This is a genomic window from Paenibacillus sp. EB106-06-01-XG199 (assembly GCF_058791575.1).
Map to the genome: position 1 here is coordinate 763643 of NZ_JBYTDQ010000002.1, position 57671 is coordinate 821313.

Annotated in this window: 45 protein-coding genes and 1 pseudogene (2 of these 46 running past the window's edge); 10 read left to right on the forward strand and 36 right to left on the reverse strand. The window is 47.6% G+C overall.

Features of this window, described 5'->3' with window-relative positions; genetic code table 11:
- The 3 genes and pseudogenes from AC3WT9_RS09460 to AC3WT9_RS09470 form a co-directional block, all read left to right on the forward strand.
- A protein-coding gene (locus AC3WT9_RS09460) for an ABC transporter ATP-binding protein/permease (protein WP_341378231.1) crosses the window boundary here: on the forward strand, positions 1-1980 show its 3' portion. The gene continues 381 nt to the left of window position 1, outside the view; 1980 of the gene's 2361 nt are visible here — the last part of the coding sequence; its start codon lies beyond the left edge, outside the window; its stop codon occupies positions 1978-1980.
- Positions 1981-2010: 30 nt separating this feature from the next.
- Positions 2011-2292: pseudogene (locus AC3WT9_RS09465) on the forward strand (GyrI-like domain-containing protein); the annotation flags it as partial.
- A 125-nt stretch (positions 2293-2417) separates the two neighbouring features.
- The gene (locus AC3WT9_RS09470) at positions 2418-3359 is read left to right on the forward strand and encodes a VanZ family protein (protein ID WP_341092133.1); all 942 of its coding nucleotides are present in this window, start codon (positions 2418-2420) and stop codon (positions 3357-3359) included.
- Between the two features lie 95 nt (positions 3360-3454).
- Here the strand turns inward: AC3WT9_RS09470 and AC3WT9_RS09475 are convergent, their stop codons facing one another.
- The 5 genes from AC3WT9_RS09475 to AC3WT9_RS09495 all read right to left on the reverse strand — a co-directional run bounded on the left by AC3WT9_RS09475 (position 3455) and on the right by AC3WT9_RS09495 (position 10663).
- Positions 3455-5836, reverse strand: a complete 2382-nt coding sequence (locus AC3WT9_RS09475; protein WP_341092132.1) for a transglutaminase domain-containing protein — start codon at positions 5834-5836, stop codon at positions 3455-3457.
- Positions 5837-6323: 487 nt separating this feature from the next.
- Positions 6324-6752: an L-fucose mutarotase gene (gene fucU / locus AC3WT9_RS09480; RefSeq protein WP_341092131.1), complete on the reverse strand. Its 429-nt coding sequence runs from the start codon at positions 6750-6752 to the stop codon at positions 6324-6326.
- 13 nt (positions 6753-6765) lie between these two features.
- Complete coding sequence (locus AC3WT9_RS09485) at positions 6766-7416, reverse strand: class II aldolase/adducin family protein (protein WP_038589957.1); 651 nt, start codon at positions 7414-7416, stop codon at positions 6766-6768.
- Between the two features lie 23 nt (positions 7417-7439).
- Entirely contained in the window at positions 7440-8870 is a 1431-nt protein-coding gene (locus tag AC3WT9_RS09490; protein WP_341092128.1) for a rhamnulokinase, read from the reverse strand.
- Between the two features lie 23 nt (positions 8871-8893).
- Entirely contained in the window at positions 8894-10663 is a 1770-nt protein-coding gene (locus AC3WT9_RS09495; protein WP_341092127.1) for an L-fucose isomerase, read from the reverse strand.
- Between the two features lie 226 nt (positions 10664-10889).
- On the opposite strand from AC3WT9_RS09495, the gene AC3WT9_RS09500 reads away from it, so the two are divergent.
- Positions 10890-11660: a DeoR/GlpR family DNA-binding transcription regulator gene (locus AC3WT9_RS09500; protein WP_341378229.1), complete on the forward strand. Its 771-nt coding sequence runs from the start codon at positions 10890-10892 to the stop codon at positions 11658-11660.
- 446 nt (positions 11661-12106) lie between these two features.
- On the opposite strand, the gene treR is transcribed toward AC3WT9_RS09500, so the two are convergent.
- The 5 genes from treR to AC3WT9_RS09525 form a co-directional block, all read right to left on the reverse strand.
- Positions 12107-12838: a trehalose operon repressor gene (treR, locus tag AC3WT9_RS09505; RefSeq protein WP_076114387.1), complete on the reverse strand. Its 732-nt coding sequence runs from the start codon at positions 12836-12838 to the stop codon at positions 12107-12109.
- A gap of 32 nt (positions 12839-12870) precedes the next feature.
- Positions 12871-14862 (reverse strand): PTS system trehalose-specific EIIBC component, encoded by a 1992-nt coding sequence (gene treP, locus AC3WT9_RS09510; RefSeq protein ID WP_341378227.1) that lies wholly within the window; start codon positions 14860-14862, stop codon positions 12871-12873.
- A gap of 39 nt (positions 14863-14901) precedes the next feature.
- Entirely contained in the window at positions 14902-16602 is a 1701-nt protein-coding gene (gene treC, locus AC3WT9_RS09515; RefSeq protein ID WP_341092123.1) for an alpha,alpha-phosphotrehalase, read from the reverse strand.
- A gap of 349 nt (positions 16603-16951) precedes the next feature.
- Positions 16952-17773, reverse strand: a complete 822-nt coding sequence (locus AC3WT9_RS09520; protein WP_038589941.1) for a methyl-accepting chemotaxis protein — start codon at positions 17771-17773, stop codon at positions 16952-16954.
- A 92-nt stretch (positions 17774-17865) separates the two neighbouring features.
- Positions 17866-18201, reverse strand: coding sequence for a potassium channel family protein (locus AC3WT9_RS09525; protein WP_341092121.1), 336 nt, complete (start codon positions 18199-18201; stop codon positions 17866-17868).
- 145 nt (positions 18202-18346) lie between these two features.
- Between AC3WT9_RS09525 and AC3WT9_RS09530 the strand changes: the two genes are divergently transcribed.
- Complete coding sequence (locus AC3WT9_RS09530) at positions 18347-19156, forward strand: copper amine oxidase N-terminal domain-containing protein (protein WP_341378226.1); 810 nt, start codon at positions 18347-18349, stop codon at positions 19154-19156.
- A 128-nt stretch (positions 19157-19284) separates the two neighbouring features.
- Here AC3WT9_RS09530 and AC3WT9_RS09535 read toward each other — a convergent pair whose 3' ends face one another.
- A complete protein-coding gene (locus tag AC3WT9_RS09535; RefSeq protein WP_341378225.1) occupies positions 19285-20250 on the reverse strand; it encodes a 2,3-diaminopropionate biosynthesis protein SbnB in 966 nt (321 codons plus the stop codon).
- 20 nt (positions 20251-20270) lie between these two features.
- Entirely contained in the window at positions 20271-22475 is a 2205-nt protein-coding gene (sbnA, locus tag AC3WT9_RS09540; RefSeq protein WP_341378224.1) for a 2,3-diaminopropionate biosynthesis protein SbnA, read from the reverse strand.
- A gap of 165 nt (positions 22476-22640) precedes the next feature.
- On the opposite strand from sbnA, the gene AC3WT9_RS09545 reads away from it, so the two are divergent.
- Complete coding sequence (locus AC3WT9_RS09545) at positions 22641-23441, forward strand: YheC/YheD family protein (RefSeq protein WP_341378223.1); 801 nt, start codon at positions 22641-22643, stop codon at positions 23439-23441.
- 79 nt (positions 23442-23520) lie between these two features.
- Here the strand turns inward: AC3WT9_RS09545 and mnhG are convergent, their stop codons facing one another.
- The 6 genes from mnhG to AC3WT9_RS09575 are packed head-to-tail and all read right to left on the reverse strand — an operon-like array spanning position 23521 to position 29345.
- On the reverse strand, positions 23521-23889 hold the full coding sequence (mnhG, locus tag AC3WT9_RS09550; RefSeq protein ID WP_341092110.1) for a monovalent cation/H(+) antiporter subunit G: 369 nt from the start codon (positions 23887-23889) through the stop codon (positions 23521-23523).
- Positions 23879-24172: a Na(+)/H(+) antiporter subunit F1 gene (locus AC3WT9_RS09555; RefSeq protein WP_340899068.1), complete on the reverse strand. Its 294-nt coding sequence runs from the start codon at positions 24170-24172 to the stop codon at positions 23879-23881. Before AC3WT9_RS09555 ends, mnhG begins: the two co-directional genes overlap by 11 nt.
- Positions 24172-24648 carry a Na+/H+ antiporter subunit E gene (locus tag AC3WT9_RS09560; RefSeq protein WP_341092107.1) on the reverse strand — a complete coding sequence of 159 codons (477 nt, stop codon included), beginning with the start codon at positions 24646-24648 and terminating at the stop codon, positions 24172-24174. The genes AC3WT9_RS09555 and AC3WT9_RS09560 overlap by 1 nt, the downstream gene beginning before the upstream one ends.
- Positions 24649-24664: 16 nt before the next feature.
- Positions 24665-26140 carry a Na+/H+ antiporter subunit D gene (locus AC3WT9_RS09565; RefSeq protein WP_341092106.1) on the reverse strand — a complete coding sequence of 492 codons (1476 nt, stop codon included), beginning with the start codon at positions 26138-26140 and terminating at the stop codon, positions 24665-24667.
- Positions 26137-26472 (reverse strand): Na(+)/H(+) antiporter subunit C, encoded by a 336-nt coding sequence (locus tag AC3WT9_RS09570; RefSeq protein ID WP_081966165.1) that lies wholly within the window; start codon positions 26470-26472, stop codon positions 26137-26139. Before AC3WT9_RS09570 ends, AC3WT9_RS09565 begins: the two co-directional genes overlap by 4 nt.
- Positions 26460-29345, reverse strand: coding sequence for a Na+/H+ antiporter subunit A (locus tag AC3WT9_RS09575; protein WP_341378221.1), 2886 nt, complete (start codon positions 29343-29345; stop codon positions 26460-26462). Before AC3WT9_RS09575 ends, AC3WT9_RS09570 begins: the two co-directional genes overlap by 13 nt.
- Before the next feature lie 321 nt (positions 29346-29666).
- Here AC3WT9_RS09575 and AC3WT9_RS09580 point away from each other — a divergent pair, with 321 nt between their 5' ends.
- Together AC3WT9_RS09580 and AC3WT9_RS09585 are read left to right on the forward strand one after the other, a co-directional pair.
- Positions 29667-30377, forward strand: coding sequence for a response regulator transcription factor (locus tag AC3WT9_RS09580; protein WP_341097635.1), 711 nt, complete (start codon positions 29667-29669; stop codon positions 30375-30377).
- The gene (locus AC3WT9_RS09585; RefSeq protein WP_341378220.1) at positions 30358-31773 is read left to right on the forward strand and encodes a HAMP domain-containing sensor histidine kinase; all 1416 of its coding nucleotides are present in this window, start codon (positions 30358-30360) and stop codon (positions 31771-31773) included. Before AC3WT9_RS09580 ends, AC3WT9_RS09585 begins: the two co-directional genes overlap by 20 nt.
- 76 nt (positions 31774-31849) lie before the next feature.
- Here AC3WT9_RS09585 and AC3WT9_RS09590 read toward each other — a convergent pair whose 3' ends face one another.
- The 11 genes from AC3WT9_RS09590 to AC3WT9_RS09640 all read right to left on the reverse strand — a co-directional run bounded on the left by AC3WT9_RS09590 (position 31850) and on the right by AC3WT9_RS09640 (position 48439).
- Positions 31850-32194, reverse strand: coding sequence for an Asp23/Gls24 family envelope stress response protein (locus tag AC3WT9_RS09590; protein ID WP_341378219.1), 345 nt, complete (start codon positions 32192-32194; stop codon positions 31850-31852).
- A gap of 27 nt (positions 32195-32221) precedes the next feature.
- Positions 32222-33301: an AI-2E family transporter gene (locus tag AC3WT9_RS09595; protein ID WP_341378218.1), complete on the reverse strand. Its 1080-nt coding sequence runs from the start codon at positions 33299-33301 to the stop codon at positions 32222-32224.
- A gap of 408 nt (positions 33302-33709) precedes the next feature.
- On the reverse strand, positions 33710-35782 hold the full coding sequence (locus tag AC3WT9_RS09600; RefSeq protein WP_341092096.1) for a serine hydrolase domain-containing protein: 2073 nt from the start codon (positions 35780-35782) through the stop codon (positions 33710-33712).
- Between the two features lie 301 nt (positions 35783-36083).
- Positions 36084-36893 carry a Cof-type HAD-IIB family hydrolase gene (locus AC3WT9_RS09605; RefSeq protein WP_492407549.1) on the reverse strand — a complete coding sequence of 270 codons (810 nt, stop codon included), beginning with the start codon at positions 36891-36893 and terminating at the stop codon, positions 36084-36086.
- A gap of 27 nt (positions 36894-36920) precedes the next feature.
- On the reverse strand, positions 36921-37712 hold the full coding sequence (locus AC3WT9_RS09610; protein WP_492407582.1) for a DeoR/GlpR family DNA-binding transcription regulator: 792 nt from the start codon (positions 37710-37712) through the stop codon (positions 36921-36923).
- Positions 37713-37861: 149 nt separating this feature from the next.
- Positions 37862-42781, reverse strand: a complete 4920-nt coding sequence (locus AC3WT9_RS09615; protein WP_341378217.1) for a GH32 C-terminal domain-containing protein — start codon at positions 42779-42781, stop codon at positions 37862-37864.
- A 104-nt stretch (positions 42782-42885) separates the two neighbouring features.
- Positions 42886-43710: a PTS mannose transporter subunit IID gene (manZ, locus tag AC3WT9_RS09620; protein WP_341378215.1), complete on the reverse strand. Its 825-nt coding sequence runs from the start codon at positions 43708-43710 to the stop codon at positions 42886-42888.
- A gap of 30 nt (positions 43711-43740) precedes the next feature.
- Positions 43741-44511: a PTS mannose/fructose/sorbose transporter subunit IIC gene (locus AC3WT9_RS09625; RefSeq protein WP_341378214.1), complete on the reverse strand. Its 771-nt coding sequence runs from the start codon at positions 44509-44511 to the stop codon at positions 43741-43743.
- A 31-nt stretch (positions 44512-44542) separates the two neighbouring features.
- Positions 44543-45031, reverse strand: coding sequence for a mannose/fructose/sorbose PTS transporter subunit IIB (locus AC3WT9_RS09630; protein ID WP_341092085.1), 489 nt, complete (start codon positions 45029-45031; stop codon positions 44543-44545).
- On the reverse strand, positions 45032-45448 hold the full coding sequence (locus AC3WT9_RS09635; RefSeq protein WP_341092083.1) for a PTS sugar transporter subunit IIA: 417 nt from the start codon (positions 45446-45448) through the stop codon (positions 45032-45034).
- 201 nt (positions 45449-45649) lie between these two features.
- Positions 45650-48439, reverse strand: coding sequence for a sigma-54-dependent transcriptional regulator (locus AC3WT9_RS09640; protein WP_341378213.1), 2790 nt, complete (start codon positions 48437-48439; stop codon positions 45650-45652).
- Positions 48440-48585: 146 nt separating this feature from the next.
- Here AC3WT9_RS09640 and rpoN point away from each other — a divergent pair, with 146 nt between their 5' ends.
- Complete coding sequence (gene rpoN, locus AC3WT9_RS09645) at positions 48586-49902, forward strand: RNA polymerase factor sigma-54 (RefSeq protein WP_341380357.1); 1317 nt, start codon at positions 48586-48588, stop codon at positions 49900-49902.
- 120 nt (positions 49903-50022) lie between these two features.
- Here rpoN and AC3WT9_RS09650 read toward each other — a convergent pair whose 3' ends face one another.
- Positions 50023-50619, reverse strand: a complete 597-nt coding sequence (locus tag AC3WT9_RS09650) for a class I SAM-dependent methyltransferase (protein WP_341378212.1) — start codon at positions 50617-50619, stop codon at positions 50023-50025.
- Between the two features lie 926 nt (positions 50620-51545).
- On the opposite strand from AC3WT9_RS09650, the gene AC3WT9_RS09655 reads away from it, so the two are divergent.
- Positions 51546-52088 (forward strand): LacI family DNA-binding transcriptional regulator, encoded by a 543-nt coding sequence (locus AC3WT9_RS09655; protein ID WP_341378211.1) that lies wholly within the window; start codon positions 51546-51548, stop codon positions 52086-52088.
- A gap of 260 nt (positions 52089-52348) precedes the next feature.
- Here AC3WT9_RS09655 and AC3WT9_RS09660 read toward each other — a convergent pair whose 3' ends face one another.
- The 6 genes from AC3WT9_RS09660 to AC3WT9_RS09685 form a co-directional block, all read right to left on the reverse strand.
- Positions 52349-52483 carry a hypothetical protein gene (locus AC3WT9_RS09660; protein WP_341092077.1) on the reverse strand — a complete coding sequence of 45 codons (135 nt, stop codon included), beginning with the start codon at positions 52481-52483 and terminating at the stop codon, positions 52349-52351.
- A 211-nt stretch (positions 52484-52694) separates the two neighbouring features.
- Positions 52695-53855, reverse strand: a complete 1161-nt coding sequence (locus AC3WT9_RS09665) for a glycoside hydrolase family 172 protein (protein WP_341378210.1) — start codon at positions 53853-53855, stop codon at positions 52695-52697.
- Between the two features lie 22 nt (positions 53856-53877).
- Positions 53878-54711: a carbohydrate ABC transporter permease gene (locus AC3WT9_RS09670; protein WP_341092071.1), complete on the reverse strand. Its 834-nt coding sequence runs from the start codon at positions 54709-54711 to the stop codon at positions 53878-53880.
- The gene (locus AC3WT9_RS09675) at positions 54708-55643 is read right to left on the reverse strand and encodes a carbohydrate ABC transporter permease (protein ID WP_341378209.1); all 936 of its coding nucleotides are present in this window, start codon (positions 55641-55643) and stop codon (positions 54708-54710) included. The genes AC3WT9_RS09670 and AC3WT9_RS09675 overlap by 4 nt, the downstream gene beginning before the upstream one ends.
- Before the next feature lie 82 nt (positions 55644-55725).
- Entirely contained in the window at positions 55726-57162 is a 1437-nt protein-coding gene (locus tag AC3WT9_RS09680; protein ID WP_341092066.1) for an ABC transporter substrate-binding protein, read from the reverse strand.
- A 180-nt stretch (positions 57163-57342) separates the two neighbouring features.
- Positions 57343-57671, reverse strand: partial view of a cache domain-containing sensor histidine kinase gene (locus AC3WT9_RS09685; protein ID WP_341378208.1) — the 3' end only. 1459 nt of this gene lie beyond the right edge of the window; 329 of the gene's 1788 nt are visible here — the last part of the coding sequence; its start codon lies off the right edge, out of view; it ends in the stop codon at positions 57343-57345.

Genomic DNA, 57671 nt, shown 5'->3' on the forward strand with positions numbered 1-57671 from the left:
AAGGTTGGCCTTAAGGATCATCTGCACAAGAAGCCGAACCAGCTGTCCGGCGGTCAAATGCAGCGTGTATCCATCGCCCGGGCGCTCGCCAATGACCCCGACATTATTCTTGCCGACGAACCTACAGGAGCGTTGGATACCCAGACAAGTGAACAGATTATGGAGCTGATCAAGGAAATCGCCAAGGATAAGCTGGTCGTTATGGTTACGCATAACCCGGAACTGGCCCGGAAATACACAGACCGGACTGTGGAATTCCGAGACGGTAAAATCATTTCCGACACCGATCCGCTTCCCGACCAGAAAGTAAGCTCTGACTACAAGCTGAAAAAGACAGCAATGGGTTTCTCCACAGCGCTCAAATTGTCCTTCAAAAACATCATGACCAAAAAATGGAGAACGACCTTAACCGCTTTCGCCTCCAGCATCGGTATCATCGGGATTGCCTTAATCCTGGCTCTCTCCAACGGCTTCAATAAACAAATCAACAACTATGAAGCGGGTGCGCTCTCCAATTTCCCGGTGTCGATCAGCCAGTCTGCGATGAGCTTTGACCGCTCGGAAACTGCGGCAGATGATACAGCAACCAGCAAGGAGGAGTATAGCGACTCGCAGGAAATCTATCCATACGATCCGAGCGCCAATACCATTATGCACACCAATGTTCTGACCGAAAAATATCTGGACTTTGTGAAGCAGATTGATCCATCCCTGATCGACGGCCTCTCTTATGCCCGTAAAGTGAATATGAACATTCTAAAATCTGATGATAAAACGGCTACTGCCATCAATACAAGCTACTTCTCCTCATTCCCAAGCAAGGCTGGCGGTGCTCCCGGAAGTTATCTGGAGAACTATTATGACCTGCTCGCCGGTTCGTTTCCGTCCAAGGATACCGACCTTGTACTGATCGTGGATGAGTACAACCAGCTGAATGTTGCTTCGGTGGAAGCGCTCGGCCTGGATTATACTGCGAACAGCATAAAATTTGACGATATTGTCGGTCAAGAGTTTAAGCTGATCCCGAATGATCTGTACTATGTAAAATCCGGTGACCATTTCGTGGTCAATGGAACGGCTGCCAACTTAAGTGATATGTATAACAGCACGGATGCCATTCCACTTCGTATTGCAGGAATTATCCGGGCGCAGAAGGATTCTCCGATGTCCACTATGGCTGCCGGAATCGCCTATTCTGACGATCTGGCGCTCCGCTTCATTACCTCCGCACAGGCTTCCAAGGTGGTAAAGGCCCAGGAGCAGGAAGATGCCGTTAATCTTCTGACCGGCGAAGTGTTTCCCAAAACCTCTGCTCAGACAGACATGATGCCTGGTGCAGCCATGATGCCTGGTGGCGCAGGCAGCAATACGGCTCCTGTGAAAGAAGATGTTCTGGCTGCTCTGGGTGCTACAAGCATCCCGGCTTCGATCTCCATCTATCCGAAGGACTTTGATTCCAAGGAAGCCATCGTGGAGTATCTGGACAAATGGAATGAAGACCTGCCCGAGAGTGATATGATCGTATACACGGATATGGCGGCCATCGTTACCGGCCTGACCGGCGGGATTATGAATGCCATCACACTTGTACTGATTGCCTTTGCTTCGATCTCGCTCGTCGTTTCCATGATTATGATCGCAATTATCACCTATATTTCTGTACTGGAGCGGACTAAGGAGATCGGGGTGCTACGCGCATTAGGCGCACGCAAAAAAGATATCACGCGTGTCTTCAACGCAGAAACCTTTATCATCGGTGCCTTTTCCGGGGTTCTGGCGATAGGAATTACCTATCTGCTGACCATCCCGGCGAACATTATTATTAAGTCGCTCACGGATCTTTCCAATGTCGCCCAATTAAATCCGCTGCATGCCTTGCTGCTGATCCTGATTAACGTGGTGCTCACCATGCTCGGCGGATTCATTCCGGCCAAGCTTGCCGCCAAGAAGAATCCGGTAACGGCGCTGCGCAGCGAATAATCACAAACTACTAAGGGGTGCTCCGACTTCAGCCAGGTCTCCGCAGACATGCTTACGGCTGAGGTGACGGCGGCGCAGTACGCGGTATTCACGACACCGCCGGTGGACGCTACCGATGAGGAGAGACCGGAGACTTTTGCCCAAGTGGTAAAGAGCACCTGGAGATATATCTTCGAGGACTGGTTCCCGGAAAGCGGCTATGTGCACGACGAAGGTAAGCTGAACTTTGAATTCTATGACGAGCGCTGTCTTGCGCGGGTGGATACGGTGATGGAGATCTATATTCCGGTGCAGAAGCGGACGGGGGTGTAGTGTCAGAAGAGGATGAAGGGTTAGACTGGAGGGTATCATGAAACCACTTAGCATTGATTGTAATATGTGGTACAATGGGGCCGAAAGTTCAGTTTAACAATATGCATCCGGCAAAGGAGTTAACCATGACCAGACAACGCAAGATTATCTTAACCATAACCATATTTTACATATTTTTTATTCTTTTTTTTATGTTCTTCGCCTTCGGTAGAGGAGAATCTAACGATCACTCGCTTGGCTACACCTTTATTTTTTTGCCCGACAGCTTTTTTAAGATGCCGTCTCTATCTGAGCTCCTGGATTTCAGCGTCATGGATTTAGTAGATTTTGGGAACACCGCTGCCTTTATCCCTTTCGGTATATTGATTCCATGGTTGTACCGGGTCACCTTTGCCCGGTTCATTACCTTATTCTTTATAGCGATTCTTGTGCTGGAAACCATCCAGGCCCTTTCGTTCCTCGGCAGCTTCGATATTAACGATGCTATTCAGAATACGGTCGGCGCAGCCCTCGGTTTTGGGGCGTACAAGCTTGGTTTCCGTTCCCGGAGCCTCTGGCGCAATCTGGCGACAACGGCTATATCGGGGTTGGTTCTTTTATTAGCCGTATGGGGATTAAGCGGGGCGATAGATAAAGCGACAACCAAAGTAGAAGGCCCGTTTGTGGCGATCAATGAATGGACGGACAGTTCGGGGAATTCATCCGCTGGATACAAGCCGGAGGACGGCTTTCAAATAAGCGGTCAAACTGTAAAGCCCTTGTATAATATGTATGGCGCTGAAGGCGTAGATTCTAGAACGTTCACGTATACGTCTGAGGGGGAGACGATATTCTCGTTCTATAACGGAATCCCTGAACCAACCGATTATTCGGGAAGCATCCGTGTTACCCTCGATGGAAAAGAGATAATGACCGGCTCTGGAGAAGATCAGCGGAGTGATCCTGATCTATTCCCGTCGATATTCAAGATTCCTCTCGAGCCGGGGAACGAGCTGAAGATCACCATTGAGGGGAACCAAAAAGTATGGGATGTCGGGTATAAGCGGATGCAATATTTTTGGAACTAAGTTCATAGCCAGACTGCAATTTGTTTCTTCTGGAAAGTCAAAAGGTAAGCTCCGCTGCAGGAGCTTACCTTTTGGCATTTCTATAGGGGCCAGGCTTACAGCTGAACCGCCACGTAGCTTCCGAATTCAACCATACCCGCTTTGTCCAGCTTGGTTGCATCATATTGCTTGATGACCTCGGCGGTCTTCTGCATCAGCTCTGAACTGTCTGTATCGGCCAGAACGCGCAGGACCACCAGGGTCTCCCCATTCTTCAACTGTTCGGCCAATTTGGTCTTGTACGCTTCCAGGGAATCCACCTCAAGCCCTTGCGTCACATAATAATCATAGGCATTGCTGGTGGCCTGGAACAGGGACAACTCCTGGTCCAGCCAGTAAGCCTTGTCCATCACATACTCTACATCTGTGGCAGTGGCATCGCTGGAATTGTAGAGCAGATAGGGAAGTCCGCTATTGGTAGCATTATTGGTCGGATCGACATTGACCCATTCCGCGCCGATTTTCACTTTGTTCCAGGCGTGATTCACGCCGCTCATGGTTCCTGTGACCACCATCGAAGGGACCTGGGACAGGTCAGCGAGCAACTGGAAGGTGTGTGCATAGCTCATACATACGCCAACTTTTTTGACCAGAATGCCGTAGGTACTGAAGGAATCATTGAATTTGGCATCCACACTCTTGAACTGCTGCTCCTTGGCATTCTCCAGCGCGGCATCGTCATAGGCGGTATTGTCATTCAGATAATCGTAGATCGCCATCTGCTTCTCATCGGCGCTCATACCGTCCTTGAGTGTGGCGGCGATCACTTTATCTGCCTCTGAGAGGATCTCACGCTGTTTGGACGCAATGACCTCGGCTGAATCATCGTACTCCACATGCAGCGTCAGGTTCTGATAATCGTAGCCGTAGCTGCGGAATCCAAGAATGAGCGGGTTCTGATAGACTACTTTTTCCACTACATCGACCAGGGTTCGCGCATTCTGCGCCTCCGGGAAGGCCAGAAGCGAAATTTCGGTCTTTCCGCTGATCAGTGACAAGGCGAGATACTCTTCCAGCGCAGAATCGGCATGAATCAGGTCCGCCCGGATCGTTGAGGCAGGCACGGCCTGCTTGTTCCCCTCATCTACCTTGCTGCGGGTATTTTCCTTCTGCCGGTCAATGGCATTATCGCCGGATTCGCCCGCATTGTCGTTGTCAATGATGGTCGGAACATCAGGGGCAGGCACATACTCCGTATTATTCTCCGGCTCCACATACCCTTGATTGGCCCCTTTGCTCTGGGCGGCTGCAAGACCTGCAATATCGGTATCCGTCAACTGCGTAACCTGTACGTACCCCTTGAGCGCTGTACCTTGAATGGAGTATGGCACATCGGTTGGGCCGGACTGCTGAATCGTGATTGAATCCGTGTCATATATCACAGTCCCCGAGGCTTTGGAGCCGTCAATGAACTGGACAGGTACAGTCTTGGGCAATTCGGCAGCGTTCTTGAACAATTTCAGGTTGATATTATCCTCGGAAGCTACGGTGCGCGGCAGCAGCTTGGACAGCGACACGGTGTCCACCGAGCGGCTGAACCTGGACTCTTTGCCTCCCTGAACAGCGGTGACATAATATTCACCTTGCACATTGTTGTTCTGAAGGCTGGTGATGGTCTCATCCACAATGCCGAGCGCACCGCGCCCGTCCTTCATGAAGTCGTTATAAGAAGTGCCGGGCACCGTCGCAATCTTCAGCGGACGCTGATTCGCATATCCTTGCTCCGCCCCGTTCAGCGCCTCATTGGTATTCTCCATCGTGATATGCGAAGCGCTGTAAATATTGTAGCTCTCTGCGCCCGGCACCTCATTCCATACGAGAGTCAGTCTGCCGTCAGGGCTGATGTCGGCATCCAGAGTCGGTGTGGGCAGATCCGATTTCACCGTAAACGGAATGATAATCGGCTGCTTCAGCGGAGTAGGCGATTTGGCATCCAGGTCATAGTTGAGCCGGATGTAGTACACGGGGGCGTTCCCCCAGGAGCTGCCTCCGGCTTCGCGCAAGGAATCGGAAGGGAGTACGCCGAAGCCGAGCGGCTTGATGGAGTATACGCTTTTGCCACCTACAAGCTGTGAGTCTTCAAGGGTCCCTACCTTGCTCTCCGGCAGTGCCTTGATATCGGTATGTACGGACAGCGTCTTGCCAATTGCCTCTGAGCCAAGATCCGTATTGAATCTGAAGATAAATTCCATATCCTGCTCAACATTATACATAGGCATGATGCCCGGATTGTTGTCAGTATCGTATTTCTGCTTCAGATTATACACCGTCTGCGAAGCGTCCGGCGGAGGGTTCCCTGAAGGTTTCTTCGTTTCTGCAGCCGGACTGGCCGTCGGTGCGGGTGAAGGCGCTGGACCGGCTTCCTTGCCGCCCCCCATGCAGCCTGTTAGAATCATACACATGATGAGCATAATCATTGCCAATTGTTTCACTTTCACTAACGTCCTCTCCTGTCTGGGTTGTCTTAATGAGGGTTATGGTGTGTAATCCAAAATTACCCATTACAAAGCACAGGAGATATATAACCCATTTGGGAACGATTAAAACAAATTTGGGATATTTTATATTTAAGTTATATAAGCAGAGGGCTAACGAGGGGGCGCTGAGTATTCGCGGCAATTCATGTTAAGCATAGAAGGTTTTAACTCACATCTCTATTATTGACTTGAGTCTTGTAAAAAACATGCTGACGAACAAACGAAATTAAAGTCAAACGGTTAGAACTTTTATCGAATAGGCAGACAGAAGAAGGACATCCAGCCTTGTTGGAGAAATTGTCGTTTACCAGACCACAATTTCCAGATAAAGGAGATGTCCCATTCATATGGTAACCCTCTACAGCTCTGTCTTTTTCAAAACATTCAAGTCGATTTCGCAACACTCAAGTATATTACAAATAATTAAAAATTGCCTGCAATTCTACTCTTACCCTTCAATAACGCCTTTTTTGAGAATGAGATTGCCATACAGCGCTTCTTCCCCGGTTACTACAATCGCATAAGCGGATTTGGACCGTTCATAGAAGTTGAAGCGTTCCTCGTAACCAATTACCGTTTGCGGATCAACATCCCTAATAATCTCTTTATAAGTGTCCCAGATCACAGGAACGGTAGGATCACCTTGCACCACATCCATCAGAACGGCCTGATGCCCGGCATAATGATCCAGCGGATACAGCTCCAGAATAGCGGCCAGCAGCTGGGGGATTCCAATACCATCGCATCTTGTCACCCGGGGATGCAGCGCATGTCCCGGAAAATTCGCATCCGCCAGCACCAGCTCATCCCCATGGCCCATTTCCATCATAATCCGCACGAGCTCAGGGGACAGCAGCTTGGGAATCTTTTTGAGCATCCTATAATCTCCTTTACATTCCGTAAAATGATCTAAGTGCTACCAGCTGCTCGATCCGGTCTGCCGGCAGCTCACGCTCCCCTTGGATCATGCGGGTCAGAAAGGTGAGCTTCGCTGTATACTCCAATCTCTCCATATTCATGTAAGCCGCCATTACATCCTTTCCCCAGGACAAAGCCCCGTGGCTTTCCAGCAGCACAGCGGATTTCTTGCCGAGGAAGGGCATAATCGAATCAGGAACCTCCTCAGTGGAAGGCGTACCGTACGGGGCCAGAGGGATCTCGCCCATGGCAATGACCGATTCCGGCATCATCATCTTATCCAGTGCTTCTCCCTTGATGGCAAAGGCAGTGGCAAATGGCGGATGTGCGTGAACGACACCATGGATGCCGGGAAGCTCCCGGTAGATCCGCAGATGCATTTTCACCTCTGTCGAAGGGCGGTAGCCCTCCTGAGCCTCCAGAATTTCACCCTGAAGATTAACTTTCACCAGAATATCCGGCTCCAGATATCCTTTGCTTACACCGGTAGGGGTGGCCAATACTTCGTGTTCATTCAACCTTGCTGAAATATTGCCGTCATTGGCGGCAATATAATCTTTATTGAACAGGTTTCTCCCGATGTCACAAATCTGCAGTCGTAATTTCCGTTCCATTTCATCCATTGTCATTTCTCCTCTTTGTATAGTCATTCTTGAACAGGCCGGTACACGGCAAGACTTCCGGAAGCGGCGGCCACTTCCCCCGCCCGGCTGTAATCCAGCAAGCCAAGCGCCGTGAGCTGCACGATAACGTTCCCGATTGCACTTGCTTCGACCGGACCGGCGGTCACTTCTTTCCCGGCCGCATCCGCCGTCAGCTGGCACAGCAGCCGGTTCTGGATACCGCCGCCAACCATATGCACGGTATGGATCGTTTTGCCGGTGAGCTCCTCCAGCTCCGCGATCGCCTTGCGGTACGCCTCGGCGAGGCTCACTAGAATGAGCCGTACGACTGCACCTTTGCTATCCGGCACCGGCTGTCCGGTGCTGCGGCAATATTCCGCAATACGTCCGGGGATATCTCCCGGGGTGCTGAACAGCGGATCACCCGGATTGATCAGACCTTGCACAGCCTGCTCGCTTTCGGCCAGCTCGACCATTTCCCCGAAGCTAAGGGTCACACCGGCTTCCGCCCAGGCTCTTTGGGTTTCCTGCAGCAGCCAAAGACCCGTAATATTCTTCAGCAGCCGGTTGCCTCCGCCATAGCAGCTCTCATTGGTGAAGCCGTAACGGTAACAGCGCTCTGTAAGCACGGGCTGCTCCGTTTCAATTCCCACCAGCGACCAGGTGCCGCAGCTGATAAATGCGGCATGCTCCTTGTCACGATAAGGAATCGAAGCAACCGCTGAAGCCGTATCATGTGAAGCGCCGGCAATGATCTGCAGGGCACTGCCTCCGAATTCCTTGCGGAGGCCGGGAAGCAGGGAGCCGATAACTGTCCCGGCATCCACCCTCTCGGCAATCAGCGCCGGAGAAATTCCCAGTCTGCTGAACACCTCGGATGAGAGTTCTGCCGTGCCGGCCTTCATGAGGCCGCTGGTGCTGAGGATCGTCCTCTCGGCGGCGGCTGTTCCTGATAATAAATAATGAAATAAATCCGGCATCATTAAGATACGGCTAGCATTTGCCTGCAGTTCAGGATTCCGCTGAACATCAGCAAACAGCTGATACACTGTGTTGATGGGGTCCGGCTGGTTGCCGGTCAGGCGGAATTGTTCCCCCGGCGGCAGCAGCTCTTCCAGCTTGAGGCGGTATTCCCGCATCCGCTGATCTCTGTAATGATGAGGCGGATACAGCAGCATTCCGTCCTGATCCAGCACGCCGTAATCCACACCCCAGGTGTCCACACTGAGACTAAGCAGCTCCCCGTATTTGCTGCAGGCCAGCCTGATCCCCTGCTTGATTTCCTGAAACAGCTCCAGCACGTTCCAGTGCAAATCCCCGCCGATGTGCAGCGGCGTATTGGCAAACCGGTGAAGCTCCTCGGTGACAATGCGGCTGCCGTCATAAGTTCCCAGGATCACTCTGCCGGAGCTGGCTCCAAGATCCACGGCCAGCACTCTTTTGAACTCACTCATCGAAACCACCTGCCTAAGTTCTGTCAATGATACAGCGGACCGAAATTACGGCATGCCCGGTAATCGGCATCCTCCAGGCTGTCTGTTCCAAACAGCGACCACACACGCGGTCTAAAGATCTGTGATTCGTCGACGTTATGCATACTGACTGGAATACGCAGTATTGAAGCAAGTGTGATCAGATCGGCTCCAATATGGCCGTAGCTGATGGCTCCATGATTGGCTCCCCAATTGTTCATCACATCATAGACCGATTTGAACGAGCCGGTTCCGGTAAGGATTGGAGCAAACCAGGTGGTCGGCCAGGTCGGATCGGTGCGTTCATCCAACTGGCGGTGAACCTCTCCGGGAAGCTCAGCGGTATAACCTTCCACCAGCTGCAGAACGGGTCCCAAGCCTTTGACGAGGTTAAGCCGCGCCATCGTGACAGGCATGCCGCCTTTGGTCAAGTAGTCGGTAGAGAAACCGCCGCCGCGGAAATATTCCTGCGAGGCAGGTCGGAAGAAGGTCTCCTTAAGCGAGGCAGCCACTTCTTCTTCCGTAATGTCCCAGAAGGGCTTGATCGCCGGCTTGCCTTCGAGGGATTGCTGACCGGTTCCGTCGAGCGCGGCCGAACCGGAGTTGATCAAGTGAAGCAGGCCATTCGCAGCAGCGCCTTCCAGCTCGTAGCCGGTCACACGCTTCACGGCTGCCGGACTCCAGTACGTGCGGACATCAGCGAATATTTGCGCCGTATTCGTCAGCAGATAATTAAACAGCATCGTCACGCCGTTCAGACTGTCATTTTCGGTAGCCAGAATATAAGGTGCCCGTTTGCCGTTCCAGTCAAAAGAGGAATTCAGGATCGTCTCCATAAAGTCGCCATTCGGGAAATGGTCGGTCCACTGGCGTTGCCCTTGAAAGCCTGCAGCAATGGCATTATGTCCCTGCGCTTCTTCTTCAAAGCCAAGCTCCGCAAGCACAGGATTACCGATCATGAGGTCACGTCCGATTAGGGCCATCTTGACACAGGTCTCCCACTGCTTCTCCTTCTCTTCTTCGCTGACCTGCAGATGGGCTGGGTTGTTGTCAGGCCCTATCTGACAGTTCTCCTTGGTCCATTTCAAGGCCCGCGCAAATTCCTGCGGATCGTAGATTTCCTCTTCGAAGCGGCGCACGAACTCGGACATGTCGATATATTCATTGCGCATGCCCAAATACTCCTGGAAGAATTGGTCATTCACGATGGAACCGGCGATCCCCATGGAAACGGAACCCATGGATAAATAGGAGCGGCTCTTCATAATGGCTGCGGCCAACGCCGATTTGGCAAACCGGAGCAGCTTGGCCTGAACATCGGCCGGAATATCTTCACTTCCGGAGTCCTGCACATCCTCCCCATAGATCCCGAAGGCCGGAATTCCCTTCTGGGCGTATGCCGACAGAACTGCGGCAAGATAAACAGCACCGGGTCTTTCCGTGCCATTGAACCCCCATACCGCATGGGGAATTGCCGCATCCATATCCATCGTTTCTGAGCCGTAGCACCAGCAAGGAGTTACTGTAATGGATACCCCCACATTTGCTCCGGAGAACTTCGAACGTGCAGCCGAAGCTTCACTGACTCCGCCAATAGTAGAATCCGCAATGACGCATTCCACGGGCGATCCATCAGGATAACGCAAATTCTCCTGCAAAAAATCAGCTACCCGTTGTGCCATTCCCATAGTCTGAAGCTCTAACGATTCGCGCACACCGCGCCTTCTGCCGTCGATCGTTGGACGAATGCCGATTGCCGGATACTTTACTGCCATACTGAACAACCTCCTCAAAGGTAATGGGTTTATAAACTAAATATATCGCTTTCATCTGCTTCATCATAAAATCTGAGAAATGGAATGTCAACAAAAAACCACACATATATGTGACTTTTTGTGGATTTTATTTTGTTGATCGCTAATAAATGTGGAATATCCTTTTATTTCTGAAGTGAATTGTAGTACACTAGCCTTATAGATGTTTTAATGCAGGAGGAACTACATGAGAGCTTTTGAACGCCGGGAATATATTATCAACAAGCTGCACCGCTATAAGAAAGTCCATGTTGCTGATCTGGCACAGGATTTCGGAGTCTCCGAAGAAACGATAAGAAGAGATCTCGACAAGCTGGATAAAGAAGGAATTGCCAAGAAAAGCTATGGCGGAGCGGTTCTGAATGTTCACACCAATGAAGATCCCGCCTACTCCCTCCGGCATTCAGTCCATCTTGACGAGAAGCAGATGATCGCCGACAACGTGCTGGGACTGATCAATGATGGCGACAGCCTGATGACAGACACCAGTTCGACCGCTTTTGAAGCCTTAAGGAAAATAACCGATGTTAAACAAAATCTGACGGTGATCACCAATTCACTGGTAGTCCTGTCCGAGTTCCAGCATTCCGGCCACAAGCTGATCTCTACCGGTGGTGTTCTGGGTGCCGAGACGAACTCCTTTGTCGGACCGACTGCCTCCTATACCCTACAAAAGTACAATGTGGACGTCGCCTTGTTCAGCTGCAAAGCTCTGTCTATGACAGGCGGGCTGAGTGATTCCAATGAAGCAGAAAGCGAGCTAAAGGTTCTGATGCAGCAACAGGCGAGCAAGGTGATCCTGCTTGTGGACCATTCCAAATTCGACCGTATTGCCTTCATCAAATTGTTCAGCTTTGACAAAGTGGATTACCTTGTGACTGACCGCAAGCCTTCGGAGGAATGGATTGATTTTTTCAAGGAGCATCAGATTTCACTGGTCTATAGCCCCACAGAATAGCCTACAATCTCTACCCGGAAAGGGGGGTGAACCCGCGAATGGTCTAAATAAATATAACGGGTGCAGCCGGCCCGCAGTGGCTCCCCTTTGTCCTCCTGGCTGTAGGCTTATGCTAGATTGGGCTGTTATGGGCTGTGTTCAAGAAAATGGACTGAACTTTTGTATGCGCTTTCTATTAACAATTCACCTCCCGGATTCTACCCGCTTAAAGCTTCTACTCAACTTTCGTTCTATCAATCATAATCCAGATTCCCTTCTTCATACAAAAAATCGGGTGCAATCCCTCTTTGACGGAGGAATCTCACCCGATTTTTTCCAAGTGGGAACGGCTTCGCCGTCCTCAAAAGGACGGTATCCGTTTCAGCGAGAAATAGAAGGATAATTTATAGCGTGAGCATATAAATTATTATATTTTAAAAAACAAACTTCCATTCTAGCTGTCTATACTACAAATCACTTTCGCTCTGAGCCCGCCGGGCAAAGTCTACGAACTGAAACTTATCCAGCCGGTGCCGCGATTCGGTATACTGGAACAGCTTAGTGTCCACCAGATGCACATAGTTGCGGACTACGACAATATGCTGATAATCGTGCAAATCAAGCAAAAGCTTATCCTCCGGTGTGGCTTCTTCCACAGAGATCTCCTTTTTGGCGTAGCTGATAGTGAGATGAAGTTCTCCTTCCAAATACGCATAGATCGAATTCCCGGCGGTTTCAGCAGTGAGAGACGGTACATAGGAGGTTAGAAAATAATCCTTATCCAGGATGATCTTCTCCCCATCAATCTCCCGGGCACGAACTACCTTCCAAAGCGGGCCCGGCTCCTTCATCTGAAGACGCCGTTCCTCCTCGGATGTACTGGGCACACAGCCGTTCTCATATACAATGGTACGTACGGAACGGCCCAGGTTTTTGGACACTTCCTTGAAGCTGACCAATCCGGAAACGGGGAAGTTCATCCGCTGGGTATCGAGTACAAAGGAACCTTTGCCCTTAATCTTATGGATATAGCCGTTCTGAGAGAGCATAAGCAAAGCCTTGCGCACCGTCTCCCTTGAAGTTCCGTAAGCTTCAGCAAGCTCGCTTTCCGAGGGCAGCTTCTTGCCGGCAGGGAGCTGACCGGACTGAATCCGGGCCGAATAATCATTATAAATATGAAGATATATATTCTTATTCATCCTTAATCACCATGCCCATAGTACCACGATTGTTAACCTTTAAGATAGATCTTTAGAACAGGAACCGCCTGCCCATGAACAGGATTTGAACTAGGGATCAGCTCCTCTACCCGTTCGATGATATCCTGCCCGTCAGGCACGATAACCGGTGAAGTCAGCGGGTATCCTGCTGCGGTAATAGCATCCCGGTCGAATTCAAGCAGCAGCTGACCCGCCTTGACTTGATCTCCAGTGGCGGCATGAGCCGTAAATCCGCTGCCTTTCATCGAAACGGTATTGATGCCGATATGAATCAGAATCTGCACTCCCGTAGCATGCTCCAGAATCATCGCGTGCTTGCTCTTGATGACATGGGCGACAGTAGCGTCAAATGGAGCATACACTTTTCCTTCGGACGGATTTACTGCCACTCCTTTACCCATTTGCCGCTCGGCGAAGGCCGGGTCCGGCACTTCTTCCAGCGGTACAATCTGTCCTCTCACCGGCGAGACGATTTCCAGAACATTCGCTGCTGATTCTTTGCTTCCAGCCTTCTCTTGAATCATCGGAGGAAGGGAAGCCGGAGTTGTCGCCTGGACGTTATCCGCCTTTGCGTTATTATCCGGTTCTTCGCCTCCCCGGCCGCGGATCTTGCCGAACAATACGGTAGCTCCGAAAGGAATGATTAATACGATGGCCATGCCGACAAAGAAGATTCCCCATTGATTCGGGAAGATGGACAGGAAGCCGGGAATCCCGCCGACCCCGATGGAGGATGCCAGTACATTGTTGAGTGCCAGCAGTATGCCCGCCAGACCCGAACCGATCATCCCGAAGATAAACGGATACTTATAACGGATGTTAACCCCGAAGATCGCCGGTTCTGTAACCCCCAGGAAGGCAGAAATGGAAGAGGTCACGGCCAGACCTTTCGTCTTCTCCTGCTTGGCCACGAACAGCATGCCGAGTGCGGCTGCACCCTGTGCAATGTTGGACAACGCCAGCATCGGCCAGAGGAAGGTTCCTCCTTCGGAACCGATCAGCTGAATATCCACAGCAAGGAACGTATGGTGCATGCCGGTAATAACCAGCAGTGCGTACAGCCCCCCATAAATGAGTCCTCCCAGCGCCGGGAAGGAGCCAAAGATGTTGACCAGTCCCGTTGTAATAGCATTGGCAATCATGAATGTAACCGGACCGATAACCGTAAACGCCAGAAATCCTGTAACCAGCAGCGCTACCGGTGCCACGACCAGCAGCTTGATGGAATCATGCACCCGCTTGTTAAGCCAGCGCTCCAGCCGGGCGAGCAGATAAGCGGAGACCAGCACCGGGAGCACCTGTCCCTGATAGCCGATCTTGTTAACTTCCCAGCCGGATAAATTCCAGACTGGAACCGTACCTTCCAGCTTGGCATCCGCATATCCGTATGCACTGAGCAGATCAGGATGAACCAGGATAAGACCGAGCACAATCCCCAGCAGCGGACTGCCGCCGAACCGGGTTACTGCCGACCATCCAATAAGTGCGGGCAGGAAGGTAAAGGCCGTACTGGCAATCGTATTGATAATCGAAGCGATGTCCTTCCATTGCGGATACACATCCACCAAGGAGCGTTCGTCGAAAAAGATGCCGGGACCCGTCAGAATGTTGTTGATCCCAAGCAGCAGACCTGCCATCACAATGGCCGGGAGGATCGGAATAAAGATATCCGCAAGTGTCTTGATCGCCTGCTGCAGCGGATTCTGGTGTTTGCTGGCTGCCGTCTTTACCTCGTCTTTCGAAGAACGGGCACCACCGGTAATGTCGATCATTTCTTCATATACTTTGTCCACCAGTCCCGGACCGATAATCACTTGAAATTGGCCTTGGGAAGAAAAGTGCCCTTTCACCAGATCATTCCGTTCCAGCGCAGAGATATCAACCTTTCCCTCGTCTTTCAAGGCAAATCTCAGCCTTGTGACACAGTGCGTGGCTGCTTCAATATTGTCTTTTCCGCCTATGGCCTGTACGATCTGCTCCACGTTTTGCCGGTTAATCGCCATGTTCTCACTCCTTAATTTAGTTAGGTTATATTCGTGCTGTTAACGGATAATCCACATGTAGGATGCATAAGGTGATAGCTCAACCGTCTGGCCCCATGCTGGGGTCTGCGGGGTATTTCCGATCAGCAGTTCTGCTTCCTTGCCCTTGACCGTCTCCCAGAACACTTCGGCAGCAGTAAATACTGCATGTTCACCGCTGAAATTGGATACGACGACCAGTACTTCGGTTTCATTAATCCGGGCATAGGCGTAAATCTGAGGATGAGCCTCATCAAGCCGGACATAACGTCCGTTGGTAAGCACCTCTTCCTGCTTGCGCAGACGGATCAGCTTACGGTAATGAGCCAGGATGGAAGTCGGATCTCCAAGCTGTGCGCTAACGTTGATCTCCTTGTAACTCTCATCCACCCTCAGCCATGGGGTCCCGGTGGTAAATCCGGCATTCGCTGTCTCATCCCACTGCATCGGTGTCCGCGAATTATCGCGGGAGCGTTCCCGGATGATGGCAAGTGCTTCATCCGCTGACAGGCCTCTTTCCTGCAGGATCTTGAACATATTGGTGGATTCGATGTCGTTGAACTCACCAATGTCCAGCCATTTCGGATTTGCCATACCGATCTCTTCACCCTGGTACACATAGGGTGTACCCTGCAGCCCGTGGAGCGTCGTCGCCAGCATCTTGGCACTCTCCACCCGGTAGATTCCGTCGTCCGCAAACCGGGACAAGGCCCGCGGCTGATCATGGTTGTTCCAGAAGAGCGCGTTCCAGCCCCCTCCCCGCTGCATACCGGACTGCCATTTCGTGAATAGCTGCTTCAATTCCTCGAAATCGTAAGGCTTCAGTTCCCACTTCTGCCCGTTCCGGTAGTCCACTTTCAAATGGTGGAAGTTAAAGGTCATGGAGAATTCCTTCTCCTCCTGATTAGAATAGCGGATACAGTGCGCAAGTGTAGTTGAAGACATCTCTCCTACAGTTACAAGATTGTATGGACCAAAGACCTTGGCATACAGCTCCTTGATGTATTCATGCACCCGAGGTCCGTCCGTATAGTAACGCCGTCCGTCGCCGGGTGAAATACTACCGTCATCCTCCGGAAACCCCTGATCCTTAGAGATCAGGTTGATAACATCCATACGGAATCCGCTGACTCCCTTCTCCGCCCAAAAAATCATCAGGTCGGCCACTTCCTGCCGAACTTGCTCGTTCTCCCAGTTCAGATCGGCCTGTGTCTTATCAAACAGTGTCAAAAAATACTGGCCCGTTGTCTCCTCCCACTGCCATGCAGGTCCGCCAAACTTAGACTGCCAGTTGTTGGGAGGGCCGCCGTCCGGTGCCGCATCTTTCCAGATATAATAATTGCGGTAAGCATTGTCCTTCGATTTGCGGGCTTCCTGAAACCAGGGATGCTCTGTTGAGGAATGGTTGACCACAATATCTGTCATTAGATGCATGCCGCGCTTCTTAAGCTCATGCATCAGCTCATCGAAGTCCTCCATCGTTCCAAAAGCCGGGTCAATCCGCCGGTAATCTGCGACATCGTAACCGTTATCATTTTGCGGGGAGACATAAACAGGCTGCAGCCAAACGATATCAATGCCCAGGTCCTGCAAATAATCCAGCTTCCGGGTCAAACCTTTTATATCACCTGTCCCGCTCCCGGTCGTATCCTTGAAGCTTTTCGGATAGACCTGATACACCGTTGATTTCCGCCACCATTGTTGTTCAGGTATATTTGCCATCTATTTGTCCCTCCTAGTTGTATGTAGCCTTTTCAGCCATTATGTGTTTAGCTCACTTCACTTCTCTTCAACCTGTATATACAAGATGGATTGTACACCTGTATATACAGGTTGTCAAACCTGAAAATGCCTCTATTTCACCATGATGCAACACAGGCGTGCATGCCACCATGAAATACAGCTATGTCACTTACTTAAACTAGATAGGCCATTTATTAACAAGTAATTGTCAATAATACCTTCTGCCTGAACAGGAGAGACCGCATTTGGACTTCTTCATAACAAAAAGCCCCGCAAATAAGTGTCCTAATTTGCGGGGCTTTCACAGTTGCATTCAATTTTTCCGAGCTTATTGAAGAATCGATGAAATGAACTTTTCCATCTCACTGCTGGTCTCATTCAGGCGCTCAATAAGCTCGCTGAACTGGGTGACCAATTCGGCCTGTGCAGAGGAAGAATCCGCAATGGCTTCAATTTCTTGTTCCATCTGCAGAATGGAATGCTGCACAGTGCTGAGTGAATCTTCGATCGTCTTCGTCGCTTCCTTTGTGTTGACGGAAAGCTTGCGCACTTCTGTAGCTACTACACCGAAACCTGCACCTTGCTCCCCTACGCGGGCCGCTTCAATCGCTGCGTTCAGGCCAAGCAGGTTTGTCTGTTCCGAGATTTCACGGATAAAGCCGGCCACCTTGTTCACCTGCTTTGACTCCTCAACCGTCTTACGCGAATTCTCCAGAATTTGGGCCGTCGTAGCTGACAGCTCCTCGGACTGTGCAGCAACGTTCTGGACCATATCCATCAATTGGCCGCTGATCTGGTTGATACTATCCGTCAGCTGTTCCATTTTGTCTTCGTTCTCAAGCGTATAAGCAATCGCAAATGCTCCGATAATCTCCCCTTCATCCCCGTAAATCGGCACTGCCGAGGAGATTACAGTCGCACCGTACAACTCGGCAGACAGACGATTCGTCGTAGCACGACCTGCAAGGGCGTTTCCGAGTGACGGGTCATCCTCCGGAACAGGACTTCCCTTGGTCAGGCCAAAATCGAGTACCTTGCTGGGTGCGTAGTAATGAAAAATCTCCTTATCCGTAATCCCAATCATAATGTCCTGTGCGTGGATTTGCTTAATCATTGGTGCGGCCAATACAAGTGCGGTCAAATTATCCATGATGCATCTCCTAAATGTGAATGTTTTTAATTATTATCGTCACATACAGTTCATAAATTAAGAAGAATTTATTCTGTTCTGTTTCCTGCGGATCAATCGCTTTCCTTGTCCGTTTGTTTGATCAAGAAGTAAGCGATATAGCCGATCATCCCCAGGAATAACCCGGTGCCAACGATGATGTAGACAATAGTAAAAGTTTTCCCTAAAGTGGTTTGCGGAACAAAGGTAGGATGTCCGATTGTACTAAGCGTGGCTACGCAAAAATAGATCGCGTCAATCACAGAAAGTCCTTCCTCTTTGACATAAAAAATGGTTCCGGAGGTCAGCGTGATGACCACCAATACGAGCAATGCCTGAAAATTCTTAAGCTTGAGCGCCCGCCATAAGCCGGTCATCAGACGCTTAAGCGTAAGCAAAAATGATAACATGGGCAGCACCTTTCGACTATTTCAAATTGTGAATTTTATAATTCAGTATAATCGGCTAGCTGAAGAAAGTATAGTTCTGCTGCACCCCAATTAGCAGAACCACGTCTAAATAATGTAAAATAAAACAATATTAAGGTGATAGATCGTGAAGCGTTTCTTTACGGTATTATTTTGTGCTTTGCTCTTAGTTTCATTTAATGAGTTTGGACATGTGTCAGCAGCTCCCCTACCTGTAAAATCTAAGGTAAATCTAAAAGTGGGAAAGTTTTTTGTTTTATACACCAAACCTGCCCCGCCGCTCGTTGATGAAAATAATCGGTTATTGGTACCTTTGCGGACTTTTGAAGATTTATTTGGTGGGAAAATTTCTTACTCTGGCTCGGCGAAAGTGGCCCGGCTTCACTGGCTAGATCATGAGTTTGTATTTTTGATAGATTCAAAAAATGCTCAGATGGACGGACAAACTGTTGTGATGGATACAAAACCTGTACTAAAAAACGGTGCTATGTTTCTGCCAATACGAATTTTTTTAGATCAAGCAGAATTAAAGAGCCACTGGGATAACAAGGCAAACATTCTGACTTTGGACGATGGTCGAATACTTGTAGGGGACCCCTTTAAAAATTTTGACGGGAACGATCTGTACAGCAACAATGCAGATGGAGCATTTAGAATCAATGACTTTGCAATAACTAATAAAAGCAATAACACATTTCAGCTCACCATAAATGCAACAAACATAACCGGTGAAAGTAATCCTAAGGGTAAGGCTGACATTCATCCACTTGTTTCTTTTGGGGCTAATTATGGAGGCTTTGCTAGCGACTCTTATAGTCGTCCAGTTTATCCGGCCATTCGGGAAGTTAATGTAAATGGTAATGTATCTATATCACAAAACTTTCCTCAAAAAGAAGTTAACTATATTATTACGGTGGCAAGATTATTTACAGAATAGAATAGAATAAAAACAGCGCGTGCCAGTATCCATTGGCTCGCGCTGTTTGTGTTAGATCTACCACATCATGTATCGAGCGGTGATAAGCTGTATTACATGATCCTTGCGCAGAGGAAATTGCCCCCACCTTACTCAAGCTCAGTCCCAATCCCTTTCTCCCTGGCCTTCTTCACATAATATACCGCTGTTGCAATATCGAAGACAGCCATCCCCATCGGGCAGAAAAAGACCGGCTCATCTTCGGCGAATTCAGTCAGGCCGCTTCGGCAGACGACGTCGCTAATTTTACGGGTGCCGGTACGGGTCAGCCCCTGTTCCAGATGGAGCCGCTCGATGTCTGTATTCTCGCGGCACACTTCATCCCAATCGTCGACAATGACAGCTTTCACCGAAGCTACCGCCTCCGGCTTATAATCACGCAGAGAAACATTCAGCAGAAGACAACCTTTTGCAGGGGGAAGATCGATGTAGCGGTGATCGGATACGGTACAGGTGATGAAGATATTGGACTTCAGATAGACGTCTGCCCACGTCTCTGCCACTTCAATCCTGTCCCTGTAACAGGGCGGAATTCCTGACAGATCGGCTCCCCTTAGATCGAAGATGCGGATACGTTCTATTCGATCACCGTACAGAGCCATTGCCATTTGAAAATGATGCTGCCCAATCGGCCCCCAGCCGATAATGCCAAGCTGAATCTCTTCCAGCGGCCGTGCCTGCATAAAGTGACGGATCATCAGCCCGCTGATGGAAGCTGTCCTGACAATGCTGGGCAGCGGCGAGTTCAGAACGGCTGAAGGCTGGCCTGTATGGGGATCATTCAATATGATGACGCTATGCGCGCGGGGAAGACCGGCTCCGATATTATCCGGGAAGCTGGAAATCCACTTGATCCCGGCCGCATTCACGTCTCCTCCTACATACGCGGGCATTGCAATAATCCGGTTTTGAGGATGGTTATACCTTAGATAAGGCTTAACTGGCTGTGCGTAATCACCGGAATCAAGAATGCGCACCGTAGCTTCTGCGGACTCCACAAGGTCAGCCCACTCAAGGCCTATCGCCTGGATATCCTGGTCGTTTAAGTACAGCATACCACTGGCTCCTTTTGCATTTAGTTAGGGACATCTCCATCTTCAGACGAGAGCTTCCGGCCGAACTGGTTCTGAATCCATGAGTCCGAATATACGGTATCGAGGTAACGTTCTCCCTTGTCATGCAGAATGACCGCGCAACGGGATCCCGGAGTTATTTCTTGCTCCATACGCTTGACGGCGGCAATAATCCCTCCGGAGGATGCACCGGCCAGGATCGATTCATTCTGCGAGAGCGCCCGGCAGCCTTTTACGATCTCCCAGTCCGAAACATACACGATATGGTCGATTAGGTCTTTTCTGCAGAAAAGCGGCACAATGCCGGCACCCAGTCCGGGGAAACGCCGGCTGCCCTTATTTCCGCCAAAAATAACGCTGCCCTCCGCGTCGACAGCCACGATCTTGGTCTTTAGCCCATGATCCCTTGCGTATTCCGCCAGCCCCCTGATCGTGCCGCATGTACTGACACTGCAAAATAAATAATCCACCCGGCCAAGCTCGGTCACGATCTCTTTCATGGTCGTATGGTAGTGGGCCAGATAATTATTTGCGTTTCCATACTGATTCGGCCAAAAGCTGCCGGGTATCTCTGCCAATAGCTGCTGTACGCGTGTGAGCCTGGCAGGGAGAAACTCGCCTGTTTCCGGGTCTGGTTCGGCGACATAGTCGATTTTTGCATCCAATGCCTTCAGGATCTGAATATTCGTTTCGGTTGTCCGGGGGTCGATAACGCTGATAAACCGCAGCCCCAAATATTTGCAAATCATTGCCAGGCTAATCGCCATATTCCCCGAACTCGATTCAATAATGACAGTTCCAGGCCTTATTCTACCTTCCTTCCAAGCCTCCTGGATCATCCGCAGGGCAGGACGGTCCTTCGCACTTCCGCCCGGATTCAGCAGCTCCATTTTGGCGTAGACCTCAAACCCGCTGTTCTGGAACAGGTTGCTCAGCTTGATTAAGGGCGTATTTCCGATGGTCGACAGTATGCCGCCACTCAAGTTCATCTCTGCCCTGTCTTTATCTTTCTGGTAATATAGCTTTTTGTTCTTTACCTGCCCGCTCTCCAGCGTCTCGCCATTGGCCACTATAAAGACTTCAATATCGTCAAGCAGATGATTCCGAATCATCATGCCGATTTCCGGAATGCACTCTCTGATTTCCTCCCTGATTGCCGGAGCCGTGGAGTTAACTGCAGATTTACTTTTGATATAAATGGTCAGCGCATTGTTCCTTACCTTCACCCGGATGATAGCATCTTCTATATGACGGTATACAACCTGTTCGATATCGTACAGGCTAATTTTTTCTCCATGCTTCAGTTCCCGGCCCACCCGTTTGACGATTGAGGCAAAGCTCTGCTTTTCCACACCGCCTATCATCACAGGTCTGAAATCCCTTACCACATCATAGGTAACAAAACGAATGGCTGGCATCATCTTGCGGACAGTTGAGGTAAGAACCAGAATACTTTCATTTTTACCCAGCGGCCTTAAATCCCCGCCTAACGCCTCCGTCCCGAGCCCTTCCGCAAAAATCCCGTCGGCAAGGATGTACCTACCTAGCTCATGAGAGTAATAAGCAATTGTGCCCATTTCAATGGAGCCATAAGTATCGACGATGTCCCGTGGATCAAGACCGAACAGGCGCGCCATATTCCGCTGCCATCCCAGTGTGGCGATTTCCCCGACCAGAATGATCTTGCGGATGCCGAAGTCGCGCGGATTTCCGGCGGCATATACGATATGGTCAAGGATGGAAGGCATCGTATACAGCAGCTCAGGCTTAAAGGCTTGCAGCCGTTCAATGTGCTGTTCGATGGGAAGATCAAAGGGTATTGAACTCTTTTCGAGTCCCAGCCGCTCAAATATGGACAGGGCCGTGTTCGCTGCATGTCCGGTACCCATGTCCGCCAAAGCTCTTGTGCAGCCGCTTCCCGCAAGCAGCTCACCGAACAGCTTTGTTTTGATATCAATGTAGTTTTTATCGTCTTCCTCTGAGTAGAATATCGCTTTTCGGCGGCCCGTGCTTGTGCCCGACGTCCGGTATACGGCCAGAGAAGGGTCACTATCTTGGGTATAATAATGGGTATCCAGAATCTCCGACGTCATAAGCGGAAGGTTCTGTAGGCTATAACTCGTCTTCTCCCCACCGATCATCCGCTTGTACCAAGGAAAAACCCCGGTGACTTCCAGAACCTTATCCTGCAAATTGCCGAGCAGCATCTTCGCCGCCTCCTATTGGCCGCATGCTGCAGCCTCATTAGATAAACACCTGCAATAATCTTATGTAGAATTCTCCGGGTGTGTTCTATTGCTGTGCAGATGCCCAGTCAAAAACTGAACATTTCCGTAATATAGCCTATGGAACTATAGAGACGGAGGGACAAGATGAAGAAGCAAATAAGGCATATATCCAATAAGCTGACGAAGACAAAGGTGATGGCGCGAAGCCGAGAATTAAGGACATACATCCCGATAACGAGAAAAATGGATCAAAGCACGCTTCATGAGATGCTGCAAAAATATAATATGGTCTACATTAAGCCATGCTGCGGTTCCTTGGGGATAGGTGTGATGCGGATGGAAAAGACCGCCCGGAAGGAGCGGATTCAATACAGCTATCAGGCGGGTACGAATGTACGCAGCTTCCCGGATTACGACACGGCTTATCGCGCAATCTTAAAGGAGACCCAGGGGAAGTCCTATTTAGTGCAGAAAGGGATCCGGCTTTTGGTTCATGAGGGCCGCCCCTTCGATATCCGGGTGATGGTGCAGCGAAATCTTAAGGGTGGGTGGGAAGCTACAGGGGTTGCAGGACGCGTAGCGCATCCCCGGAAGGTTGTTACTAACGGGAGCCAGGGGGGGACGATTTATCCGGTTGAAGTATTGTTGAATGCCTACACCAGCCTGGAGAAGCGTAAAGCATTGATCTCGGCCCTCAAGGAAATGGGTGTGAAGTCCGCCAAGCAGCTAAGCACAACCTTTCCCGCCCTCCAGGAAATCGGCGTGGACATTGCCTTGGACCGGCGTCTCAAGCCCTGGATTCTGGAAGTGAATACTTCCCCCGATCCCTGTCCGTTTACCAAGTTGAAGGACAAAAGCATGATTAAACGGATCGTCAAATACGCTAACGCCTACGGCCGCACATATAATCTGAAGTGTATGAAATCTAAACAGGGTGTGGTGTAACCTGCGGGGTTGTCTGCGGAACAAAACAGCCGGATTCGGCGAATTGTGGAGCTGCTCTTCCACAGCTCGCCTGCTCCTGTCAGCGGTCTTGTTCTACAGACTGCACCTGATCCTCTTCCATGGAGGGCTTCAGGTCATCCTGAATGCTGCCTTCCCATAGCGGGACTCCTGACCGGTAGGCTGATCTGCCGTTTAAATGGCCTGCTACCGGAGAGGTAATAAATACAAAGACGATAGCAAGCAGCAGCTTATAGCTGACCGTTCCATCGTGAAACAGGAAGTAGACAAACGCTCCGCTCAGCACACAGAGCACCCCAAGTGTTGCGCTTTTGGTAGCGGCATGTGAACGCAGGTACACATCGGGCAGCCGGACCAAACCGAATGCGCTCAGACCGCAGAATACGGCGCCTAGCAGCACCAGAATCGAACTGAACAACTCACCGGTCATGCCTGTCACCTCCCTCTTCAAATACAATGCCCCGTTCAATATATCTGGCCAGCGCCGTCGTTCCTATAAAAGTAAGAATGCCGATCACCAGAATAATCTCAAGAAAATCCTGTGTATCCAGCAGCATAGAGACTACCGCAATCATAGCCAGCACATGGATGCCTATCGTATCCAGCGCGGCAACCCGGTCAGAACGGGTCGGTCCTTTAAGCAGACGGTACAGACAGGCCAGCATAGCCACCGATAATATAATCAGCGCTGCGGTTAACAAAGTCAGACTCATCAGCGGGTCACCTCCATAATGGCTTGCTCAAAAGTGCCTCTGATCTGCTCGGTAAGCAGCTGTGCATCTTCAATATCAATGGCATGGATGTACAGGATCTTTCCATCTCCCGAAACATCAAGTGTCAGTGTTCCCGGTGTCAGGCAAATCAAACAGGATAATAAAGTGATTTCCCACGCGGACGTTAAGGTGGTCTCATAAGCAAAAATACCGGGACGTATAGCCAGCTTTGGACGAACGATATGACCAATCACCACAAAGCTCGACACCACCAGCTCGCGGATAAATATCAGCAGCAGCTTCAGCATTGCCCATACTCGTTTGAGATAGAAGGGCTGTGTCCATGACTTCCGCAGGATCAGCAGAATGAATATTCCAAGCACATACCCCACGATAAAGCTTGAGCCCGAACTGTTGTTATTCAGCAGCATCCACATGAAAGCAATCATCAGGTTGAATAGTATTTGCAAAGCCATCTCCTCTACTCCTTCATTACAGCTTCATTACAGCTTCAATATAAAGCCCGGGTGAGACTAAGATATCTCCGGCCTGCGATACATAGGTGTATACCCACTCCGCCCCAATACCCATTGCAATAACAAGAACAAGCAGTCCGGCAGCAACGGCCGAAGCGCTTTTTAAGTTGACCTTTGGCAATTCTGTCTCCGGTTCATTTCCCCAAAATGCCAGTCTGAACACCTTCATCAAGGAATACAGTACAAGAAAGCTTGACGCCAGACCAATCAGAGACAAGGTCAACATGCCGTTATCCAACCCTCCGCGAATGATCAGAACCTTGCCGGCAAAACCGCTGAGCGGAGGAATTCCCACAAGCGCAAGCGCCAGTATAAAAAACATCCAGCCGAGCAAGGGGTACTTTCTGATCATCCCCCCCATGTTCTTCAAGTGTTCCGTTCCTGCGGCAGAGATGATCATTCCTCCGAGAATAAACATCAGTGCTTTCGCCAGCATATCATGGAGCAAATAGAATACCGCCCCGTTCAGAGAATCAGGTGTCCCAACTGCCAGGCCAAAAGCGACAAAACCAACGCTGATGATGACATTGTAATTAAGAATACGGGGAATGTCCTGATAGGCCACAGCTCCCAATCCGCCCAGAATCATTGTAGCCGCCGCCATCCAGGCTATCCAAGGCTGGGTAAAGCCCGGATCGTTTACAAACAGGAGGGTAAATGTGCGAATAATTGCATACAAGCCCACTTTAGTCAACAAAGCGCCAAACAAAGCTCTGACCGCCGCCGGAGGTGCACTATACGACCCAGGCAGCCAATAAAACAGAAAGAGTCCGGCCTTTAAAGAAAATACAATCAGAAACAAAATGGCTATTACATTAAGTACACCGCCTTGCCCCGCTTCAGCAATACGCTGGGACAAATGGGCCATGTTGAGCGTGCCCACTGCTGCATAGAGATAAGCTACCGCCGCCACGAACAGTGTGGAGGATACGATGTTTATCAACAAATATTTGGACGTCTCCCGGAGCTGGAGCTTCGTCCCGCCAATAGAAATAAGCGCGTAGGAAGAAATGAGCATCACCTCGAAGAAGACGAACAGATTAAAGATGTCCCCTGTAAGGAAGGAACCGTATACCCCTACGAGCAAGAAATGAAAGAAGGTATAGTAGTAAAAGCGCTCCCGCTCCTCACCTATACTGCGGAAGGAGTAGAGCAATATGGCAAAGCTGGCCAACGAAGCCGTCAGCAGCAGCAATGAAGCCAACATATCGCCAACGAACACAATGCCGTAAGGCGGGGACCATCCCCCCATCTGCAGGGTTTGTATACCCTGATCGTGAACGCGTGAGACCAGAACAGCAGCAATGACGATATTCAGTAATCCGCTGGCGGAGCTAATCCAGCGCTGGAGCCGGATTCTTTCTTTCAGGAAGATCAGGATCACCGCTGTACATAGGGGGATCAGAATCGGCAGCACCAACAGATTGCTCATTCCTTCTCCTCCTTGATACTGTCGATTTCATCCGTACCCAGTGTCTGGTAGGAACGGTAGGCCAGAACAAAATAGAACGCAGTAACTCCAAAGCTGATCACAATGGAGGTTAAGATCAGCGCCTGCGGCAGGGGATCGACATAAGTCTCCGCATTGTCTCCCAGCACAGGTGCAGCGCCTTTTTTGAGTCCGGCCATTGTGAGGAGCAGCAGATGGACGCCATGTGTCAGCAGGGAAGTTCCCAGCACAATGCGCAGCAGACTTTTGGACAGAATCAGATAGACACCAATTGTAAATAAAATCCCTACAGCCACCGCCATTATGAGTTCCATTGTTTATCCCCCCCGATTGATAATATGATGTTCATGGTTACACCCACTACGGCCAAATACACACCCAGGTCAAACAGAACCGCAGTCGCAAGCTCTGTATCCCCGAGTATAGGCAATTGAAAATGACCAAAGGCATGACTCAGAAACGGTGCATTAAATATGAAAGAACCTGATGCCGTAACAATCGCGATCAGCAATCCGACTCCCGTAATCAGGCGGTAGTTCACCGGAAGAACCTTACGGACCGTATCCATGCCAAAAGCGACAGCCATCAGAACAAGCGCGGCGGAAGTCATCAGCGCTCCAATAAAGCCTCCCCCCGGATGGTTGTGGCCCGCAAAGAACAAATACAAGGAGAACGTAAGTATAATGAGGACAATTCCCTTGGACATGGTCTGCAGGATCACATCATTACTCCGCAGCCGTAAGGCTGAGTTTCCAGAATGGACTTTTCCGGCTTCAGTCTGACCGGGTTCCATTCTTAAATGAATCAAGCCATAGATGGCCATTGAGGCGATACCGAGCACCATAATTTCAAACAAGGTATCAAAGCCGCGGAAATCCACCAGAATGACGTTGACTACATTTTTACCGCCGGCTAAATTGTAGCTTTCCTTCAGAAAATACTCGGATATCGGTTCAAAGGGACTGCTCCCCATCGCCGCCAAAGCAATTAAAGTTGTGGTGATACCCACACCAAGGGCGATAATCAAGTTCGGCAGCTTAAACCGCAGGCGCTCCTTCTCCTTCTTCAGCTTCGGAAGATATCTGAAGCAGAGAAGGAAGAGAATGACCGACACTGTCTCTATCATCATTTGCGTAAGCGCGAGATCAGGCGCCCGGAAGATGACGAACAATAGTGTTACCATATAGCCGACACAGCCAGTGAATAAAATCGCACTGACCCGTGATTTGGCAAACGGCACCGCGAATGCCGCAAGCAGCATAACAGCTATTACAGCTGTCTCATAAATGGATAGTGGCGCATAATGCTCCATGCCGAAGCTGATACCCGGTTGTCCAATTAGAGCGGCAAGCAACGCGATAATAAAGAAGCTGAAAATATATAGCAAATAATGACGGTTGGAGCCGGTCATATAAGCATTGGTCAGACGTTTTGAGCCCCGCTCCAACAATTGAAGGCTCCCATCATATTGAAGGCTCCCATCATAGAGATGGGTGAGCGTAATCCGTCCGCTTGGCTTACGGTCCAAGACCCGCAACCGGCTGTAGCTTCGGTATAACAGCACACCGGCAGCGATAACACCTATGGTCATAAATATCTCCGGTGTCCAGCCATGCCAGAAATGAATCGAGACCTCGAACGTATCTTTAGGCGCCAATACTCCGTTATGGATCGACGCCATGGCCGGCTTAATCAGCGAATTAGAAACAAGCTCAGGAAAGAAAGCAAAGACTACAGCAAGGGAGACCAGCATCACTGGTGACAGCAGAAGTCCAAGCGGCGCTTCATGCGGCATTTTATCCAGTTTAGCCTTCTGGAGTTCACCCCCAAAGGTCTTAAAGACGAGAATCATGCTGTACACAAAGGTAAACACACTGGCAAGCCAGGCGGCTACCGGAAAAATCCCCATCCAGGAGCCAGTATTCAGTATGTCGAACTCACGGATATTCAGCATAGCGGTAAAGAACATTTCTTTACTGAGGAACCCGCTGAACGGCGGCAAGCCTGCCATGGAGAATGCGCCGATCAATGCGACCGAGAAAGTAATGGGCATGAGCGACATCAGCCCCCCCAGCTTGCGGAGATCCCGGGTACCCGTTTCATGGTCAATAATTCCGACAACCATAAACAAGCTGCCTTTAAAAACAGCATGATTCAGGAGATGAAAGAGGGCCGCTGTAGTAGCCATAGTATAGAAAACAGCTTCTTCCTTCCCGGCAAAAAAGGAAGCCGCCGAACCTAGTCCCAGCAGAGACATAATCAGACCAAGCTGGCTGATGGTAGAGTACGCAAGTAAGCCTTTGAGATCGCTTTGCTTAATCGCTTTAAATGCCCCATAGATCAGTGTGACCATTCCTGTGAGCGAAACCAGCCAGAACCACCCGGATTGACCTGCAAAAATAGGGGTGAGCCGTGCAACCAAATAGATTCCCGCCTTAACCATTGTAGCCGAATGAAGATAGGCGCTGACCGGTGTCGGTGCTTCCATCGCATCAGGCAGCCAGATATGAAATGGAAATTGGGCGGATTTCGTGAACGCTCCCAGCAGGATTAGCAGCATCGCCGGGATAAACATGGACTGGCCCGGCAAAGATCCGGCTACAGCTACAATTTCCCGGATACTATAAGTTCCAGTCATGACGTATAACAGATTAAATCCGGCAAACATAGCCAGACCGCCAAACACCGTAATGAGCATTGACTTCATCGCACCGTAACGCGATCTTTCCCGGCGGTGCCAGAAAGCAATCAGCAGGAATGAAGAAATACTCGTGAGCTCCCAGAATCCGTATAGAACCATCAGATTATCTGACAGCACAACACCCAGCATCGCCCCCATAAACATCAGCAGGTACACGTAGAATTGGCGAATCCCTTCGCTGTGCTTACTCAGATAATAAATGGAATAGAGTACCACCAGAGCGCCCATTCCGGTAATCAGCAAAACAAACAACAGGCTGAGTCCATCCAGGTAAAGTGTAATATCGACTCCAAGTGAAGGCATCCAGGAGAAGCTTGTCATTAGATTTGATCCTGCTTGAATACTTGGGATTCTTGTCAGGAAGTAGAGAAATAGCGCTGCAGGCAAGGGCAGAACAATCCAGCCCACATGAAAACGCGGCAAATATTTAGTAAGCGGAATAAATGCAGCAAGCAAAAATGGAAGTAAAATTACAAGATGCAGCACGGTCCAGCACTCCTCCTCTTTTATTCATTCTCTAGTTTTCTGCTATTGCGGTTGTATCCATTCATTCTTTACAATTCTCAGGTATTGATAATTAACTTATTTTCCCAGTAAAAAACACGAAAAGAGCCCGCTTTTGGCAGGCTCCTCCGTTTGATTCCGTATACAATTACTGATAATTATACAGTCAGCGCAAGAAACTGTAAAGCCCCGTTCGAACGAATGAAAAAAGATAAAAACAATAATCCATAAATATTTATCCAATCTTTAGGTTTGGTTTAGAATGAGTAAAGGTTAGAGAGTTATATTGAGTAGGGGTGATTTATTATATTTACGATACTGATCGCTGATGACGAACTCGAAATCGTCGAATTGCTGCAGCTTTACCTTGAAAAGGACTACCATATTTTGAAGGCTACCAACGGTATGGACGCTTTACAGATCATTGGAGAGCATACCATTGATTTAGCTATCCTCGATATTATGATGCCGGGGATGGATGGATTACAGCTGCTTAAGAGTATTCGCCGGGCGTATCATTTCCCCGTCCTGTTCTTATCGGCCAAAAGCCAGCATCATGACAAAATTCTCGGTCTGGAGCTAGGAGCGGATGATTATATCTCTAAGCCCTTTAATCCGCTGGAGGTTGTTGCCCGTGTCAATGCTTTGCTGAGGAGAGTCCATCATTTTGATGTCTCCCCTGTGGACAAGGAGCCGGCGGTTGAGAAAATTGTACTTGGAGCACTGACACTAGATCTGAGCGAGTGTGTTCTGTATGTCTCAGGGGAACCGGTTGTGTTGACCTCCACTGAATATAAAATTCTTAAGCTGATGATGGAGGAACCGGGGCGGGTGTTCACACGTAAGCGAATTTATGAAGCCGTCTGGGAAGATTTCTACATGTATGAGGATAACAGTATCATGGTACATATCAGCAACATCCGCGAGAAAATTGAGCTGGACTCCAAGAAACCTGAGTACCTGAAAACCATCCGGGGATTGGGGTACAAAATTAATGCGCCTGTGGAAAACTAGAAACCAACGGCCGCTGCAAACGTCGCTTGCCTTTGATTTTTTACGGTTTCTTGTCATTGTTCTTGTCATTTCGCTTGGCGCTTATTTGTTTATACAGCTCGATGTGACGCAAAAACTAAAGGATTATCAACTTGCAGATCCGGATTTAAAGGTCACGGCAAGCCAATATTTGAATAATCCCAAATCCGGACCGGAAACCGGGAAATTGCTGCGCAGCCGGGGCTGGCTTGAAATCTTGGACGGAAGCAAGCTCATCAAAGAAGTGATCGGAAATAAACAGGATCAGATGATTAGCTACTCAGAGGAACAATTGTATAAGCTGCTTGAGAATGATCGAAGTCAGGATTATTACTATTCATTGTCCCGCTACCCGGGCCCTGGTTCGACAGACTGGCTGCTGCTGAAAATCCCACGGGACCGCATTGACATCTCCATTAACAGCTACCCGTTTATGTCCTATTTTAACCAATCGGTTACCTTCTATATTTTGATTGGAGCGATGGTGCTTCTGGTGCTGGTTGTTGTTTACAGCTATTCTGTAGCCCGGCGGATTCTGAAACCGCTCAAAACCATTAATGAAGGATTAAAGGAAATGATTCAAGGCAATTACAGCACCAGGATCTCTGTCCATGCCGAGCAGGAATTCGAGCAAATGGCTGAAACGTTCAACTACATGGCAGATATGATTGAGAAAACTACCAAGGCTACGCGGCTGGCGGAAGAAAGCAAGCAGCGGATGATGATGGACCTCTCTCATGATCTGAAGACCCCGGTCACCAGCATTCAGGGTTATGCGCAAGCCCTGTATGAGGGCCGCGTGGAGGATGTGGAAAGACAGCGAAAATATCTGTCATATATTCACAATAAGTCCTCCCAAGTCACTAAATTAATTCAAAATATGATGGAACTGCTCAAAACAGATTCGCCGGATTTTCTGTTGAAAATGGGGCATCACGAGCTTGGCGACTTCCTGCGGGAAATTATCGCCGATTCGTATGGAGAAATCGAACAAAAGCGGTTTACGCTTCAGTTCCAAGTACCCGATCAGGATGTTTATGCGCTCTTTGATCCTGAACTGCTGTCACGAGTGGTCTATAATCTGATCACCAATGCTCTGACTTATAATCCGCCCGGAACGACTCTTCGGATTGAGCTCATTCCCCAAGCCACCCGAATGGTCATTGAAATTGCCGATAACGGTGCGGGGATTCCTCAAGAACTCAGATCCACCCTTTTCGATCCCTTTGTGCGGGGAGATGAGGCCAGAACGGCATCTGGAGGAACCGGCTTAGGCTTGGCTATAGCCCTGAAAAATACGGAAAGAATGGGCGGAACGTTGGAACTGGCCAACCCCGGGAAGGAATCAACCGTTTTTAAGATCACTTTACAAAAATAGTCTAGCGCCAAAAGAAATAGCGGCAGTGCAGGACGATAGAAGAATGTCCTCGACTGCCGCTGTTTTATTGCGAAATTCAAATTGGCTCCGGTATAACGCCGACCACGGTCACATTCACTTGCGACACTTTTAATCCAGTCAGTATTTCAAGGCTGCTCTTAATTTTTTGCTGCAAAAGCTGCGCGAGCTGGTGAAGGGGAGTGCCTAACACAAAAATCGGAAAGATGTGAACCGCCAGCTCTCCCCCGTTTATCTGGAGGTCAATAGCTTTATAGAAGTCATCTCTATTTTTGCGTTTGGTTTTGCCTTCCATAAGCGCCTTCACTTCTTCCGCTTCCTGAATCGCCTTGCCGGCAATCTTCAATATGGCCCGGTTTGAGATTGTAATGTTGCCTTTGTTTCCGTTAATTAAGTTATTCATCCCATCGCCTCCTTCGATTTATTCGAACTATAGTCCCTCCCACTTTTCTTTAAAGAACAAATGATACGTATGCTTAGATAAAATTTTGATGACCATATACACTGGAATAATGATCAGCATGCCAATGAATCCAAAGAAATTCCCCACTCCCAGCACAAGAACTGTTGTGGTGATGGGATGAATATCAAGGCTTTTGCCAAAGACCAACGGTGAAATGATGTTATCCTGAACCTGCTGTGCCACCAGAATAATAACCAAAGCCCACAATCCCACAGCAGGAGACTCAACCAGACCTACAATCACGATAGGAACAGATGAGATGATGGCCCCAAAATAAGGAATAAAGTTCATAATGACGGCAATCAGTGTCAATACAAGAGCATAAGGTAATCCGATCAAAAGGAATCCGAGATACATCAGGACACCCAGCGCCAGATTAACGATAACTCTGCTAACGATATAACTGCTGAGCGCGGCATCGATTTCTTTTGTAATTGTACTGGTTTTCCCGCGAAAACGTTTCGGAACAGCTCTTACGATGATTTTCCCGAATTTGTCGCCCTCCTTAAGCATATAGAACAACAAAATTGGAAAGGTAAACAGGATAATCGCTAAGTTGGAGACCGCTGAAAATAGCCCTGTGACATAACTGGTTAATAATGTGAATCCTTTGTTTAAATATTCATTTAATTGGGAGAGCAGGCTAAAATCTTCGGGGAAAATTTTCGAGAAAACCCCTGTCTTCTCCAACTCCACAATTTTATCGTTTAATAAATTGAAAAGATGGGGCGCATTTTGCACCAGATTGATCAGTTGCGATTTCAAGGGAGGCCAGACACCCCCAAAGAATGCCATAACAATGATAAACAAGAAAAGGTAAATCAGAAGGATCGCCGGTGTTCGCTTCACTTTCCACTTTTCCAGCAGAGGAATTAAAGGCCGCAAGATATAGTAGAAAAAAACGGCTAACAGCATCGGGATGAGGATCACACCCGTCAGCGCCTTAAAGGGTTTAAAAATAAAATCCACTAAAGAACCCACATAAATGATTGCAAGGACCAGCAGTATTGCTTTACCTATGGTAAGAAATTTATTAACATTTTTCATCTGCCATCTCCTGCTCTATCCAGCTTATTTGTATTAATATAGCGTTCCAATCTTTATACACTCTAAACTGAACCTAAAGATTAGATAAATATTATGATTGCGGAAAGGAATGTTGCCTCCTTTTAAAGAGAAATCAGATCGCTTGTTTCCAATGACCACGCTTAGTCACAATTTTATATTTTTACTATTTGTACAAAATTCGTTCGGACACTTCATTGTGAATTCAAAACATTTACTCGTATTGACAAAAAAACACCTTGCTTGTTGGGTATCATGGAAGTGCGACCAACCATGCCAACAAGAAAGGTGCGTGACTCTAATACCAGCACAAAGGAGTTGAGTATTGAACTGAGTAACTCAATGATTGAGTAACTCAATAATTAGGTAACGCTCTGATTAGCTCTCTAATTAACCTTCCACTCCGTATAACAATACCGGAATTTTTTTACAAAAAGTATCAAACATGACGGCTGCTTCCTGACGAAGCATGGGGCGGGTTGGCTCATAATCAACAGCGCCATTAGCATCCACCTTCACCTCAGGCCCATAGAGCTGCATAGCGGCTGCAAATTGCACTGCTTCTGAAGCCCAAGGTGCCGGCAACGTTCCCGTCAGCTTGGCTTGTGGCGCCTGAGCAGATACATTGGATTGAATGAATCTCCAAAGAATAGAAGCCGCTTCTTGTCTGGTAATGGCACGGTCTGGCTCAAAGCGGCCATCCTGTGTCCCTTTTAACCCTGCATACAGAACTGCTGATTGAATCTCTTGTGCCAAATCATGCCCTACTACATCCTTAAATATTACTGGGTCTTTAGATAGCTGGAGCCCGACAACTTTCATCAACAGCTGCACAAATTCTCCACGTGTCATGGCTTCTTCCGGTCTAAAGGAATTCGCGGCATTTTTATTCAGAAATTGCTGTTGATTTAATTGGTCAATCGAAGCCGCATAGGGACTATCGGCAGATACATCAGAGAATGGAGACTGCACAGGCATTTTTTTCAGGAAGCTATCCGGATAGTTGTAATACATGTATTCAATTTCACCATGCTCATCTGCCTTAAAGCCTGCCTTTACACCTTGTTCATCCTCAAATAACAATGCCTCTAGTTGTTGAAGCTTATGAGTTCCCTTTGCATCCTTAATAATAAGTGTTCCATCCTCACCCGCTTTCACTTCTGCATTAAGCAGAGGGATTCTCAAATCTTGAAATCTCCCTTCAAACTTGGCCAAGCTTTCCTTGGATGATTTAATTGGTGTAACAGCCTTATGTTGTTCAGGATAGAATTGATCCATAAATGAGCCAAATATCTCATCGCGGGGGTCCAGCGCTTCACCGTTGACAATGATCATGGCACCTACCTTTTGCTCCGGCACCATCCACAGCCAGGAGTGATAACCAGGAAGGTCACCACCTTTTCCAATGACCTTCTGACCATTGAAAAGATGATGATGCATAACTTCAAAACCATAAGACATCACGGGTAGTCTGTCATTAATACCGTATTGATAGGCTTCCATTGTATTTGTCGTTTTTTCCTTCAAAATGCGGCCATCACCAAGCTTGCCTCCATCTAACATAGCGAGCATGTATTTGGCCATATCACTACCGGTAGAGAACATGCTGCCACTGGGATCTACGTCAGGATAATTAGGATATACAGCGATTTCTTTACCTGCATCATCATAGGTTTTTGCAAGATTTTGTTGGACTTGTGGCGATAATAAAAAGTCACTATGTGTCATGCCAAGCGGCTTAAATATGTTTTCTTTTACGTAAGTATTGAAGTCAGTTTTAGCTACATTTTCTACGATATATCCCTGGTGTACAAAAGCCACATTATCATACCGGTAGGCCTCGCCAGGTTTTATTTTTACCATAGGTACGTTATTTTTCACATAATCCTGGAGAGAAACACCTGGAGTATTTCCAGAAAAGTCAGTATAATCATAACCTGTTGTGTGGGTCATCAGGTTCTTCGTCGTAAGGGGAACGCCTGTCTGATTGGGGATTGCAACTCCATTCATATACGCAGAGATATCACGATCCAAGTCTATCTTGCCTTGTTCGGTAAGCTGCATCACCGCTGTAGTCGTAAATAGCTTGGAGATAGATGCCATTCTAAATCGGGTAGTGTCAGGATGGATTGGTGTTTTGGAAGCCACATCTGAGTAACCATATCCTTTGTTAAGCAGTACTTTGCCATCCTTTACAACTACAAACAATGCCCCAGTAAGCTTCTTCTTCACGTCAGCGCGGGCAAAAAAAGCATCCGCAAATTCCTCTACGGATTTAGCTGTGATCGGAGGAATTGCAGAGGTTGCTGTCCCTTTCCCAGCCAAGCTTTGGGTTTGGGCCTGATTGTTATTTGGTGTGACCGCTGCATAAGCAGGTAAGCCAGATGATGACAGGACTAGGCCTGCGATCAAGACACTAGCTAGGATGACCAGTCTGGGCTTTTTACAATTTGATGGTTTCATATATATACTCCTCTTCTTGGGTTTTTCTTCCATCATAAATTGTATAATACCCTCATTTCCAGCCACAACCATCGTTAGCCCAGTTATACCCAAACCAAAAGTTAGTCACCAGTACTGAACGATGGTCCAGGCTATAACCCGACCTTGGTCCATTTCCACCTATAAAAAGGCCCTAACCTCTCGAAAACGAGTAGATTAGGGCCTTCGTTGTTTTTTCAAATAAAGGTTATAGACTCTGCCATACACTCCACCGTCTTAGTTCCTATTTAGAATATTCAGCGCTCAGAAATAGCAGTGAAATTTATAAGTCAACAGACAAAACAAATTTCTCCAGTCCCATTTTCAAACCGTCTTCATCATTGCTTAACGTAATCTTGTCGGCAATTTTTTTAACTTCGTCCGGCGCATTTCCCATTGCAATTCCAAGTCCTGCGTACAAAATCATGTCCATGTCATTATAGTTGTCTCCAATGGCCATTGATTCACGATAGGTAATATCAAATATCCCTTCGAGCTCCTGAATGGCGTACGATTTGGACACCATCTCATCCATAATTTCCAGATATGTTCCCTTGGATTTATAAATACTGATACCCGTAACTTCTTTTTTGATTTGTAGTGCAAGCCTCTCAATGTCTTCGGGATCTCCCATGCATAGAATTTTGTGAGTATCATGATCTTCTTCAATATATGAGGAGAGCACCCTCTGTATGGGGGATCCATTAATAATATCCGCTTCTTGAATTACCCAAGGATTTTGAGTGCTGTCAACGATCCACTGGTCATGACCATACAAGTTAAAACTGATGGAAGGATAATGATCCACTACAATATCATATATCCCTTTGATGCTCTGTTTCGATAAACAGATGTTATGAAGGATTTCTCTGTTGCCGTCCAATATTAAAGCACCGCTGTAACAAATGACGGGAGCGTGAAGTTTGAGCTCTTGCATAAGAGAAAAAATGCTGCTTGGCATTCTCGCTGAAACGAGAACAAAAGGGATATTTCTTTCCATTACTTTTTGGATCGTATTTTTGGTTTCAGCTGTAATTTGATGTCTGGAATTTAACAACGTCCCGTCAATATCGCTAAAGATTGCTTTTATCATCGCTTATGGCTCCCTTACGACTATTTTTCACTGTTCTTCCTCAAGCACCTTGATAATTTCTACCCCGCTTTCCTGCAACATCAATAATGAATGTTCCGGTGTCCCCTGATTTGTAATTAAAATATCAATTTCGGAAAAATCGAGTCCTTTAAATGGGCTTGTTAAATTGAATTTTTTCGAATCTGCCAATAAAAAAACTTCCCTGGCACGTCTTGATACGAGCTTTTTAATGAAAGCATCATCACGGTTGGCAAAATACACTCCGTCTTCCATAATGGCGGCAGCGCCTAAAAAAGCTTTGTCAAAAAAAACATCATTCAACTGCATAGCCGTGTCGTGGTCATAAAAAAAACGATTTTCATGATTGAATTTGCCCCCGAGCAAATTTATATTAATCTCACTTTTTGCTGACAAGGCTTCTGCATTATCCAGCGAGTGTGTATAAACCGTAACGTTCTTGTCCAGTTGCCCACAGAGCAGTTGAATGGTCGTCGAGACATCCATGAAACAAACATCTCCGTTAGCAAGGTGTGCGGAAGCTGCTTTTGCAATGAGCATCTTTTGCTTTGTTGCTGAGGTTACACGTTCCTTGTAGGCTTTTATTTCTTCTTTTAATAAAGGTAAGGCGATTCCTCCATGCGTCCTGATGACACCCCCTTCATGAACCAGCTTAATAATATCCCGTCTTGCCGTATCCCTCGAGATATTCAATAAATCACAAATTTCCGAGTTTGATAATTGGTTACGGCTTTGGAGATACTCTAAAATTTTAAAAAGTCGTTCTTCTTGGTTAATATAAAGCCCTCCTCTCCTTAATATTCATTATAAGCGATTAAGCGATTTTTATTAAGCATTTTTAAGTATTTTTTATGAAATAAGCGAATTACTTATACAAGGCATTTTTACATAATAAGTCCCCGGTCCTCATGCGCATTGCACTAGGAGTCCGGGGACCTGATTCATATTGCCTAATTGTTGATAAATTCAATTTTTTGAAGCAAACGTTTAATTATCGCTACCGCTTCAGCGCGGGTAGCTGTTGCATGCGGCTCAAAGTGTCCCGTGTCCATGCCCTGCGTTATGCCCAGAGCTGTCACTTCGGCTACTGCATTTTGCGCCCAGACTGAAATAGATGACCGGTCGGCATATCTGTCCAGCTTTTGCCCGGATTTGCTGCTGACTGAGAAATGCCCGGTATATTGCAGTGCTTGATGGACAAGTATAGCTATTTCCTGTCGGCTAATGCCCGATTCCGGACGAAAGGCCCCGTCTTCATAACCTTTGACCAGCCCGGCTGAATAGGCTGCACTGAGGTATCCGCCGTACCATGAATCCTTGACTGTATCCTTAAAGACTGGAGTCTCCCGTTCTTCAAGCCCAAGTGCACGAACAAGCATGGTGGAAAATTCGGCCCGGGTAACAGGCCTGGATGGCTCAAATATTCCCTTTACCGAACCGGCAACAATTCCTTTTGCCGCAAGCAGTTCGATGTCCGCTTTGCCCCAGTACCCGGCTGGCAAATCAGCGAAGACCGGGCTGCTGTTGGCAACGGTATACACACCATTGGAATTATGCTTTATTTCAACGGATGCTCCATCATCTCCAGCCCGGAAAATGCTCGGCACAAAGACAAGTTTCCCTCCGGCTTCATCGTAGCGGACTGCAGTGGAACGATCGGGGTCCATCGCTAAAGAAAGCGGAAGTGTCCGGCTCACATAGGTATCACCGAAATCAAGAGCGGTTGTCGTACTGCCTGTTACTGCTTCAACCTTGAAGTCGACAGGAGTCGTTCCCACGGTTGCTCCCGCTTTTGCAGCCGCTTCTTGGATAGCAGCATTTTGCTTCATTGTTGCCTTGGCTAACGTTATTCGCAGCCCTGGCATGCTATCGGAAGGTGTGGCATCCCTATTCACCATGCTGGCCGGAAGGGTATATGTCCCCAGTTCCGTAATCACCTTAAGATCCAGAGTTCGATGCTCTTTCCAAAGCTTAGCGGCCATGCCGGTCAGTTCAACACTTACCACATCAGCCCCGTTAGCCCGTACATGCAAAGTTATTGCAATACCTTCTTTCTCTGGCATTGCTTTAAGTAAAGTGAGATCATCCACGGCCACTATGGCTTCTTTCCTGCCATCAGCCTTTTGCGTAACACCCGGAGCATACTCCAATCTGCCTGGAATAATTGAAACCGGAATGGTTGCGGTGGACGGCTGCTTAACCGCCTTGCTGTTGCTGTCCTTGTTCTTCTCAATATTGTCACCGGAAGAGCTGGAATCGTAACCTATTTTTCGAATATTTTTAAAGTATGCTGTTGTATCCCCTACATTTAAGCCAAAATATCCTCGTGTATAGCTTTGATCTCTGGTATCAATCACCAATTGGCCGTCCAAATAAGCCTTTATGGAATCCCCGACAGCTGCAACTTTGAGGTTATAATCCTGATTCGTCCGCAGCTTCAGCTTTCCGTCATTGGTATAGATGACAAGTTCACTTCTGATCCCGTCAACAAATTTTATGAGCTTGACCGCATTATTCCGTACATCCACATTAATTGCATACGCATTTTTCGCCGTAGGGTCTGAACGGAAGACCAAGGCACCAGCGCCGATGGGATTTCCTATGTTATCTTTTTCAGGATCATCGGGGTGAGAATCTGTATCAGGCACTTTAATGTCCGCCTCATAAAAAAAGTTCCCTCCAACCTCACTGGACAGAATAAACGCATCCCCTACGCTCTGCCCCTGTTTTCCATGGATAGTATCCGCCCAATTGCCGCTAATCGTCGTCCAACCTGTCAGTAGTGAAGCAAGAGAAAGGGGTTCTTTCCAGATACTCTTTAACGAAAATATTTGTAAAGACTTTAATTTCACATCCCCGTTCTTGCTGTAGATTTGCAGACCATTGCTCGAAGGGCCCGGGAATATTTGGTCGGTTATCACTGTTTCCCCATTATTCCCGAACACCTCCAGTGCCGAGCGGTCAACAAAAACATGCATTTTCACCGTACCGTTTGAAGCCTTCAGCGGGCCTTCATGTTTGTCTGCGATGTCAGGTCCAAACTTATAACTCCCGGAATTCGCACGGTCAACGAACAGCTTTTCTTTGTAGACATCATACCCGACTGTTGTATATTCATCATTTCCTTTACGAACCTTGAAACCAAACTCGGTTGCTTGGGTCTTGGACAGATCAAACTCGGCGATCATTTCAAATGTGTCGTCAGAAAAGTTGGACAGGAGGTCGCTTTCTCCATTTATCTTTTCATTTGTATATGAGGCCTCTTTAGTTTTTTCACGAATGCCGGCCAGGGAAACAGGTGTTTGTTTTAACCGTAATCCCTCCTCTGTCTGGGTCAGCTCCACCGTTCGCGGCAGTGACAAAGAGCCTCTCCATGTTGAAGTGGGAGTACTTTCAGCATAAGACCAGTTACTCATCCAGCCAGCCCAGTATTTCTCGCCATTCGCCCCTTCAATTCCATTCCACTCCACGGCGGCATAATAATCGGCTCCGTAATCGGACCATAATATTTTATCGGAAGAATTCTCATTGGTGAAGGTTTTCCCATCAAAGCTTCCTACAAAATATTGCATTCCTGATCCGCCTGCCGGTGCTCCCGGATTGATACTTATCTGCAGAACCCATTTCTTGTGTTCAGGGTTGCCATCTACAGGCAATTCAATTAATGTAGGGCATTCCCATACACCGCCTATACTTCCGTTTGTAGAAGGTATCCACGAACCTGAGATGGCAGACCAATCCGTAATGAGGCCGCTTTGTGCTGACTTGTCTTTCTCCGGCTCTTGTGCTACTTTGTCAGCGTTTTCCGGTATAGACCCTTCATTATAAACATTGACATCATCCAGGTTGATATGCCCCCAACTGCCCGTCGCGTTGTCCACAGCTTTGATATATAACACTTCACCAATATAACTGGAAGCATCCCATACGTATTTGTGATACGTTTCCTCTTCAGATCCCGTATTTGCTTGACGAAGCAATTCCTGATCGTCGGATGCTCTGACTAACGATACATAACGGTTGTTGACGTCTTTGCCTCCTCCCATCATCAGGTTGATCTCCCCAGAGCCGCCCAATTTGAAATAGGATGAACGCAGTTCTCCGGTAGCATCATCCCCCTTGTGCCGATCAGAAAACCCCCATAGATGATATTTGCCTTGCTGGTTGAAAACTCCACCCCACCAATCTGTTTGATCCGTTACATGGTTATTGGTAAATGCATCCCCCCGCACATTGGTCCACCCGGTCAAATCCCCTGTTTCAAAATCATGGTTAAGGATTCCATTCTCTTCTGTTAGGATGTTTTTGCCAAATTGAACATCCTGGAAGATCCCCGAGGCATTCCCAAGATGTAAACCGAAAAGGCCGGAGGAAAAGGTGGAATCATTTACATCTTGAGTAAGTTTTCCATTCACATATACCTTTATATTCTCTCCATAAGTCCTCACTTCTACAGGATAACTGGAATACGTATCGAGAGATACAGTGGCCTCAGCCAGAACTGATTGCTTCCCGTCCTCAAGCTTCATCAATTTTATCTTATCGTTGTGAACGTCGAGATTCGCCACATATCCATTTCTTGCTCCTGCATCTGCCCGGAAAACAAGCGAGCCTGCTTCATCTCCTCCATCCGATAATTTAATGTTCGCCTGATATCGAAAGTCCTCCCCGGTTTGCCCGCTCATTACATATGAATTCTGTGCGGAAGTCCCCCTCATTCCTTCTAAGGTGTCTTCCCAGGAACCACTAACAGCGGTCCATTTTGACAAATTGGTCACAAAGTCTGATGTATTACTGAATTTCACATTTCGAAAAGAGGCTGTTGAATTCCATGCGGTTAGCCCATAGTAGCCGTATGCAAATTCATCATCTGTTTGGTCGATAGCCGATTGGTCGTTTACAAAAACCTGAATTTGATTTCGATTTGTTGTAATTCGTAAATGATAGGTAGATGAAGTATCCAGGCGCCAAGAAGTGGCCGCAATTTCCAGACTTTCTCCATTCCTATTTTTGGTTAAAGTCACGCGATCATTTTTGGCATCCAGATTTACCACATAACCGTTGGCCGCCTGCTTATCAGAACGAAAAACCAGCCCTCCTGATCCTTCCCGGCCATTTTTTGCATTGAGGGTAATGTCGCCCTCATAGTTGAAAGACCCACCTCCTTGCGGAGAAATCGCGTAAGAAGTGGAATCCAGACTATTGGCCTGAATTCCACCATCCGGGCCAAATTCACTGGCATAAGTCCAATTTTTTAAATTGGGTGAAGTATAGAACATCGCCTTGTTGTTAGCAACTAACGACATCACCCATTGATTGGATCCTTCATGCCAAAACACTTTGGGATCACGCCAATCAGCGGCGGGAGGATCAGGCATTACAGGATTGCCTTCATACATATCCCATGTTCTTCCTTTGTCCAAGCTGTAAGCGATGCTTTGAACTTGACCCTTATCACCTGCATGAGTAAAGAGAGCTACCATTGCTTCCTTTCCAAATCCGGCCGTATTTCCCCAGTCGACTACAATGCTTCCGGAAAAAATTTGTCCGTGGATATCGGGAGAGAGTGCAACGGGGAGATGTTCCCAATGAACAAGGTCACTACTCACTGCATGCCCCCAATGTAGTGAACCCCATTTTGTTCCGTATGGATGATACTGGTAAAACAAATGGTATTCACCCTCATAATAAACCATCCCATTGGGATCGTTCATCCAGTTAGCCTCGGGAGAAAAATGAAATTGATTCCGGTACGTTTCCTGATAATAGCCTGGATCTGATGCAAACGCTTTCGATACTGGTGTAAAAGATAATAAGATGATGATTCCAAGGACTAAAGAACAAACCCGATTAATATTTTTTCTCCTCATTTTTTCACTTCCCTTTTAAAATTTCATAAATTAAGATAAAGCGCTTACAGACATTGAAAGGACATCCCGGTCAGGGATATCCTCCTTGACCGGACAGGAATTATTCAAGCCAAGACACCGAGAGCATATCCAATAATACCTATTGCGAACAGAGCAAAGATCAGAGCTATAGCATTCACTTTCTTTTTGAGCAGTCTCATGCAAAGGAAGGTCAGCAAGAGTGGTAGCAGCCCGGGCATTAATTGATCCAAAATCATTTGTACAGTGGTGACAACTTCTTTCCCATCCGAACCAGTGTATCTTGACACCTCCAAAGGTACATTCAAGGTAGTCCATTTGGATACAAGTGCACCCATAACAAAGAGTCCTAAGATAGAAGCCGATTCCGTGAGTTTTTGTAACCGATTACCTGACATGTCGGAAACAATCTCCGTCCCTTTCCGGTAACCGTATTTCAGACCGTACCATTTAGTTGCCAGACGAAGGACGTTAAAGAGCAGGAAAAAGAGTACAGGGCCGATGATGCTTCCAGATAAAGCAATAGAAGCTCCAAGCGCGGCCAAAACCGGACGTATAGTCCCCCAAAAAATAGGGTCGCCAACCCCAGCCAAGGGCCCCATTAAACCGACTTTCACACCGCTGATGGTGGCATTGTCGATCGGTTGGCCATTCGCTTTCTGCTCTTCCATCGCCGCAGTCACACCCATAATGGGTGCAGAAATAAACGGTTGAGTGTTAAAGAATTCCAAATGCCGCTTTAAAGCTTCTTTTTGATCCTCTTTCTTGCTGTACAGCCGCTTAATCGCCGGAATTAAGGTAACGCAAAAGCCAATCGACTGCATTCGCTCAAAATTGAAAGAGCCAAGCAGGAACCATGAACGGACAAACATTTTGTTTAAGTCGTTATTGGTCAGCTTCTTTTCTTCCATTGTACTCCCCTTCTTCCATCAAAAATTTACTTATAACTCTTCAATTTCCGCCGTTTTATCGTTCCGCAGATTATATTTCGGACTGAGCTGGATGTATAGCAGAGCCAGCACAGCTCCTACGATCCCGAAGCCAACCAGATTGATGTTCGTGAATGCGGCAACGACAAATCCCAGGAAGAAGAAGGGCATAAGATATTTGGCCGACATCATATTTATCACCATCGCATAACCTACAACCACAATGAAACCGCCTGCAATTTGCAGCCCTCTTGTAACAACTTCCGGAATTGCATTTAGCAGTTCTGTAACCAGGCCGGTTTCTGCAGCAATTGCTACCAATACGGCAGGTAGAGCAACGCGTAACCCTTGAAGAAGGAGAGCTATAAAGTGACATAATTCTATGCCTTTAAAATTTGCTGACTCGGCATATTTATCCGCCAAGTGTTGAAAGAATACGGTAATCGTTCTTACAAATATCGTTAACACTTGCCCTGCAGCCGCAATCGGAATTGCAACAGCAATCCCGGCACCAATCGACTGATGTCCGACAATAACCAATATAGTCGAAACCACACTCGCCAAAGCAGCATCCGGAGCCATTGACGCCCCCACATTCATCCAGCCCAAAGCCATCAATTCCAGCGTACCGCCAAGAATAATGCCCGTTTTGAGATCACCCAGGACCAAACCAATCAAGGTGCATGCAACCAAAGGCCGATGAGTCTGTCCTTCGTCCAGCACACTTCCCATCCCGCAAATGGCCGCAACCAGCGTTACCATTACGATTTCAAAAACACTCATGCATTAACCCCTCCTTTATATCAATCTACTATCAGAACTGTACTTCCTGAAGTTTGTTCATCAAATTGATTTTCGGATCACTGGCCACTTTTCTAATTTCCAGCTCAATGCCCTTTTCGTGGAGTTTCCTGAATGCGTCCACATCCTGTTTATCTATGGACACAGCTCCGGTAATCTGTTTTTTTCCTTCTTTAAAGCACATACCGCCTACATTCACCGATGTAAATGGTACCCCTCCTTCCACAACCCGCAGCACATCAGTCGGGTTGGTAAACAAAAATAAGGTCTTGAAGTCGTTGTACTTGGGGTTATTGTACGCTTCAATTGCCTTGTCAATCGTGACTACATAAGCTTTGATTCCAGGCGGGGATACTTGCAGCAATAAGGTTTTGCGCAGCGTATCAGCGGCAACCTCATCACTCACAGCGATGATTTTATTACACTTTGTTTCTTTCACCCACACCGTTGCCACCTGACCATGGATCAGACGGTCATCAACCCGAACAAATGAAATTTCCATTTACAAATCCTCCTCTATCTGGATACCTCGGATAACACGATAAGACATCATTGAATCCTGACCCGCACGGATTGCCAGATCACTCAGATTCTCCTCCTCTAATGCTCTGTTCGTGAGCAAATCTACGATCATTGGCAGGTTTACTCCGGTTACAATGTCCATATTTTCATGAACGGACGCTAAGCGGCTGGCCGCATTGTATGGACTACCCCCAAACAGATCAACAAGAAAGATCAGTCCATCCGTCCAATCAATCGTTTCCATTGCCGCTTTATATTTCTCAACAAGTCCACTGACACTTTCACCAGGTTCGAACGTCACACCTACCACATTCTCCAGTTGGCCGAAGACCATCTCCGTTGATCTTAGGATTTCTTCGGAAAATTTCCCGTGTGTGCCTACTATAACTCCTATCATTTGTTTCACCCCCTCAATGTTTCCTTCGCCTATATTATTATGCAAGACTCGTGCCAAACATCTGTATGCTTCAGTCTTCAATTGAAAAAGACCCAAATCCCCTAAGCTACAGGGATTTGGGTCTTAAGTTGCCAGGTGCTTATTTTCATACCCTCCATCATTGATACACTTTTGTGAGCGTTTTATACACTTTCCCAGCTGCTAGGCAATACCAATATATTCTTCGCTCAACATTTCGCAAATATAATACTTTTCGTCCTCAGTCAGTACCAGGTTAATACCACTAACAAATATTTCACAGGAATAGTTCACCGCAACCAGTAAGCGCTGATCAAATAATTTCACATCCCCCCGGTACACTAACCCGTCATGGATGACCATGCGCTCCAAGGCATGAGCCATATGAACGGCTATTTGCACTTGCAGCGCATAATTAAAATTGAATTCCAGTTCTTCTTCGAGCTTTTGAATAAATTTCATCAACATCCCCAAAATTTTGTGGGGATTCAGATACGTCATGAACTCCTTCAGAGTATTCTCACAGATATCTCTAACGACCACACTTTCTTCAGCAGGTACAATTGGGAAATGATTGTTCAATAACAGCTCTCTCAATGCCTGCTCGCCGCTTGCTTCGATCAATTGTTCCAAAGGAATAAACGGGACATGCGGATCACTAGACCGCTTTACTCCAACCACGGCAAGAATCGTATGCTTGGTCCGCAAGTCTTTTACCACTTTATCCAGCTCCCTGACTTTTACCGGTACAACGAGAACCCTCTCCTCCGTCAAATCGTAAACAATCTTCTCTACAAATTCCTTTAGTTTTACCGCAGCGCCTTTGCCGGAAGAACAAACCGTTACGATTACCCTGTTGCTATCCGCCTCCGCCTTCACTATGGCGGTACCGTTGTTATATCCACGAAAATCCTTAAGAGATTGGTAAATCCCCTCTACATCCATGTCGAAAATACTCGCTTTTCGCACTGCCTCTAGTGTGAGCGGGGTAGATACCATATCAATGGTTCTGACCTTGACCCCGACACGTTCCATAATGGTAGCTTCAAGATTGAGCAAGGAGCCCATGTCTACAAGCAGCAATACGCCCCGGCCATTGTCAATGCTCTTTACTTTCTCGACAATAATCTCGAGTACTTCCCTCGGACTTACATCCAGGGGCATATCCACCGCAGAAATATTGGAGCTGCCCAGCAAGTTGTTGACTACATCGACGATGCTGGTTGCAGTGCTGTTTCCATGGGCAGCTACAATTATCCCCACATTTCCCTGATGCTCCTCTTCCACAGATCTCAGTAGAATCGCCACATATGTAATCTCGGCATCGGGAACACTGATCCCGAAATAGGATTCGATCATGTCCTTGATAATCTGCGCCAATCTGTGTTCTTCGTCCTTGTCATCCACCGGCTTATACATTTGTTTCACCACATATTTCTTTTCTTTAATTCGCTTTAAAAAAGAGCTCATATGCAGGCTGAATGCATAAACGAACCTTTTGCTGTAATTCCGCTTCAGTTCTTTTTCCAGCATAGCCTGTACCTCTTCTGAAAAGTCCAGGATCTCCTTGTCTACGATTTTGAGGATCCTGTCTCGCCCTCCCTTAATGTTATAGAACCGGTTATAGAAGCCTTTAATATGGATATTGACATCTGTAGTAATGAATTTATTGATATAGCCATCGTCGAACCCTTCTTCCTTCAACAGCTCAATCTTATCTTCAATAAGCTTATAGAGGTTAAACGGTGGTTCGGAAGCATCTTCCTCATCGTCCCCTTTACTTCCCTCAGGAGTAACGTACAGATGAGAGATGATACCGCTCATTTCGTCCATTTCCTTGCGGTTTCTCCCGATATTAAATAAACCTTCTCTAATGTTGCCCGGCAAGATTTTGAAGTCCAGTTCTATTTCTTCCTGATTCTCATGAATGCTGTTTAAAAATCCTTTGGCGCAAACAAGCTGAATGCTGGATTTTAACTGGCCAATATTCCCGTAGGTTACACTGCCGATGAGTGCTTTAACGACCTCAGCCTCAACCCGGAGCGATTTATTTACCCGATGAGCCTCGTTAGCGAACAAATGCTTCAGAATCATTAACCGCTCTTCCATGGTACGTTCCTGAAAGTTAGGAATATTGATCGTAATGGGTATCCGCCGGATAAAGGTTTTCAGCAAGGAGGAACCGGGATCTTCGGTTGTAGCGCCTATCAGCAATACATTCGCATTCCGCTTGCGCTCTGACTCTCCCAATTTATTGTAGCTGTGCGTATCCATGAAATAAAAAATCATTTCCTGGCCTTCCGGAGGCAAACGGTGTATCTCATCCAAAAACAGGATTCCTCCATCGGCTTTCTCCACCAGCCCCGCCTTTTCCTGGTCAGCTCCGGTGAACGCCCCTTTTACATGACCAAAAATGTGGGAGAGCAGCAGTTGGGGGTTATTATAATAATCAGCGCAGTTAAATACGATAAATGGCGCTTGCTCCGGGAATCGCTTCATGTGCTTCCCATAATTGTACATTAACCTCGCAAACATCGTTTTCCCCACGCCTGTCTGCCCTACAATCAGCGTGTGCAGGCCCTTAGGCGGGTATAGTATGGCCGCTTTTCCCTGCTCAACCTGGTTTCTCATACTGCCCATGAATCCTATCAAAGTGTGAAACGGGTCTACCTGTTCACCAGGCAGCATCAACTCCTTAATACTGTTAACTTCTATTTGTTTTTCTTTAAGCTGAACCCGGAAGGTCTCCTCAATCACCTGCTTGTGCAAAAACTTGACAGGTCTTCCTTTGATTTTAATAATCAAATCAGCGCGTAAAAGACTATTAAGCTCTTTGCTCACATTATTTCTAAGCATCTCCTGATGGGCAGCTATTTCCTCAGCAGTAATCCCATCACCTGCAAGTAAAGCCTCTTCCGACAGGTTCTTTGTGCAATCAGCAATATACGCTAATATCTGATCAATCCGTTTCACGTTATCCCTCCATTCTGAACAGGTTTATAAGAAGCAGATAATAATTCATTACCTACACAAGGTTTTGGCAGGAAAATTGCATAAGCTTTTCGAATATATTTTAAATGATACCATTTATTGCCTTTATAAAGGAGTTGAATTACATGATGCAATTCCGATTACAGCAAGAGCAGACAAACAAGCTGGTTATGACTCCCGAATTACGACAAGCGATTATGCTTCTTCAGTACTCCTCTGTTGATTTGATGGCTTATCTTCGTGAACAAGCGAATGAAAATCCGCTCATTGATTTGTCTGAGATCGAGATGTCCATTGAGAGGATAAGCAAGCCAGAAGAATATTCATTTGGAAAAAGCGCTAACCCGGTAGACCTTCTGGATTTTGTCGCCAGTCCGGCGGATAATTTATTTGAACATCTGGTTGCGCAGCTTGGATGGGTTCGCGGGCTGTCACGGTCGCAACGCAGGGTTGCAAGGTTTCTTATTGGAAATCTAGATGAGAAGGGCTACCTTGAGTTGGATGTATTGACAGCAGCCGGAATACTTGACGTTTCTGTAGATGAGGTTGAGAATATGATTACCCTGGTCCAGCGCTTTGAACCGGCCGGCATCGCCGCTCGTAGTCTAGAAGAATGTCTTCTGCTTCAGCTCCGTCATATCGGCAAGAACGATCCTTGTTTGACTGCGGTCGTGCATCATCATCTCTCCGACCTTGCTTGTAATCGTATACAAAAAATTTCGAATTCCTTAGGAATAGGCATTCAAGAAGTACAGCAAATCGCCGACCGGATTCGAAAGCTGAATCCTTGTCCAGGAGCAGCGTTTGCTGCTAATGAACACCATTATATATTAGCTGATATTTCAGTTGAGCATATAAACAACAAGTATCTTGTACTGGTTAATGAGATCACTGCACCAAAAGTGGAAATCAACCCCTTTTACCAGCGAATGCTGAAAGAGATGCCTATGGGAGAAAACAAGCAGTTTTTCCATGAGAAGATGAATACGGCATTATGGCTTATGAATAGTCTTGAACAGCGCAGACTAACCCTTAAGAAAGTTGCTCAGGCCATTGTTGACAGGCAGAACGATTTTTTTGAACTTGGCATTCATTTTCTCAAACCAACCACCCAAAAGGAGATTGCTGAAATAACCGGCTTGCATGAATCGACGGTCAGCCGTGCGGTCAATAACAAGTACATACAGACCCCCCGCGGATTATTCGAACTCAAGCATTTCTTCACCTCCGCCCTGGCATCGGAAGACGGAGATGCCGTTTCATCGATGAGTGCAAAGGCGCACATCAAGCAGATTATCGACAATGAAGATAAGCGGAGCCCAATGTCCGATCAGGAGATCACTGAACTGCTGAAAAAGGAAGGACTGGAGTTGTCACGCAGAACAGTCGCCAAGTACAGGGAAGAACTAAAATATCAAACTTCCCGCAGAAGAAAGAGGTTTTAATTACAAAACACGAATAAAGCCCTTCCGAATTCCTGCCAGATGATGAAAAGACGGAGGCACGAGCCCCCGTCTGATGCATTAGAAGAATGATTGTTTCAAGATTAAATATAGCTGCCCCGCCTATTTTCTGATTTTGCTGATGAAAAACGGATATTCAGGAAAGGCTTCGTATAAATCGTTTTGCATAATTTGATATTTAGTATGACTTATATATTCTTCCAACATTTCAAAGGGCGTATATTTTAAACTTGCCATAAACATCAAATGTCCTCCAGGCTTAATTAAACAAAAGCATGAATCTAAGCATTTCTTGAAGTCCCCGGTTTCATTAATTGCGGACCCAATTAGGGTTACAATATCAAAGGCCTCTTGAGGCAAATCGGAATCGAAAATGCTTTTGCATAAAACCTTCGATGGATTCGGATGCTGTTCCCTCTGCTGTCTATACTCGTATATCCCACAAATACTTTCGTCAATATCAATGCTGGTTAAACTGCCTCTGCCCTTAAGCCAATATCCAAGGTAGTCGTCCCAATCTCCAGTTCCAATCCCAATATTACATACCTGGATTTCATCAAAAACATCAAATTTCTTCTTTACATAATCCCTTGTCGCCAATAGGGTGTGAATGCATGTTGGAGAGGAGTTCCATTCTCCGGCATCCGGACCATTAAGTTCCAAATAATACTGAAGTAATTTATCATCATCCATTTTCATTGATAAATGCTCCCATCATTTAATTATATTTGGTTTCTTCATTTCCGTCCGCATCCAGAGCAGCCGTTCATTGACCTCATCGATCTTTTGATTGTCCATTTCGATCAATTAAGAAAGACGCAAGCCTTCGTACCCATTCAAGATCATTGTTAGCTTTATATCTCATGAAACAGGATTTAAGCCGCCAATTTGGCGACCTCTGATGACACATACATTCTTATCCCCGTACAACAGCATGATGAGGTTAATGATGGTGTTAAACAACTCCACGGCTGCAGAGAACGAATAGTTTGCAATGCCCTTTGCGAAAACTGTAATCTTTGAATGCGATCAGAACACCATACATCGGGAAATATTTAAAGACAATGGTCAATTACGGCTCACGGCAGGACAAGCAGGTAAGCCAATAGTTTGTTTTGATGTACCTGAGTTTTTCTATAAGGCTGCGTGTTCGCTTTCGAGCCTCCGATCCCATGTTATCTGTGATTGTTGCTGTTTGTTGCAATGCCCCTTAGTTTTCATTAGTACAACATAAATATGCTTTTTGAAACTATAAAGAAAGTGCTTCCATATGTCACTGCCAACAACCTAGCAAATTCAATTTAAAATATAACAATTGTATCGTCAAGACTTTTTATAGATATAAAAATAAACATATGTACATATTTAAAACGCTTTATTATTTTATTATGTAAAATTCATTTGTTTTTCTGCTAAAAGAACGAAATAATAGCCTTTTATCACAATATATCCAAAATAAAACAAATGGGGAGTTGTTTATTTTTGCGCAAAATGTAAACACGAAAACTCTTTGTATGCAATATAATTAATGTTCATTTGTAACATTTAACTCGACAATTTCATTGAATTATACTACATTTATTTTTGTCAAGCACGCAATACTTCTGCCAAAGGAGCCATTATTTTTGAACAAAGAGAAAATTACAATTCAAGATATAGCCGATTCACTAGGACTTTCCAGAAATACTGTATCCAAAGCATTGAATAATCATCCCTCCTTACCGGGCGATACACACAGCAAAGTGATTCAGAGAGCTACCGAGATGAATTACAAGCACGCTCGAATCGATCTCAATGAATCATTCTGCATACTCGAAGACGACCGATATTTTGCTGACTATAAGTGGCTTAAGGAGCGACTAGCAAGCATGAAAAAACTTCCGTCTGCGTTCGTGTGTGCCAACGATTTCATTGCTATTCATGTCATTCGTATTTTGAAGGACCTAAATATTCGCATACCTGAGGAGGTTATGGTTTGCGGATTCGATAATGCCCCGGAGTCGCGGATCGTGGAACCCCATTTGACGACCGTCCATATTCATCGATCTGAAATGGGTTTTCTAGCTGCCGAAATGCTTCTTTCAAGAATCGAAAATCCCGATAGACCTCCACAGGTTACATATGTCAAGACAAAACCGATTTTCCACCAATCGACGGGTCATGTATAGTTTAAATATGGTGAAGTGAGACAAATCAGCTTAATGCTGACATCGGAACCCCTGCGCTGATGGCTGATCATCTTGAATAAATGATAGAATCCAGAGGCCACTGAAAAACCAGCTTTTCATGGTAATAACAAGTACATGTATCAAAAAGACGACGGCTTATTCTGAATTCACAGAATAAGCCGTCGTCTTTATCTTGGGATTTATAGATACATAGAAGGGATGAGGATTCATTGCAACAGAAATTACATGAGCCGACTTGGTCACGACTTGGCTTTTCTCAACCGCCTGAACAGCAGCTCGATACGCCGGGAGGTATTGGCTAGACCAATATGCGTGTACTGGTCATCCGGTGAGGCGATCCTGGAGCGCAGCTCCTGCAGCTCGGACCGGGTCATCCCCCTGCCGTTTTCAACTTTTTAAGATTCGATAAATGAAATCAGAATCGAGGAGTAAAGGAACACGGTCACCAACTTCCATAAAAGCGAACATAAAAAACGGTCAACCAGAAGCTACTGGCTAGGTGCCGGTGACGGACAGCTTCTTCTTATACCATCACCGAGCTGGCCCGAATTGAGGACCGTTAATAGAGCTTCGGAGTTAACTGTTTTAGAAAGTCCGGTAGAACTGCTTCGCGCTTTCCTTCTCGGGCAGCGGCAGCCGCAGGCTAACAGGCAGCATCTCCGGGAAAGATTTGTGAGGCTCACGCTGATACCAATAAGCTACCGAGGAATATTCATTCGACTGGGAGTTCCCATGACCGTGCTCAATACTGAAGCGCAGGGACTCCCGGAAGATAATGGGGTCGACTATATGGAAGCGGTATTGTGTCATTTTGCCGGAGTAGTCATTGAACAGGATGGTATTGCTCTCTCTCCATGCATCCCCGTTGCCGCGAATCGGCGCATACAACGACACTCCATGAAAAGGACTGTCATATTTGCCGGACGGGTAGCCCCAGGCCGCACAGAAATAATCCTCCGTACCTGTGCCATGCAGGCGGGGCGGCCACGGCTCACCGTCAATGAAGAACATATCGTCCCCTTCTCCCGGCCAGCTGAAGCCCGGCATCGGATTCAAATGATCAATGCTGAGATTACAGCCGACGTAGTGCCCCTCCCCCACGGCATCCATAATCACATAGTTGTCTTCACCCGTCAGATTGTTAAGCTCATACACTTTCTGGTCGGCATAATTAGCCTTGTCCTGCCCATCATGCTCCAGCTTTAAGGCCGCCAGATCGACCGTCCCCCGGGTAGGATTCTCCCTGCGCCAGGAAGCGTGAAAGTAGAAGCTGTCCTCCGGGATCTGCTTCTCCACATAATCGACATAGAAATAAAGTACCATCTCATCTTCACATTCGTTGATAATCTCGATCCGTGCGCTGCTGCGGAACGGCATTTCAAAAAAACAGTTCATCGCCGCCTTGTCCTCAACAACCCCCTGGGTCGTAATCATATTGAGCGGCATGGAGACATAGTGGCTGGCTACCCCGTGGCCGACCCCGAAGAAATCGCCTACCGGCGATTCCACACTAGGCTCTTCCTCTCCATCCCAGTACATGCGGACCAACACTTTGCGGAACGCATATTTATTTTTAGCGGCTATCGTCATCCAGATATGCTGGATGATGCCCGAGCCTTCAATTTCAGCGATGGCTGCCGTATGGCCGGCTCCGATAACGATGAAATCCCGGTTGCCCCCGGTCTGATCCCAGCTGGACAGTCTGCGGGAGAGCCCTTCCTTGCGCAAATATAATGAACTCAACATCGATTCTCACTCCTTGGATAATTCAGGCTTTGATGCCTGTAAGTGTAATGCCCTCGATAAAGTACCTCTGCCCGATAAAAAAGACGACAATCGCCGGAGCCAGCACCACCGTAGCCGCGGCCATCATCAGATGCCATTCCGCTGCGTACATGCCTTTAAATTGCTGCAGTCCCAGCGCCAGTGTATATTTGGACTCGCTGTTCAGATAAACCAGCGGCCCCAGGAAGTCATTCCAGGAAGCCAGAAAGGTGAACAAGCCTACAACAACCAGCGCGGGCCGCGTCAGGGGGATAATAATGGAGATGAAAATCCGCCAGTGGCTTGCACCGTCCACATAAGCCGCCTCGTCAAGATCGCGGGGAATACTCAGATAAAACTGGCGCAGCAGGAAGATATTGAACGCGCCTCCGCCGAACCAGGCCGGTGCAATCAGCGGAATGAACGAATTGGTTAACCCAAGCTTGCTCCAGCCGATAAAGGTCGGAATCAGCGTAACCGCATAGGGCAGCATCATACTGGATAAGAGCAGGCCGAAAACAAGGTCCCGGCCCCTCCAAGACATGCGGGCAAAGCTGTACGCGCTGATGGAGCAGGTCACAAGGACACCCAGCATCGTAAAAATCACAATAACCGTTGTATTGATAAAGTAACGGCCAAATGGCAGAATGGTCAGCGCTTCGCTGAAATTACCAAACCGGAAGGGATCGGGTATCCATATGGGCGGCAGCTCAAAAATTTGCCCCATATCCATCAGGGAGCTGCGGATGAGCCAGATCAGCGGGAGCAGACTGAAGAGGCCTCCGGCCACAAGCACCAAATATACCAATCCCTTCTCAACCCATGCCCTTGTCCTCATCTGGCTTCATCCCCCTCGTAATACACCCATTTTTTCGATGTCTTGAAGACCATATAGGTCAACAGCATAATGATGATGAACAGCACCCAGGCAATGGCGCTCGCGCTTCCCATCCGTGAGAACTGAAAGGCTTCCCGGTACAGATAGAAGACATAGAATAAGCTGGCATTGTTGGGTCCGCCGCTGGTCATGACATAGGCCTGGGAGAACACCTGAAACCCGTTAATGATACCCATAATCAAGTTGAAAAAGATCGTCGGCGTCATCATGGGAATCGTAATATTCCGCAGCTTATGAAGCTTCGAGCCACCGTCAATTTCAATCGCCTCATAGAGCGAGCGGGGAATATCCTGCAGGCCGGCCAGGAAGATAATCATCGTCCCTCCCGTTGTCCACAGGTTCATCAGTGCCAGTGAGGGGACCACGGATTTCTCTCCAAAAATCCACTGGCTACCGGGGAGCCCGATATCACGGAGCAACTCGTTGGCCAGCCCCAAATCGGGATTCAGGAGCCACAGCCAAATGAACGAAATCGCAATAATCGGCACAATGGAAGGCAGGTAGAAGACGGTCCGGAAGATAGCTTTCCCCTTGATGTTCCGATTCAAAAGAATGGCCAGGAGAAAGGAATAGATAATGCCGGTTGGCACGCTAAGCACAACAAAATACAGTGTAACTCCGAGCGACTTGTAGAAATACTGGTCTTCCCCGCTAAACATTCTTGTGTAATTGTCCAGACCGATAAAGGTTGGTGAATTGGACCCCGAATAGTCGGTAAAGCTCATATACAGGCTGTATATCATGGGACCCAGCGTGAAAATCAGCAGTCCAAGAATGGCAGGAAGGGCAAACAGGATGCCGTAAAGCTCATTCCTGTAGGAGCTGCGTTTCGTCTTCGGACGGTTTACGCTCAGGGAAGAGACGGGTTCCATACACATGCTTCCTCTCTTCGGGCTGCCGCCGGCAGCGGCTCTGCCCCGTGAATCCGGCAGAGCCGCCTTTCGGCAAAGCCCGTTATTTCAAATAGGTGCCTTTTACCAGCGGCTTCACTTTGGCTTCCACTTCTTTCATCGCTTGTGCGGCGGTTTTGGTGCCAAGCCACACCTGATCCAGCCCCGCTGTTACCGCAGCGTCGATCTCCACAAAGTTTCTGACATTATTCTCTGCCGAAGGCTCTGCATGCTCGTAGGTGGAACGCATAACGGCATCCTGGAAACCGGCTGGGCGGCCCGGAAGCTCTTCATTTGCCCAGCTGTCGACCAGCTTCGGATCTTCATACCATTGCTTCAGCTGCGGCATCCAGAGTCCCTGATGAAGCTCCAGCACATTCTGCGGGTCCGTCAGGAATTTAGAGAATTCCCAGGCTTCCTTCGGATGCTTGGAGCTCTTGAAGATAATCAGGGAGCCTCCGAGGAAGAAAGTCTTATAGTCCTTCAGAACCGGCAGCACACCTACCCCCCAGTTGATATTGGCTTTGCTCAGATCGAGGTGATTCCAGCTTCCGTCGATGACCATGGCAACCTTTCTGGACTGGAGCGCCGTAGCCGGTGCCGGAATACTGCTGGCTTGAACCGGTGATGGAGCAACATGGTGCACATTGATCAAATCCGCGATTCTTTGGATGGCTTCAGTCGCTTCAGGCTTGGAGAGTCCGAATTCCTTACCGTCCTCTGTCAAATAGTCCCCGCCGTTGGACAGCACCAGCGGCATGTAGGATAACCAGCTGAGGCTGAATTTCACACCGTATTGCTTGATGTTCTTGGGATCAAATCCCGGATCATCTGGATGCTTACCGCTCCGGTCAAGCGTGAGCTTCTTGGCGGTTTCCACGAATTCATCCCATTGCCAGGCTTCTTCCGCTTGGGTTGGCGGCAGCTCTACCCCTGCTTCTTTGAACAGATCGGCATTGTACATCAGAGAAGGAACGACGGAGGCTTGATAAGGTCCCGCACTTTTATCCGTATCCCAATTCCACCAGGCGTACTGGAGATAATCCTCCTTTTTGATACTTGGATCATCCTTCATTAAATCGAAGAAATTATAGATCAGGCCTTCTTCACCCATCTTCAGCTTCCATGCGGCAGAGTAACTCAGATCCGGTGCTTCATTCCCGGCAATCATGGCATTCAGCTTCTGTAAAAAGTCTGTGCCCGGGATATGGATGGAATCAATAGTGACGTTCGGGTTCTTCGCTTCAAAAGCCTTAATGGCATCCTCCACCGCCTTCTTCTCCTGCGGGCTGCCCCAGAACGTGAATTTCAGCTTAACCTTTTCCCCTGTGGTCGAGCCTGTATCTCCAGTAGCGGGATTATTCCCCTCCTGGTTATTTCCTTTGCCTGTATTTGTCGTCGTATCCGCATTGTTTCCACCATTCCCGCAAGCGGTTACAAGTAACGCAATAATCATTAGGAAGAGTAACATCAGCTTGGTTTTGCCGGTATGCTTGCTCATTTGTTTATCCCCCTCGATTCGAATGTAAGCGCTGCAGTCGCCTTATATCCAGTGTATATGGGCCCGCCGCAAAAACCTATGGTATGATTTTTCGTTTCTTGTACGATTTTACGGTCAATCCTAAAAAGATAGCCCCGCAAGCCATTGGCCGGGGGTATGAGCACTTTATAATGTGGACCCTCACTCTGATCCCGGATACGGTATATTCAGCTTCACCCGTGTCCCGAATTCAGGGACCGATTCAATCTCTATGCCGTGTTTACTGCCATACAGCAGCTTTATCCGTTTATCCACATTTTTCAGGCCTATATTGGGACTCTCTTCCCTCAACAGCTGTTCCAGACGCTCCGGCTCGATCCCGCTGCCATTATCCTCTACACAGAACCGGATATCACCGCCCTGCCGCTGTCCGTAAATAGTGATCAGCCCGCCGCTCTCCATATTTCGAAAACCATGAATAATCGCATTCTCCACCAGCGGCTGAAGGAACAGCTTGGGCACGCTCACTT

Excerpts from the sequence above, each read along its gene's own strand:
- AC3WT9_RS09545 (WP_341378223.1), top strand. The coding sequence starts at position 22,641 with ATGAAGAAGCAAATAAGGCATATATCCAATAAGCTGACGAAGACAAAG.
- AC3WT9_RS09520 (WP_038589941.1), bottom strand. The coding sequence starts at position 17,773 with ATGGATAATTTGACCGCACTTGTATTGGCCGCACCAATGATTAAGCAA.
- AC3WT9_RS09490 (WP_341092128.1), bottom strand. The coding sequence starts at position 8,870 with ATGAGTGAGTTCAAAAGAGTGCTGGCCGTGGATCTTGGAGCCAGCTCC.
- fucU (WP_341092131.1), bottom strand. The coding sequence starts at position 6,752 with ATGCTCAAAAAGATTCCCAAGCTGCTGTCCCCTGAGCTCGTGCGGATT.
- AC3WT9_RS09585 (WP_341378220.1), top strand. The coding sequence starts at position 30,358 with ATGCGCCTGTGGAAAACTAGAAACCAACGGCCGCTGCAAACGTCGCTT.
- AC3WT9_RS09635 (WP_341092083.1), bottom strand. The coding sequence starts at position 45,448 with ATGATAGGAGTTATAGTAGGCACACACGGGAAATTTTCCGAAGAAATC.
- AC3WT9_RS09625 (WP_341378214.1), bottom strand. The coding sequence starts at position 44,511 with ATGAGTGTTTTTGAAATCGTAATGGTAACGCTGGTTGCGGCCATTTGC.
- AC3WT9_RS09650 (WP_341378212.1), bottom strand. The coding sequence starts at position 50,619 with ATGAAAATGGATGATGATAAATTACTTCAGTATTATTTGGAACTTAAT.
- AC3WT9_RS09680 (WP_341092066.1), bottom strand. The coding sequence starts at position 57,162 with ATGAGCAAGCATACCGGCAAAACCAAGCTGATGTTACTCTTCCTAATG.
- AC3WT9_RS09570 (WP_081966165.1), bottom strand. The coding sequence starts at position 26,472 with ATGGAACTCATAATGGCGGTGGCTGTAGGGATTTTATTTACAATTGGT.
- mnhG (WP_341092110.1), bottom strand. The coding sequence starts at position 23,889 with ATGACCGGTGAGTTGTTCAGTTCGATTCTGGTGCTGCTAGGCGCCGTA.
- AC3WT9_RS09560 (WP_341092107.1), bottom strand. The coding sequence starts at position 24,648 with ATGGCTTTGCAAATACTATTCAACCTGATGATTGCTTTCATGTGGATG.
- AC3WT9_RS09605 (WP_492407549.1), bottom strand. The coding sequence starts at position 36,893 with ATGATAAAAGCAATCTTTAGCGATATTGACGGGACGTTGTTAAATTCC.
- AC3WT9_RS09485 (WP_038589957.1), bottom strand. The coding sequence starts at position 7,416 with ATGGATGAAATGGAACGGAAATTACGACTGCAGATTTGTGACATCGGG.
- AC3WT9_RS09675 (WP_341378209.1), bottom strand. The coding sequence starts at position 55,643 with ATGGAACCCGTCTCTTCCCTGAGCGTAAACCGTCCGAAGACGAAACGC.
- AC3WT9_RS09495 (WP_341092127.1), bottom strand. The coding sequence starts at position 10,663 with ATGGCAGTAAAGTATCCGGCAATCGGCATTCGTCCAACGATCGACGGC.
- AC3WT9_RS09535 (WP_341378225.1), bottom strand. The coding sequence starts at position 20,250 with ATGCTGTACTTAAACGACCAGGATATCCAGGCGATAGGCCTTGAGTGG.
- sbnA (WP_341378224.1), bottom strand. The coding sequence starts at position 22,475 with ATGCTGCTCGGCAATTTGCAGGATAAGGTTCTGGAAGTCACCGGGGTT.
- AC3WT9_RS09470 (WP_341092133.1), top strand. The coding sequence starts at position 2,418 with ATGACCAGACAACGCAAGATTATCTTAACCATAACCATATTTTACATA.
- AC3WT9_RS09555 (WP_340899068.1), bottom strand. The coding sequence starts at position 24,172 with ATGAGTCTGACTTTGTTAACCGCAGCGCTGATTATATTATCGGTGGCT.
- treR (WP_076114387.1), bottom strand. The coding sequence starts at position 12,838 with ATGAATAAGAATATATATCTTCATATTTATAATGATTATTCGGCCCGG.
- AC3WT9_RS09595 (WP_341378218.1), bottom strand. The coding sequence starts at position 33,301 with ATGAAAAATGTTAATAAATTTCTTACCATAGGTAAAGCAATACTGCTG.
- AC3WT9_RS09565 (WP_341092106.1), bottom strand. The coding sequence starts at position 26,140 with ATGAGCAATCTGTTGGTGCTGCCGATTCTGATCCCCCTATGTACAGCG.
- rpoN (WP_341380357.1), top strand. The coding sequence starts at position 48,586 with ATGCAATTCCGATTACAGCAAGAGCAGACAAACAAGCTGGTTATGACT.
- AC3WT9_RS09660 (WP_341092077.1), bottom strand. The coding sequence starts at position 52,483 with ATGACCCGGTCCGAGCTGCAGGAGCTGCGCTCCAGGATCGCCTCACCG.
- manZ (WP_341378215.1), bottom strand. The coding sequence starts at position 43,710 with ATGGAAGAAAAGAAGCTGACCAATAACGACTTAAACAAAATGTTTGTC.
- AC3WT9_RS09665 (WP_341378210.1), bottom strand. The coding sequence starts at position 53,855 with ATGTTGAGTTCATTATATTTGCGCAAGGAAGGGCTCTCCCGCAGACTG.
- AC3WT9_RS09600 (WP_341092096.1), bottom strand. The coding sequence starts at position 35,782 with ATGAAACCATCAAATTGTAAAAAGCCCAGACTGGTCATCCTAGCTAGT.
- treP (WP_341378227.1), bottom strand. The coding sequence starts at position 14,862 with ATGGCGATTAACCGGCAAAACGTGGAGCAGATCGTACAGGCCATAGGC.
- AC3WT9_RS09525 (WP_341092121.1), bottom strand. The coding sequence starts at position 18,201 with ATGTTATCATTTTTGCTTACGCTTAAGCGTCTGATGACCGGCTTATGG.
- treC (WP_341092123.1), bottom strand. The coding sequence starts at position 16,602 with ATGGCAAATATACCTGAACAACAATGGTGGCGGAAATCAACGGTGTAT.
- AC3WT9_RS09500 (WP_341378229.1), top strand. The coding sequence starts at position 10,890 with ATGAGAGCTTTTGAACGCCGGGAATATATTATCAACAAGCTGCACCGC.
- AC3WT9_RS09670 (WP_341092071.1), bottom strand. The coding sequence starts at position 54,711 with ATGAGGACAAGGGCATGGGTTGAGAAGGGATTGGTATATTTGGTGCTT.
- AC3WT9_RS09615 (WP_341378217.1), bottom strand. The coding sequence starts at position 42,781 with ATGAGGAGAAAAAATATTAATCGGGTTTGTTCTTTAGTCCTTGGAATC.
- AC3WT9_RS09630 (WP_341092085.1), bottom strand. The coding sequence starts at position 45,031 with ATGGAAATTTCATTTGTTCGGGTTGATGACCGTCTGATCCATGGTCAG.
- AC3WT9_RS09590 (WP_341378219.1), bottom strand. The coding sequence starts at position 32,194 with ATGAATAACTTAATTAACGGAAACAAAGGCAACATTACAATCTCAAAC.